A 57067-nucleotide genomic window follows, 5' to 3' on the forward strand; every position below is an offset into this window, starting at 1 on the left:
ATGATCAGCTCAAGCTTGGGATGTGATGCCACCTTTAGGTGGCGCCAATTCTTGCCCCTTTGAGGGGCTAACAGAAATAAGCCTCCGGCTTTGCCGGAGGTAATTTAACTGTCGAGATGATGAAATACTTATCAGATCAGCAACCTCATTACATCAATATCAAAATGAATTTAACCACAAAGTTGTGCGTTAAATAACTGTTTTGACAATATTTGTTTTAATATACCTTTTACTCGTCAAATTTCGGTAATTAGTTTTCATATTTTTCAGCAAAAATATGTGGTTATAATCCATAAAAACCAAAATTTTATGAGCGAGCAGTATATAACTTATAATTGGGAGAAATATAACTTCTTCAATTAATTCGTGTGGGTAACAAAATGACAAGACTAGTGAAATGTATCAAGCTAGGACGTGAAGCGGAAGGGTTGGATTTTCCGACTGTTCCAGGTGAGTTGGGAAAACGAATTTATGAGAGTGTATCTAAAGAAGCATGGAACAAGTGGATCCAGCACCAGACTATGCTTGTTAACGAATACCGTCTAAATCTTGCTGATATCAAAGCACGTAAGTATCTGATAGCGCAAATGGAAGCCTATTTTTTTGGGGAGGGTGCTGATCAGCCAACAGGGTATGTTCCACCTGACAAGTAAACTTGAAAGAAAAGCATAATTTTTTATCTTAACAGATCATGGATTGCAACCATTAAACAAGATAAGCCGAAAATGCTAGATTCAGCCATTATGAGTGATTCGACTAGCTCTACTCCATTCCTCAACCGAGAGCTTAGCCAAATCGAATTTAACCGGCGTGTGCTTGCTCAAGCTCGAAACAAAGATACGCCCTTATTAGAGAGATTGAAGTTCTTGTGTATTGTGAGCAGCAACTTCGATGAATTTTTTGAAGTACGAGTCGCTGGATTAAAAGAACAAATCAAATTAGATACACCAGGTTTTGGGCCAGATGGCATGCTACCTCGCCAAACCTTCAAGCTGGTTTCCGAAAAAATACATCAAATTGTAGATGAACAGTATAAGTTACTTAATGAATGTATTTTCCCAGAGTTAGCACTACACGAGATTCGTTTCCTTCGCAGAAACGATTGGAATGACTGCCAGCAAGAATGGATTAAAGCTTTTTTCTTTCGTGAGCTTATGCCCATGCTCACACCGATTGGCCTGGATCCTTCCCACCCTTTTCCACGCGTATTGAACAAAAGTCTTAATTTTGCAGTAGAACTAGAAGGAAAAGATGCCTTTGGGCGAAATTCAGGAATGGCAATAGTTCAGGCGCCACGTATTCTTCCGCGTATTATACGACTCCCAAAAGAAGTAAGCACCGAAGAATATAATTTTATATTCTTATCTTCGATTCTTCATGCGCATGTCGGTGAGCTGTTTGCAGGCATGCAAGCGATTGGTTGTTTCCAATTTCGCGTCACTCGCAATAGCGATTTGTTCGTGGACGAAGAGGAAATCAAAGATTTGCGCTTAGCTTTGCAAGGTGAATTACCTCAACGGCATCTTGGTAATGCGGTACGACTCGAAGTGGCGGATAACTGCTCACCGCATATGACTAAATTTCTACTTAGCCAGTTTGGCCTTACTCTGGATGATTTATACCAAGTTAATGGACCGGTCAATCTGGTACGTCTCATGCAAGTTCCTGGACAAATTGATCGCCCCGGCCTGAAATTTCCTCTCTTCATTCCTGGTTTACCTTTTTCCACTCAGAAAAAGAAAACTTCCGATATTTTCCAGTTAATTCGCAAGAGTGACATTTTATTGCACCATCCCTATCAGTCATTTCAGCCAGTCATTCAGTTTATCCAGCAAGCATCAGTGGATCCGAATGTCGTCGCAGTTAAACAAACGGTATATCGCACAGGTTCAGACTCTACTGTCATGGAAGCGCTCATCGCTGCAGCCAGTCGCGGGAAGGAAGTCACTGTGGTTGTTGAGTTATTGGCGCGATTTGACGAAGAAGCTAATATAAATTGGGCTAGTCGCCTTGAAGAAGTGGGTGCGCATGTTGTTTATGGTGTGGTAGGTCATAAGACTCATTCGAAGATGGCAATGATTGTGCGGCGTGAAGAAGGCAAACTCCGTCGCTACGCACATCTTAGTACAGGTAATTATCATCCTGGTACCGCCCGGCTATATACTGATTTCGGATTACTCACTTGCCATGAAGAAATCTGTGCCGATGTCAATGAAGTTTTTTTACAACTGACCAGCCTTGGCAAAGCCAGCAAACTGAAATATCTATGGCAATCTCCTTTTACTCTTCATAGCCAAATTCTTGCTGCCATTGGAAACGAAATGGAGAATGCTAAAGCAGGTAAACCTGCAGGCATCATTGCAAAAATGAATGCATTACTGGAGCCCAATATCATTCAAGCCCTCTATGCAGCTTCGCAAGCTGGCGTAAAAATTCAACTTATTATACGAGGTGCATGTGCCTTACGCCCAGGCGTACCCGGCATGTCAGAAAATATAAAAGTGCGTTCCATTATTGGGCGTTTTCTTGAGCACACGCGAATTTTTTATTTTTGTAATAATAACTATCACAATATTTATTTATCGAGTGCTGATTGGATGGATCGTAATTTTTTTCGTCGAATTGAAATATGCTTTCCAATTTTGGAACCGCGCCTTAAGAAACGTGTGATCTCTGAAGGATTAAAACCTTATATTAAAGATAACACTAACGCGTGGGAAATGGATGCCAATGGGCATTACAAACGTAAATCTGTTCGTCCGAGCAGGCGTTTTAGTGCGCAAGAGGCATTACTTACAAACCTCGCTGCAGCAAAACAAAGCTAGCTTTATGGACATGGACTTATGCCTAAAGAAATCGAGCTCAAGCTATCGCTTCCCCGACGCTGCATTAAACATTTGCAGCACTTACCGCTACTTAAGACTTTGGATATTTCCCAGCCAATTAAACAAAAGCTTTATACGATTTATTTTGACACACCTGACTTAGCTTTAAAACGGCAAAATTGCGCGCTACGCTTACGTCAAATGGGCAAAAACTGGTTACAAACCATTAAAACAGAAGGTAGTGTTGCATCTGGATTACATGAGCGCAATGAATGGGAAGTATCCGTTCCCAGAAATCAACTTGATTTCACTCAATTAGGCGATCCTGGAATGATCAAATTATTGAGTGATGCTGAGTTAAGGAAGCAACTACGGCAGGTATTCATTACGCGATTTACCCGCCATACGCATATCCTGCAAATGGATGAAGATAGTCAAATCGAGTTCTGCCTTGACCATGGCAAAATTATCATAGACCACACAAAGGAATCATTTACTGAAATCGAGCTTGAATTAAAGTCGGGCAAGCCCGCTCAACTATTCCTGCTTGCCCTTACGCTTATCCAGACACTTCCATTCCCACTCAGACTGGAAAATATAAGTAAGGCTGAACGAGGCTATATGCTTTATACAGGACATCAAAATCCTCCTGTTAAAGCCTTGCCTGTCGAGCTTAAAGCTAATATGGATTTAACTGCAGCTTTTACCCTGATTGTCCAAAACTGCCTTGATCAATTGACCAGAAATGAACATGGCGTGATAACGCGTAGTGATGTTGAATATCTCCATCAGATGCGTATTGCGCTGCGTCGGCTCCGCACAGCATTTGATGTTTTTGCCACCGCTATCCCAAATGAGGTGTCACTCATACATGAGCTCAAATGGTTAACGCACCAATTGAATCCAGCACGTGACTGGGATGTTTTTGTTACGGAACAGCTTCTCAAAATTCAGAAGAATTTTGAAGAGCATGCAGGGATAGCTGCGCTCATAAAAACATGTGAAATATTACGCAAAAAACACAATAAAGCTGCACGCAATAGTATCAAATCAAAACGTTATACAAAACTGATTTTGCATTTAAATTTATATCTTGAAGAAGCATTTAAATACCCAGGCCAACCGAAGACCTTGAAAAAAGCAGCTACTAACATGGCATTAATTAATTTCACGAAATCCGTACTGATAAATTACCATAAGCAAATTATTGATACTATAAATGGAATTGAAGAATTTGATGTCACATCAATCCACTCGCTCCGCATTAGCATAAAAAAACATCGTTATACCGTGGAATTTTTTCAAGCTCTTTTTACTCCTGTAGAGGTTAAAAAATATATCCATTCATTATCTGGGCTACAAGATACACTGGGTGCCATTAATGACAGCATAAATACTCAAAGACTGCTTAAAGAAATTCCGGGTTCGAAGACAAAGACATTAGTATCGCGAGAAGCGATTGGAATTATTCTAGGGTGGAATAAGCAACGACTCCAGCTAATGAATGCAGAAATAAAGGATGCCTCGCAACTTTTCTACCACGCTCCCCTTTTCTGGGATGCTTATTGAGATACGAAGCTGCTATACCGTATCTTGCTTTTATGGACGCCTCTAAAAATTTATATTTCGTCACAATACTTCGTTATTCACAAAAAATGTTTCCTTATTCCAATTCTAAATCAAAACTGACTTTGTCGGCTTCACCTTGCCGTATTATTTATACTGTCTGCGGCTCGCCTTCGTGTCATTTTTGATTTGGAAATGGAATTACATATCAGTTATATACTGCGTCAACATTTTTTGTTCTCCTCTTGTCTTGTTTAGAACTCTGAATTTTTAGAGGCGCTCTTATATCAATATTAAAAAAGCATAGCAAAAAATTAAGGCTGCTGGTATTTGGGAAGATAATCAACCCATTTCGAGCAGCCTTTTTTATACCCTTTCTCTACTTATTAGGCAATGATAGGTTTTAGTTCGCCTTTGGCATATCTGTTAACCATTGCTTCTAGCGAGATAGGTTTGATTTTACCTGCCTGCCCTGCACTACCAAATGCTTCAAACCGTGCCTTACAGATTTCTTTAGCTGCGGCAGTAGCATCTTTTAGATATTTTCTCGGATCAAATTCGCTCTTGTTCTTGGCTAAATGACGACGGATGGCTCCAGTCATAGCTAATCGAATGTCTGTATCGATATTTACCTTACGCACACCATTTTTAATACCTTCTTGAATTTCCTCGACAGGCACACCATAAGTTTCTTTCATTTCGCCACCATATTCACGAATAATTTCAAGCCATTCTTGAGGGACAGAGCTTGAGCCATGCATTACTAAATGAGTATTGGGAATCCGTTTGTGGATTTCTTTGATACGCTCAATTGCCAGAATATCTCCGGTTGGTTTGCGTGTAAATTTATATGCACCATGTGACGTGCCAATGGCAATAGCAAGCGCATCCACGTTAGTTTTTCTCACAAAATCGGCAGCTTGCTCAGGATCGGTCAGTAGCTGATCATGCGACAGCACACCTTCCGCACCATGACCATCCTCTGCTTCTCCCATCCCGGATTCAAGTGATCCAAGGCAGCCTAATTCACCTTCAACAGAAACGCCAACAGCATGAGCCATTGCAACAACTCTTGCGGTAACATCAACATTATATTCATAGGATGAAGGCGTTTTGGCATCTTCTTCAAGGGAGCCATCCATCATGACGCTAGAAAAGCCGCTGCGAATTGCATTTACACATACAGCAGGTGAAGCGCCATGGTCTTGATGCATCACAATAGGAATATGTGGGTAGGCTTCCACTGCGGCTTCAATCAAATGGCGCAAAAAAGGCTCTCCAGCATATTTACGCGCACCGGCTGAGCCTTGCATGATCACTGGGCTATTGCATTCATCCGCTGCTTGCATAATCGCGTGAATTTGTTCGAGATTATTCACGTTAAATGCTGGTAGTCCATATCCATTTTCTGCTGCATGGTCCAACAGTTGTCGCAATGATACAAGTGCCATTTAGGTCTCCTTCATTTTAAATTTTGTATCGGATTTATCAAAAAAATAGTTGATACGAAGCAAGTATCTCGATAAAGGGTGTTATTAATCTCTTAAATCGAATTATGATAAGAAAAATTAAGAAGTTATCGATACTGAATTTGTTTCAGTGCTTTTTACGTTTCTTGATTTTCTGTGATCACCTACACGAACGATTTTCATGGTATTAGTCCCTCCGGCTTTGCCAACAGGCTCTCCTATAGTCATCACTATCAGATCGCCATCACGGACTGCTCCACGCTTGAATAGCTCATCTTCTGCCAGACCTAAAATAACTTCAGGATCAAATAAACCCTGACCAAATTCTATGGGATAAACGCCTCGAAATAGAGTCATTTTACCAAGCGTATCCTCCTGGGGACTGAGGGCAAATATGGGCACTTTTGAGCTTCTTCGTGACATAAGTAATGCCGTTACACCACTTTGAGTAAGTGCTGCAATAGCACGAATTTTGAGACCTGTGGCAGTATACATAGCTGCACGAGCAATAGCCTCTTCAATACTAACTAGTTGAGTTTCGTGCGAACGCTGAGAGCTCTGGTTTACTATGTATTCTTTTTCTGCCTCCAGACATACTCTCGCCATGGCTTCTACTGCCTCAGTCGGGTACTGTCCTGCTGCAGATTCCGCAGATAGCATAACCGCATCCGTTCCATCCAATACCGCATTGGCTACATCTGAAACTTCAGCACGAGTGGGAATCGGATTAATGATCATGGATTCCATCATCTGTGTTGCAGTTACGACGAGTTTGTTTTTAGCACGAGCAGATCGTATCATCCGCTTTTGCAATGCCGGTACGGCAGCGTCTCCTACTTCAACCGCCAGATCACCACGCGCAACCATGATCGCATCTGATGCGTCTAAGATGTCATCTAATGCCAAGATAGCTTCAGAGCGTTCAATCTTCGCCATAATCAGGCTATTACCTCCAGCCTCTTGCATTAAAGTTCGTGCTTGACGGATGTCTTCACCTGTGCGAGGAAAAGATACCGCCAAATAATCTGCTTTCAATGCTGCAGCGGTCTGGATATCCTGCTTATCCTTACTAGTTAGTGCGGGTGCGCTTAACCCACCCCCTTTTCGATTAATGCCTTTATTATTTGACAGCACCCCCCCTTGCTTGACTTGGCAATATATTTCATTTCCAACTACTTTGGTGACATTAAGAACAATGCGGCCATCATCTAATAACAATGTCGCACCAACTTCCACGTCATTAGGTAACTCCTTGTAGTCAAGCCCTACCCTTTCCTCATTGCCTAATTCACAGTCAGCATCTAGTATGAATTCATCACCTGCTTTGAGCCAGATTTTCCCATGATCAAATTTACCAATGCGAATTTTTGGCCCTTGCAAATCCGCTAATATCCCGACCTTATAACCAGTAGTGCGCGCAAGATTACGAGTCAGGTCAGCGTAAGCGATATGTTCTTCGCGAGTACCGTGTGAAAAATTTATTCTCACGACATCAACGCCTGCGAGAATCATACGTCGCAGAACAGTAGAATCGCTACAAGCAGGCCCCAGCGTGGCAACGATTTTTGTTCTTCTAATCATTCTAAAAAGAATTTTCAGATTAAATTTTAACGTGCACGCAATTCGAGAATCTCAACTGCTGGAAGCTTTTTCCCTTCCAAAAATTCAAGAAAAGCCCCCCCTGCGGTCGAAATATATGACACTTTATCGTATATTCCATATTTCTGAATTGCAGCAATAGTATCGCCCCCTCCAGCCAATGTAAAAGCCTTGGTGTCAGCAATTGCTTTTGCGATAGTATATGTGCCTGCACCGAACTGATCAAATTCAAATACACCGACTGGTCCATTCCAAACAACAGTACCTGCCTTCATTATAATATCAGCCAATTCTTGTGCGCTTTTTGGTCCAATATCGAAAATCATGTCATCATCTGATACGGCATCAGCATCTTTTAATACAGCTGGCTCATTAGCATCAAATTTCTTACCAACCACGACATCTACAGCGATGGGTATGATTGCACCTCGTTTTTTCATTTTATCCATCAACATTTTTGCAGTTGGAATTAAATCATCCTCGCATAAGGATTTACCAATATTTTTTCCAGCAGCTTTAAGGAATGTATTAGCAATGCCACCACCTACCACCAGTTGATCTACTTTTTCAGAGAGTGATTCAAGTACTGTCAGCTTGGTCGATACTTTTGACCCTCCAACAATCGCAACCATAGGTCGTGCTGGGCTGTGTAAAGCTTTAGTCAAGGCTTCCAGTTCTTCTGTCAAAAGTATGCCGGCACAAGCAACGGGAGCATATTTTGCAATCCCATGCGTGGAGGCTTCAGCTCGATGCGCGGTACCAAAAGCGTCCATGACAAATATGTCACATAACTTAGCATAACTCTGGGCGGTAGCATCATCGTTCTTTTTCTCGCCTTTATTAAAACGACAGTTTTCGAGAACAACTAACTCACCCTGTGCAACATCAAACCCACCATTCACCCAATCCTTGATTAAACGGACCGGTTTACCCAGACGTTCTGCGATATTATCGGCAACAGGTTTCAGCGAATTCTCCTCATTCCATATACCTTCTTCCGGACGACCCAAGTGGGAGGTTACCATAACTCTTGCGCCACGATCTAAACAATATTTTATAGTGGCCATCGATGCTATGATGCGCGCATCGGATGTAACTTTGCCATCTTTGATGGGTACATTAAGATCAGCGCGAATAAAAACGCGCTTGTCTTTCAAATCGAGATCGATGAGTTTGATAACAGACACATTAACTCCAATATAAATACCAGTATTAATAGGAATAACTTGTAGTGTTGATTGCTTACTTACTCAAAAAAATAGACTAGTCATGATGAAATAAGAAAGAAATAACTCCGAGTAAAATCATAATCTTGTTTTTTTAACATCTAATGAAGAAGTTTAAATTTTTGAGCTTGTTACTCGGAGTAAATCATATGCTTGCCTAGATTCTTAGAAGGCTTATTTGCTGGCAATAACGCGAACCATCTCTAGCACTTTACAGGAGTATCCCCATTCATTATCGTACCAGGCAACAACTTTAACAAAGTTTTTGTCTAATGATATTCCTGCTTCAGCATCGAAAACAGAGGTACAGCTTTCACCACGGAAATCGGTAGAGACCACTTTGTCGGCAGTATAGCCAAGCACACCTTTCAGTTGACCTTCTGACGCAGTTTTCATGACATTGCAGATTTCATCATAAGTAGCGTCTTTATTTAATTCCACAGTAAGATCTACAACAGATACATCAGAAGTCGGTACTCTAAAAGCCATTCCGGTGAGTTTCTTGTTCAATTCGGGAATAACGGCACCCACTGCTTTTGCCGCTCCTGTAGAAGAAGGAATAATATTTTCAAGAATTCCTCGCCCTCCTCGCCAATCCTTATTAGAAGGACCATCTACTGTTTTTTGGGTAGCAGTTGCTGCATGAACAGTGGTCATTAACCCACGTTTAATTCCCCAGGTATCATTCAACACTTTGGCGATAGGAGCAAGGCAATTAGTTGTGCAAGAAGCATTGGAAACAATAGGTTGTCCATTATAAGATTTATCATTAACACCATATACAAACATTGGCGTATCATCTTTGGATGGTGCAGTCATGATAACTTTCTTGGCGCCTGCTGCAAGATGCTTTTCGCAAGTTTCTTTAGTAAGGAAAAGCCCTGTTGACTCCACTACCACATCAACACCCGCCTCGTTCCATTTTAACTCAGCAGGATCTTTAATCGCAGTTAAGCGTATTCGTTTACCATCTACTACTAAAGTATTTCCTTCCACTGAAACACGACCGTTAAAACGACCATGCACAGAATCATGCGTCAGCATGTAAGCCAAATAATCTGGCTCAAGTAAATCGTTGATAGCCACTACTTCGATATCGTTGAATTTTTCAACAGATGCACGAAACACCATGCGCCCAATACGACCAAACCCATTGATTCCTACTTTTATTGTCATTACATAAGCTCCTCAAAACAAAAAAAAACCATAACTAAGTGTGTCTCTTCTGTCTACTAAATGGGCGACACGATTTATATAATTCTTTTCACAGCCTCAATGACGTTTTCGACAGTGAAACCAAAGTATTTAAATAATACTTCAGCAGGAGCTGATTCTCCGAAAGTGTCGATGCCAATGATTTCTCCCTCAAATCCGACATATTTATACCAGTAATCTGCCACACCCGCTTCTACTGCAACTCGGTTAATGCTTGTTGGCAGTACACTTTCCTTATATGCTTGGTCTTGGCGATCAAACAGGTTAGTGCATGGCATGGATACTACACGTACCTGAATACCTTCGGCAGATAATGCTTTTTGCGCAGCCATGGCCAGCGCCACTTCTGATCCGGTTGCGATAATAATTGCTTGTGGGTTGCCATCAGCGGCTTCAGATAAGATATAGGCTCCTTTATCGATTAGTTTGACAGTTTCCGCATCTCTTTTCTGGAAAGGCAAATTTTGACGACTAAAAATAAGTGTCGTTGGTCCATTTTTGCGTTCAATTGCACGCGCCCAGGCTATAGTTGATTCAATCGTATCACAGGGTCGCCATACATCCATATTAGGTATCAAGCGTAACGTTGCCGTTTGCTCTATCGGTTGATGTGTCGGACCATCCTCACCTAGACCAATTGAATCATGAGTAAATACAAAAATGTTACGGATTTTCATTAAAGCTGCCATGCGTAAAGCATTGCGGGCATATTCTGAGAACATCAGAAATGTGCCGCCGTAAGGAATGATACCGCCATGTAACGATAAGCCGTTCATAATGGCGCTCATACCAAATTCACGCACACCATAATAAATATAATTCCCGCCGGTTTCTGCACTTACTCCTTTTGAGCCAGACCATTGCGTCAGATTTGAACCAGCTAAATCCGCCGACCCTCCGACCAGTTCCGGTAAAATAGGAGCTAATCCTTCAATTGCATTCTGTGATGCTTTTCTCGTCGCAATCGTCTCTTCTTTCGCGTTAACGCGATTTATAACACTGTTAACATGCTCTGGCCAGTTAGCTGGTAATTCCCCAGCCATACGGCGTTTAAATTCGGCTGCTTCTTCAGGATATTTCTTTTCATACTCTGCAAACTTGTTATTCCATTCACTTTCTAGTTTTTGACCTTTTGCGCGAGCATCCCATGCATCATAGACTTCTTGAGGAATCTGAAAGGGAAGATGATGCCACCCAATATGAGGTCGTGTAGCCGCAATTTCTTCTTCCCCTAATGCTGCGCCATGAACTGCATGTGTATCGGCTTTATTGGGAGAACCCATTCCAATAACGGTTTTACAGCAAATCATCGAGGGTTTGTTTGGAACTTTTTTAGCAGATTCGATAGCGGCTTCAATGGCATCTGGATCATGACCATTTACATTTGGCACAACATGCCATCCATATGCTTCAAAGCGTTTAGGCGTATCGTCAGTAAACCAGCCTTCCACATGCCCATCAATTGAAATTCCGTTATCATCATAAAAACAGATGAGCTTACCCAGCCCGAGTGTGCCCGCCAGAGAGCATGCCTCATGTGAAATACCTTCCATCAAGCATCCATCGCCAAGAAACACATAGGTATAGTGATTAACAATATCAAAACCAGGACGATTGAATTCTTGCGCAAGAATTTTTTCAGCCAGTGCCATACCCACAGCATTGGTAATACCCTGACCTAAAGGCCCTGTTGTTGTTTCTACCCCTGGCGTATAGCCATATTCTGGATGTCCGGGAGTTTTGGAATGAAGTTGTCGAAAATTCTTAATATCTTCAATTGACACATCATAACCAGTCAAATGTAAGAGCGCATAAATCAACATGGAACCATGCCCATTGGACAAAACAAAGCGGTCACGGTCAGCCCATCCGGGGTTATTTGGATTATGACGCAAATGATGAATCCAAAGCACTTCTGCAATTTCCGCCATACCCATAGGCATGCCGGGATGACCTGATTTAGCTTTTTCTACTGCGTCCATCGCCAAGGCACGAATAGCACTCGTCAAATTCTTGAATACTGGCGCGTTAAAATCCTCAAATGCTCCCATCTTCACTATCCCTTAAAAAATTCAAAAAACAGAATATCCATCTTCCGCGCCACATGACAACAAAAGTTGGCAAAAACCAATATTATCTCCTAAGACGAAGTGCTCTACAACATCGATTTATTGATTACTCAAACATAGTTTTTGTTGTTATTTCAACTATTCTGGTTACGCAATTTAATACCCAATGCCTTTATCTTACGATAAAGATGCGTGCGCTCCAACCCTGCACGCTCGGCAACACGTGTCATATTACCGCCTTCTTGGTCAATCAGTTTTTCGAAATAATTTTTCTCAAATAAATCTCGTGCTTCACGCAAAGACACATTTAAAGGTATATCCGGCGCAATTGATATAGCTGTCGATAAAGGAGGGGCTAAAGTCTGTTGCACAAGCTCTGCTGAAATTTCACTACTGGTACAAGTTAAAGCTAGCGAATGTATCACACTTGTCAATTGAGCCAGATTACCCGGCCAATCATAGTTGCGTAGCGTATTCAATGCAGCTGTACTAAAGTGAATGAAGGGTGCTTCACCTGATTCAATATAATTTGAGAGTATTTGGTTAGCTAGCTCGGGAATGTCTTCACGATGCATTCTAAGAGACGGGACACTGATACAAAGACTGCTTAATATCTCGTATAACTTAGGATTATAAATACCTTGCGCAGTTAATTCTGCCAAGGGCAAAGTCGTGGCACACACTAGGCGCACATTATATTTCTCTAATTTATTCAAGAGCAGAAGCAATCCTTTTTGTTCTAATTTATTGAGATCGCCAATTTCTCTAAGAAATAATAAACCATCCTTTGCTTGCTCAAGTAAATTGAGTGGATTTTCTGCGAGAAAAGAAAATGATTCCGGCTCAACCCATGGAGTATTAATATGATGCAAGAAATGCGCACAATGCTCTATTCCCACACCTGGCTCCCCCATGAACAGTACAGGCACTTTCAAATTAGTTATTTGCTCGAGTTTCTTTTTTAATTCTGTAATTAAAGCTCCCCGACCCAGACTCACCAGGGAAAAAGTCGGAATTGGCTTACTTTGCCCGCCACGTAAAGCTTGCCCAACAGTGCTAAGTAATTTTTGCAAAGGTATGGGTTTTTCAAGGTAACCCACAGCTCCAATACGCGTTGCTTCTACTGCAGTATCAATGGTACCGTGTCCAGACATCATTATAACTGGCATGGTAAGCAATCCACTATTGGCCCAATCTTTAAGTAATGTTATGCCATCTGTATCTGGCATCCAGATATCCAAAAGTACCAAGTCGGGGCGAGTTTGATTACGCCAATTGCGAGCTTGTTCTGCATTTTCTGCCAAAGCTACTTGATATCCTTCATCATTTAAAATTTCGGATAAGAGCTCGCGTATGCCAACTTCATCATCAACAACAAGAATCGTATTGTTGGCCATTATATTGTAATTACCCTCCCCAGAACTGGAATGCAACTAATGCTTTGTAGCATTATTATCAAGTCAACAACGTAAATACTATTTTCTATATCATGTTACTTGAAGAGGAATCGATATAGGGCGATCAGATAATAATCTTGGTAAGACAATGATGATCTTGGCTCCGTGTGGTTGGATGTTTTCGATTTGGATTGTACCATTATGTTCATTAATAATTTTCTTGACAATCGGCAGTCCGAGACCCGTACCTTTTACTTTGGTCGTTACATAGGGTTCAAATGCCTGCGCTTTAATTTGCTCTGCAAATCCCTTGCCATTATCGCTTACGCTGAACTGAACACTATGAGGGAGTGTTTCGGTTCGCACTGTGATCGTAGGCTCTACTACATCAACCAAAGCGTCCTGAGCATTTTGCAGCAAATTATGTATAACTTGCCTTAACCTTGTTGGATCTCCGCGAATTAATGAAGGATCAACGCTCAATTCTAAATTAATTTTTGGACTATGACTGCGACCTGATTGAGTATTTGCAGTCTCATATAAGGCAAGTACTTCACGTATCAACCTATTAAAATCGAGCTGGTACAATTCCAGTTCAGGTATGCGTGCATATTCGCTAAATTCATTGACCATCTTCTTAAGTGCTTCGACCTGATTGACAATTGTTTCAGTAGAGCGCTGTAGAATTTTTGCATCCTGCCCAGTTAATTTTTCCATTAATTTATGCTGCATACGTTCTGCAGAAAGTTGGATAGGTGTTAAAGGATTTTTGATTTCATGAGCAAGTCGACGTGCAACCTCACCCCATGCGACTGTGCGCTGAACTTGTAGTAAGCTGGTAATATCATCAAATACCACAACACCTCCTCCAGTCACTTGAGGCAAGTGTGACCCTCGAAGAAGCAAAACTTGATCTTTATTTTCACTAAAATGTAATACTTGACGTTGCCACTCTCCCATTTCCGCGGAATTGAATCCTATCCGTATTTCTGTTGCGAGCATACGCAATTTCGATTCTTTTTCTGCACACTCTTCAATCGTTAACCCTACCAGATTAGTCAACGGAATCTGTAGAATTTGCTCAGCACTATGATTGACAGTACTGATGCGTAACTTTTCATCAAACACCATCACGCCAGAAGAAAGATTAGCCAATATACTTTCAAGATAAGCCCGGGCATTTTCGATCTCCTGCTGATTCCGTTGCGCGGTAGCACGTGCTACTTCAAGCTGCTCAGTCATGAGATTAAAAGATTCTGTCAGTATGCCAAGTTCGTCGTTACTTTGCACAGAATGGCGTCTACTAAAATCTCCTTGTGCTACAGCTCTTGTTCCCTCAGCCAACATACCCAACGGTGCGCTTAATTTTTCACTAATAAGGAATGCGGCAGCAAGAGCAGAAAAAAGGGCTAAAAATAATGCCAATGTTAATGTTACGCCATAAAGTCGAGTCAACCCATGGCGAGATAATGTTAATTCTTGGTAATTGCGATACCCTGTTTGAACAATCTCGGCATTCTCCGCGAGTAATCGGGGCACTTGCTGCAAAACTTGCAATACACGGATATCATCATCAAGATTTAATACATTCACGGGAACGAGTACTCGCAAATACAGCCCATTACCAGGAATAGATTCCACTGCACTATAGCTCTTCTGCATTCGGATATGCCGCATAGCGACAGCGTTGGGTATTTCTGGAAACAGCGCCATGTCATCTATGCTTGAAAAAGCAATTGCTTTACCTTCTTGGTTAAACAATGTTGCTTCTTGTATCTGTGACTGAACCAATAACTGATTCAATGCTGACAATGGCATTATAGGTGATTCAGATAATGTTAATGCAGTAGCCTTGGCTTTTTTCTCGAGCTCTTCAAGTAAATTGTCAAGCATGGTTTGCCCTAAATTTAATCCACCTTCTAATGCCTCATCGACTTTGACATCAAACCAGGATTCGATACTTTTCCCTAAAAACTGGACTGAAATACCATACACCAGGGCTCCTGGAAGAATAGCCATCAATGAAAAAACCATCAGTAAGCGAAGTGCGAGTTTAGAGCCAAATACCCCTGATTTTAGCCTCCTGTTTAACCTCCATAGCAAGAGCCCTACAACTATCAGCAAAAATAATACAAAAATCACATTAAAGCCAATCAGCCAGCGGTAAACACGCTCAAGAAATTCAGTATTAGCACCCGCTGTTGCCAGCAAAAACAGCATGACCACGCTAAGCCCCGTAATTATGATGATGAGGTACTTCATAGATGCTCTTTATAGTAGGTTCTTATGGGGTGCAGGCAATTTGATACGCCATTCCTTTTTTTCTGAACTTAGATTCCAATCTTTTGAACTAAACCATTCCAATTGAAATGGTTTGGCTAATCGAGAAATATCCAGCCATACTTGCAAAGTGGCGATATATTCTACATCCTGTTTCAGTGTGGACTTCATTTCAATAGGAACATTATGTTGCTTTCCCAATGTCTGGAGTGCTTCTTGCAGCGTGTCAAATCCTTGTGGCACCATTCGATTACCACTCAAACGATATTGCCGGGTGAGCGCATGATAACTCAACTCTATACGCTGTTTACTGCGAGCCACCTCCTCATCTAGCCAATACCAATGACTATCTATGAGCGTGAATTTTGATACAAAATAAAGTATGATGCCTTTTTCTAAGGCTTGCTCTAAAGTATTGTTGAGTGTGATATCGGCATCAAGATTTATTTGGTAACCTTTGTCTACTGCTTCCAGAGTAAACGATTTTATCTCTATTCCACCTCCACCTTCGCCCCGAGCTGGTGCTGCTAATAATAGCAGCGAAATAAGTAACATTGTCGCCATCATCTGCAACAATATTTTAAGTCGTAGTGTTCTATCAAGTCTTACAAAGCAAGGCATAAAAAAAGCCGTCATGTGAAGAACTTGGCAGCAACTGCCCATTAACCATATCAGAATGCGAAAGAGGTAGTAAACGAGCATCTTGATGCGATTTTAGAAATTCCTTAATTAAAATCAAATTTTCTTCATGGAAAATAGAGCAAGTTATATACAGCAATTTTCCTTCTCTTTTCAGAATTTTCCACAAAGTGTTGAGAATACTCTCTTGGTTGCTTGCAAAAATGGATAGATCAGTTTGCCGCCGCAACCATTTAATATCAGGATGACGACTGACTACGCCCGATGCACTACAGGGTACATCAGCCAGAATTCGGTCAAATGTTTGCCCATCCCACCATTCTGAAGGATAAAGCGCATCCCCACATACCAGACGATGAGGTTCATTCCCGAGTCGCTCAAAATTTTCTGCTACACGCATAAGTCTCTGCGCATTACTATCAAGCGCAGTCAATTTTATTGGCGCTAATTCCATTAAATGTGTGCTCTTTCCCCCTGGCGCTGCACAAGCATCTAATACGTGCATACCTTCATGCACATCCAGTAAAGGTGCAGCCAACTGAGCGCCTGCATCTTGTATTGATACCAAACCTTCCTCAAATCCTGGAAGCTTCTCTATTGGCAATGGCTGCGCCAACTTCAATGCGGCATACCATATTAAATCAGCTTCAATACCGTGCTCCTCAAGCATTTTTTGGTATGCTTTAACTCCGATTTTCCGGACGTTAACTCGTAATGTCATTGAAGGATGCTGATTGCTTGCATTCAGAATAGTTTTATAATGGTTAGGGTATTGTTTACGTAGTTTATCAACCCACCACTGTGGATGGGAATATTTCCCAACATCATTATTAATTTGCTCACATAATACAGAGCTATTGCGTATAAAATTCCGCAAGACAGCGTTAACTAATCCTGGTGCGCCTCGTTTATTACTTAAAATGCGGGCAGTAGAAACAGCATGATCAACAATTGCATAGGAAGGCGCTTTGCTGTATTGCAGCTGATATAAACTTACCAATAGTAAGTAGCGCAGTTTAAGATCTTGTAGTGTTTTATCTAATAATAAATTAAGCAATGCATTAAGTTGCCCGTAATAACGTAGCACTCCATAGCTCAAATCCTGAATGGCGCCTTGCTGTTGATGAGAAAGAGGCAGATTCGATTGCCATATTTCCTGTAAAACCTCCGTTAGATTTTTGCCTGCAAGAACACGCCTTATAGCGATTACAGCGAGGTGCTGAGCTTTAATCATTTCCCGAGTTAGCAGTCCATCACAGTAGAAAAAAACTGACCTGATTGTAAACAATGCCCCACCAGAAATTCTGCGATAGGCATTTTTTTTCCTCCAGGTTTTTGCACAACCTCTAGAATCAGTGCTCCCCTTCCACAAGCCACAACAACCCCCCCACTGCCGGTCGTAATAATTTCTCCTGCTTTGCCAGAAGTATTTTTTACAGCTTTAGCTTGCCATATTTTCAATAAATTACCTTGGAAGTACGTATAAGCTCCCGGATAAGAGTTAAAAGCACGAATACTTCGATTAATTTGAACCGCATCCATTCGCCAGTCAATTTCTGCTTCTTTTTTTTGGATTTTTGCAGCATAGCAAGCCAGTGTTTCATCCTGGGGAGTCGCTATCAATTTACCGAGCTGCATTAATTCTAATGCTTCGACAATACTCTGGGCGCCTAAATCAGCAAGTTTATCGTGAAGAGTTTGCGCCGTATCCTCAGCGTCAACAGGAATATGACGCTGCAGTAACATATCACCAGTATCAAGCCCCTCGTCCATTTGCATAATAGTAATACCCGTTTCCTGGTCACCTGCTAATATGGATCGTTGAATAGGCGCTGCACCTCGCCAGTGAGGTAAGAGGGAGGCGTGAATGTTCAAGCAACCATAATGTGGAATTTTTAAAACTTCTTTGGGTAGAATTAATCCATACGCAGCGACAATCATCACATCTGCATTAAATGCTTTTAATTGAGTATGAATGGCTTCCGATTTTAATGTAAGCGGCTGCAACAAAGGAATATCATATGCCAGCGCAACTTTTTTTACGTCACTTACTTGGGTTTTCATTCCGCGCCCTGCCGGACGATCTGGTTGAGTCAACACTAATATGATCTGATATTCAGCACTCAGCAAAGAAGTCAATGCTTTGGCGGCAAAAACTGGTGTACCAGCAAAAATAATTCTCATGGAAAAAACTTCAGATCAACATAATCATTTCTTGGAAAGAAAAAGATTCAGGCAAGACATAGTAAATTAAGATTTGGCATCACGTTGTCGCTTTCTTAATTTTGATCGAATTCGTGACTGCTTTAGTTGTGACAAATATTCAATAAATACCTTACCCATCAAATGATCCATCTCATGCTGGATACATATTGCAAACAAACTACTAGCATCAAGTTCAAACAGATCGCCATTCAGATTCATTGCTCTAACAGAAATATTTTCAGCTCGTTTTACTTTCTCGAAAATTCCGGGTACTGACAAGCATCCTTCCTGATAATCAAATTCTCCCTCGCTTGCAATAATTTCCGGATTAATGAAAACATGAAGCTGATCACGAGTTTCGGAAACATCAATAACAATCACACGTTGATGCACATCAACCTGAGTCGCCGCCAAACCAATTCCAGCTGCGGCATACATAGTTTCGGTCATATTTTGAACGAGTACATGAATTTCATCGGTAATTGCCGATACAGGAGCTGCAACTTTATGCAGTCTTTCATCCGGGTATTGTAATATTTTCAGAATTGCCATAGCAAACTAGCGTAATTCGGTTTAATAGATTCTGCTGTTAGATCGTAAGCTTTGGAAGCTGTTCAATTCAACTTAAAGATTCGTATCTAAATGAAAGCCTCTTTAACTATTAGAAACTAAACCTAGATTCCTCAATTGATCGCTCGTTCTAGCATTAATATTATGAGTACAAAAATCTTTTCGATAAGTTTTATTCTTTTCTTTCGGGTGTTTCGATTCCAGTGCGGATTGTGTAGTTTTGCAAGCACATGGCTCCGTTGCAGCTCCTTGGAATGGAACAGCCATTCTACGACGTTGCGCCTTGCCCTGTGGTTGCGCAACCATATACCATGCTACATACACCACGCTATTCCTTTCGTCCAAATGAGAAATCTAGGTTAAATCTATGCGTGTGATTATATCCGCGATTTTACTTATATTCGCTTTTTCTGATGAGGCCGTTAAGGCAGCAGAAATTGAGCTACATCATAATGCACCCGATCGCTATATTGTTGTTCAAGGTGATACCCTATGGAGTATTGCCTCTCGTTTTTTAAAAGCTCCCTGGCAATGGCCAGAAATATGGAATCAAAATCGGGAGTCGATGAAAAATCCACATACAATTTATCCAGGCGATATCATTGTCCTCGAAAAAACAGCCAAAGGAATTCAATTAAAACTTTCTGATGAAAAGGCGATCATAAAATTATCTCCTAAAATGCGAATAGAAAAATTAGGAGCGCATGGTATCCCAACGATTCCTGCCCACAAAATAAAACCATTTTTGAGTCAACCATTAGTCATTGAAAAGCACGTTCTTGATAAAGCCCCCCTTATATTAGGCTCTAGTGACAACCGAGTAATATTAAGCACGGGAGAAATCATCTATGTACGGGATTTACCTCATGACAAAGGTTCCTTATGGCAAGTTTTCCGTACTAGTAAAGCATTGACAGATCCGGATGATAATAATCGCATCCTTGGGTATGAAGCAATTTATTTGGGGGATATTGAAGTAAAAAATTTTGCCACGATCAGCTCTGTATCAATAACACATTCTGTCCAAGAAATATTAAAAGGCGATCGCTTGATTCCCTCCCCTCCTGATAAAGACGTCCACTATGTGCCTCATGCACCAGATTTTGCTATCAAGGGACGTATTATCTCTGTGTATGGTGGAATAACTGAGATCGGTGAAAATGCTATTATCACGCTTAATAAAGGCACACATGACGGATTGAAGGAAGGTCATGTCCTCGCCGTTTATCGGAAAAGTGAAGTAAAATCACCTACTGGTGAAATGATAGCGTTGCCCGATGAACGCATTGGCCTAGTACTTATTTTTCGTGTATTTGATAAAGTATCTTATGCATTAATCACTCAAAGTTCTCAAGCAATCAAAGTATTGGATGCGGTTAAAACACCCTGATAAACCATATATAGAACTAAAATTGTTCGTGTCAAAATGAGTTGAAATTTTTCATAAGACTTTTTATGCAAAATAATCTTTCTTATTTCCACGATAAGTTAGATTTACTATCTTTTTTATAATCATAATAAGCATTATCCTTTACCATGAAAGCTCCGCCAGATGTTGAATGCTGGCTTAATCTTATTCTAATAGATAGTTTAAGTAGCGAATCCATTCGAAAGCTACTCATTGCTTTTGGTAGTCCAAGAGATATTCTTTCAGCGGATACATATCAACTGGAACGTATCGTAAAAAAGCAAGCCGCTTATAGCATCGGCCGACGTGCAGACAAAAGTAAAGTCGATGTAGCGCTTAAATGGTTGGAAGACCCTTCTAACAATATCATTACACTTGCAGATCATGATTATCCAAAACTGCTACTTAATATTGTCGATCCTCCTCCTTTGCTTTACTTAAAGGGGCAACGCAAACTTCTCAATTCACCCGCCCTTGCTATCGTTGGGAGTCGTAATGCAACACCCCAAGGCATAGTCAATGCGAGTGCTTTCGCGGAAGCTGCAAGTAATGCTGGATTTTGCATCGTTAGTGGAATGGCACAAGGAATTGATACTGCCGCACATCAAGGTGGCTTGCGCGGGATCTCAGCGAGCATTGCTGTGGTAGGGACGGGGCTCGATATTGTTTATCCTGCAAAAAATCGAGAGCTCGCACACCTGCTGGCAAAAGAAGGCGCACTCATTTCGGAGTTTCCCCTAGGAATGCCTGCATTGGGCAGAAATTTTCCTCGTCGTAATAGAATTATCAGCGGCATGAGTCTTGGCTGTTTAGTCGTTGAAGCAACTTTGCACAGTGGCTCACTCATCACTGCAAAACAAGCATTAGAACAGGGACGCGAGGTAATGGCCATACCCGGTTCTATACATTCACCTTTGTCAAAGGGCTGTCATGCATTAATCAAGCAAGGGGCCAAATTGATAGAAAATATCCAGGATATTCTAGATGAGCTTAACTGCCAGACTGTGTTATCTCATGAAAATATCAACATAACACTTGATTTTAGTGACTCACAAGGGGATTCACTATTGCTGCCCCACTTGGGCTATGACGTGATCGATATCGATACCCTATGTATGCGAAGTGGCTTGACGGTAGAAGCAGTATCCGCCATGCTATTGACACTAGAGCTAAATGGTATGGTTGCCAGCTTACCTGGCGGCCGTTATCAAAGAGTTCGTTAATGCCATTGATAAAATCCATACAACAAAAAATCTGCTAATGTGCATCCAGCGAAAGAGAGCGTCTATATGTACGAAATTCTAATTTACTTATTCGAAAATTATTTCGAAAGAGGAGGTTGCCCAGATTCTGCAACCTTAACGCATAAATTAACTATAGCTGGCTTTGGAGAGGATGAAATTAACCAAGCACTTAATTGGTTATCAGATCTTACAAAAGGTGATAATGATCACTATCCGGCAACGCTTGCTCAAAGCAAGTCACTACGATGGTATATGCCTTCTGAAATGGAAGCAATTGATAAGGAAGGACGTGGATTTATTCTTTTTCTTGAGCAGGCAGGTATTCTTAATCCACTACAACGAGAATTATTGATTGACCGTGTTCTTAAAATGAATGGAAATAATTCCAGTCTTGAAAAGATTAAGCTCGTCGTTTTGTTCGATCTATGGATACAAAATCAATTAACTGACCCAAATGTTCTGGAAACATTATTCATAGCGAGTAATCCGCGATACCGGCATTAATTGTTGAGAAACAATTAACTCTTGTTCGAGTTTATATAAACTCTTTATTTTAATGGGCAATATATGCCCTTAAAATAAAGGGTGCTAGGCGCACAAAATGTACCTTTGACTTTCCTCAATAATCTGAATATTCCAATCTTGTAATTGACAAAAAATATAATTATCTAGCCAAAATTTCATGAGCAAAAAATTGATCATCGCTGAGAAGCCTTCCGTGGCAACAGATATTACCCGTGCATTAGGTAATTTCACTAAAGAAACTGATTATTTTGAAAGTGACGAATACGTTATATCATCTGCAGTTGGCCATTTGCTTGAGCTGACTGTACCGGAAGATTATGAGGTTAAGCGCGGCAAATGGAGCTTTGATCATTTACCAGTTATCCCTCCTTATTTTGATCTTGTCCCTATCGAAAAAACAGCTAATAGATTGAAATTATTGATAAAACTTATCAAACGGAAAGATGTGGATACGCTAATCAATGCTTGTGATGCTGGACGAGAAGGAGAATTAATTTTTCGTTATATCACGCGCTACGCGGATATAAAAAAACCCGTTAAACGTCTATGGTTGCAATCCATGACACCTGCTGCCATTCGAGAGGCTTTCTCTAAATTACTCGATGATAGTGAAGTACAGCCATTAGCAGAAGCCGCTGTCAGTCGTTCTGAATCAGATTGGTTAGTTGGGATTAATGGTACACGTGCAATGACGGCGTTTAATTCTCAAGAAGGTGGTTTCCATAAAACCACTGTTGGACGTGTTCAGACCCCAACACTAGCCATACTTGTTGAGCGAGAAGAAGCCATCAAAAAATTTGTGCCCAAAGATTACTGGGAGATCCACGCTATTTTTTCTAGTAACAATGATCCCTACAAAGGAAAATGGTTTGATGAAAAATTTTCAAAAGATAAGGAGAATACTGAAGCCAGAGCAGAACGCATATGGGAGAAAAATAAAGCAGAAGCGATCAAGACCAAATGTCAAGGCAAACCAGGAATAGTTAGCGAAGAAAGCAAGCCAGCAAAAGAAACCTGTCCGTTATTGTACGATCTCACAAGCTTACAACGAGATGCCAATAGTCGCTTTGGTTTTTCTGCTAAGACAACATTAGGGCTGGCGCAAGCGCTCTACGAAAAACATAAAGTATTAACCTATCCACGTACTGATTCACGCGCACTTCCAGAAGATTACATTGCGCCTGTTAAAGATACTCTGCATGCACTTGAAACCACTCAATATAGCCAATTCGCAAAGCAAATTCTGGATTCTGATTGGATAAAACCCAATAAGCGTATTTTTAATAACACAAAAGTTTCCGATCACTTTGCCATTATTCCAACTTCACTTGAGCCAAAAAAATTAAATGATGCAGAAGCAAAGCTTTACGATCTGGTAACCAAACGTTTTCTTGCAATCTTCTATCCAGCTGCAGAATTTCTTGTGACAACTCGTATTACGCGTGTTGAAGGCGAGCCCTTTAAAACAGAGGGTAGAATTATGATTAATGCTGGATGGCAAGCCGTTTACGGCAAGTCTCTCATACAAGATGAGAATGCTGATGGCACTGTTTTACCTGCGATCAGCGCTGATAAATCAGCTATTACTGAGGAAATCAAGGTCATTTCCAATCAAACTCGCCCACCAGCGAGATTCAATGAATCAACTCTCTTATCTGCCATGGAAGGAGCGGGAAAACTAGTTGAAGACGAAGAATTACGGGCAGCAATGAGTGCAAAAGGGCTTGGCACACCGGCAACGCGTGCAGCTATCATTGAAGGTCTCGTCTCAGAAAATTATATACAGCGCATGGGGCGAGAATTATATCCAACTGCCAAAGCATTTTCGCTTGTTACCTTATTGCGCGGATTAAAAATACCAGAGTTGATCTCTCCAGAATTAACAGGTGATTGGGAATTTAAATTACGCCAGATCGAGCAAGGTAAACTAAAACGTGAAGCATTCATGGCTAAAATTGCTGACATGACGAAACATATTGTCGAGCAAGCGAAAAATCATCGTGGGAAAACGATCAGTGGCGATTTTGCTATACTCAAAGTTCCATGCCCAAAATGCGGAGGAGTTATACACGAAACATACAAGAAATTTCAATGCCAACAGTGTGATTTTGCTCTATGGAAAATTCTGGCTGGACGGCAATTTGAAATAGAAGAAATGGAAATACTGATTTCAAAAGGTGAAATTGGTCCATTGCAAGGGTTTCGCAGCAAAATGGGACGCTTATTTAACGCTATCATTAAGCTTACTGATACCTTCGAGATGAAATTCGAGTTTGGTAGCAATGAGATGGAAGAAGCTGATGCAATTGATTTTTCCCACCAACACCCTCTCGGCAAGTGCCCCAAATGCAGCAATCCTGTCTATGAGCACGGATTATATTATGTCTGCGAAAAGGCAGTGGGTGCAACTCACACATGCGACTTTAAAACCGGAAAAATTATTCTCAACCGAGCTATCGAACAGGAGCAAATCGTTAAATTGCTACAGACAGGGAAAACTAATTTATTAACTAAATTTATTTCCAAGAAAGGACGACCATTCTCGGCTTATTTAGTAATCGGAAAGGATGGTAAAATAGAGTTTGAATTTGAGCAGAAGGCTTCAAAAGAAAAAATAGAAAATACAAATGAAGTTAAAGTATCATCGTCTTTAAGCAAGAAAAAACGTGCGTAAGAATCTAACTGCACGCTCATAAGACTTATTACCTCTCACATTTTATCTTTTACTATTTCTTTATTTCTCAAAATAAATAAGTGAATACTATAATGAAATTTACTTTCAATTACAGTATTCACACCCTGTAGCCTTGATAGCCTTTTTGAGGCTCAATTAACCATAAACATTAATAATATACTTAGCAATTCCAGATGTTGCAGCAATAAGAATGGCCAATCCTCCAACTACCGCTATTCCTTCTATAAAAAAGGAAAAGAGTGCTTCGCGCGTGGTCTTAAACTCTTCTTCACCATCTTTATTACGTCGACGATCTTTCCGATCTTTTATCCAGAGCTGGATTGCAATAACAAACGGAATAGCCAGTACAGAAATAAGTAGTGAATTTAAAGAATCATCTTCCATTGCTCAGTCCCATTAATCTATCAACTATAATTTAATTAAATATGAATCCTAGCTATTGAGTTTTTAGCTAGTAATATCCCAATAAAATTAGTTATTATAGCAGGCACTACAAATTTACGTTCTGCTTCTATATCATATCTTTTGTTTATATCTAAACTAACCTGTCAATCTAATCTGCCATTATAAAAAAGACATGAAGACCTATAGCATATTTACTTTCCTAGAAATTTATGGACTGGCTTGATCTTCCTGCTGCTAATGCTGCACGTGGCTTCATTGAACTGCCAGGTTCCAAAAGCATCTCCAATCGGATCCTTTTACTCGCTGCATTAGCAAACGGTAAAACCCTCGTTCGGAATCTGCTGATTTCTGATGATACGGCACAAATGCTGAATGCACTTGAAACGCTCGGTATTAAAATCAATCAAATTAGTAAAAATGATTACAGCGTGGAAGGTGCTAAAGGGAAATTCCCAGTCAAACAAGCTGATCTATTTCTGGGTAATGCTGGTACTGCTTTTCGCCCTCTCGTGGCTGTGCTTGCCATAATGGGCGGTCATTATCGATTATCTGGCGTAGCCCGCATGCATGAACGCCCTATTGCTGATTTGGTAAATGCTCTACGTCAATTAAATGCCAATATTGCTTATCTTGGAAATGAAGGTTTTCCTCCCTTAGAGATCAAGCCTGCTGAGCTACAAACCAAAGCCATTTCTATCAAGGGAGATGTTTCGAGTCAATTTCTCAGTGGACTCTTAATGGCATTACCCTTAACAGATAAAACTACCACAATTATCGTTAATGGCATGCTTATTTCAAGACCTTATGTTGAACTTACTCTGGCTCAAATGGCACGATTTGGTGTCCAAGTTATACAAAAAAATTGGCAACACTTTACAGTACCTGCCCCACAAACTTACAAGAGTCCAGGTGAAATAATTGTAGAAGGAGATGCTTCCTCAGCATCCTACTTTTTGGCTGCTGGAGCTATTGGTGGAGGGCCGGTACGCGTTGAAGGTGTTGGTATAGAGAGTTTACAAGGCGATATTCATTTTGCTGATGCGTTAGAAAAAATGGGCGCTCATATCAGAAAAGGGAAAAATTGGATTGAGTCTTCTTCGCCAATTAGCGACACTTCTCGTCAGTCTCTGCAAGCTATTGATCTCGACTGCAATCATATTCCCGATGCAGCCATGACATTAGCCACAACGGCTTTATTTGCAAAAGGAACGACTACACTCAGAAATATCGCGAGTTGGCGGGTCAAGGAAACTGACCGTATTTCAGCAATGGCAAAGGAATTGCGTAAAGTTGGCGCTCTGGTTGAGGAAGGGAAGGATTTTATACGAATTACACCACCTGCTACCGCATTGACTCCTCATGCAATTATCGATACCTACGATGATCATAGGATGGCGATGTGTTTCTCACTTGTATCTCTAGGTGTCCCTCTACGCATCAATGATCCCGGTTGTGTCGCTAAGACCTTCCCAGATTATTTTAAAAAATTTGCAATGATTGTGCATTCCTGACACTACCAATCTTCATATTTTTACTTAAGAGGTTTTTATGGAAAGTGGCACTATTCCAGTCATTACTATTGATGGTCCTTCAGCTTCTGGAAAAGGCACAGTCGCACAAATTGTTGCCCGAAGACTTGCATATCATTATCTTGACAGTGGCGCACTTTATCGTCTAGTGGCGTTGGTAGCAATACGATCAAATACTGATTGTGCTAATGAGTCAGCCATAACAAATCTTGCTTTACATTTAGATGTAAATTTCGATGGCTCATCTGTTCGATTAAATGGAGAAGATGTCTCAGATGCGTTACGTAGCGAACAATGCAGTAAACTGGCCTCTATAATTGCTGGCCAATCTGCAGTAAGAGCAGCATTACTGCAGCGTCAACGTGCATTTCGCCAATCACCTGGACTAGTAACAGATGGCAGAGATATGGGGTCAGCTGTGTTTCCAGATGCTTCTCTTAAAATTTTTCTTACTGCTAGCGCTGAAGAGCGAGCACGACGACGTTATAAGCAGTTGATAGAGAAAGGAATAAATGCTAACATGCAGTCCATATTGCAGGATATTTATGAACGCGATACGCGTGATAGCAATCGCGATATTTCTCCTCTAAGGCAAGAAGTAGATGCAAAATTGTTAGATACGACTTTCCTCAGTATTGAGGATGCTGTTAATGAAGTACTGCGGTTGCACAATGCGGTCTGCAAGAACTAAATTTAATGAGAAGAGGTTTTATTTTTTAAATAAGACCATATCTTATAATTCAAGTAATTTTTGATTAACTTTTAACTAACTAACCATCTCATTTATGGGATGAAATTAAAATCGGGTATTTTTCTATAATGATTATTGCTTCCAACGTAACTCCTTCCTCAGAAAATTTTGCCAAACTCTTCGAAGAAAGCCTTACACGTAAAGAAATGCGTGTGGGCGAGGTAATTACCGCAGAAGTTGTGCGAATTGACTATAATTTTGTAGTGGTCAATGCAGGCCTCAAATCCGAAAGTTATATTCCGATTGAGGAATTTAAAAATGACAGAGGCGAGATTGAGGTTAAAGTAGGAGATTTTGTCAGTGTTGCTATTGATGCGCTCGAGGATGGTTTTGGTGAAACGCGCTTGTCCAGAGACAAAGCTAGACGATTAAATGCTTGGCATGACCTGGAAGAAGCTATGGAAAAAGGTACTATAGTAAATGGCATGGTCAATGGTAAGGTAAAGGGTGGATTAACTGCCATGGTCAACGGTATTCGTGCATTTTTACCTGGTTCATTAGTAGATATCCGACCCGTCAAGGACACTACTCCTTATGAAAATAAGGAAATGGAATTTAAAGTCATTAAGCTCGACCGTAAACGCAATAATGTTGTTATATCTCGACGCGCAGTACTAGAAGAAACTCAAGGCGCTGATCGAGAATCTTTATTGGCAAACTTGCAAGAAGGCGCTATCGTGCATGGTATTGTCAAAAATATTACTGATTATGGGGCGTTTGTTGATTTAGGCGGAATAGACGGACTCCTTCATATCACAGATTTAGCTTGGCGTCGTGTAAAACATCCCTCAGAGATCATTAATGTCGGTGACGAAGTAACAGCCAAGGTACTTAAATTTGATCAAGAAAAAAATCGTGTTTCCTTAGGCATGAAGCAATTAACCGAAGATCCATGGGTAGGTCTCTCAAGACGCTATCCTCCGGGCACACGCCTTTTTGGTAAAGTAACTAATCTCACAGACTACGGTGCCTTTGTAGAAATTGAACAGGGAATTGAAGGTTTAGTGCATGTTTCTGAAATGGATTGGACCAACAAAAATGTCTATCCTTCGAAAATAGTACAATTAGGTGATGAAGTTGAGGTCATGATTATTGAGATAGACGAGGAGCGCCGTCGCATCTCTCTTGGAATGAAACAATGCAAACCTAATCCATGGGAAGAATTTGCAATGTCTCATGAAAAAAGTGATAAGGTCAAGGGTCAAATAAAATCTATCACTGATTTTGGGGTATTCATCGGCTTACCCGGCAATATTGACGGCCTAGTTCATTTATCTGATCTCTCTTGGACTCAGCCAGGTGAAGAAGCCATATTGAATTATAAAAAAGGCGACGAGGTAGAAGCTGTTGTATTATCTATTGATGTTGAGAAAGAACGTATTTCCCTGGGAATAAAACAGTTAGAAGGAGATCCTTTTACTATATTTGTCGCAGCACACGATAAAAATAGTATTGTCAAAGGTACTGTAAAATCAATCGATGCCAAAGGTGCAGTCATCGCTTTAACTGACGAAGTAGAAGGCTATTTGCGTTCTTCTGAAGTATCTCGTGACAAAATTGAAGATATACGGACCCTGCTCAAAGAAGGGGATCAGATTGAAGCGATGATCATCAATATTGATCGTAAAAATCGTAATATCAATCTTTCCATAAAAGCAAAAGATCAATATGAAGAAAATAGTGCATTACAGATGGTGACTACCAAAACTCCTGCCAGTACAGGCACTACCAATCTGGGAGCATTGCTCAAAGCTAAAATGGATAGCAAAAACTCTGAAGAACAATAAAGGACATCGATGACGAAATCTGAATTGATTTCCAAGCTTGCTGCTCGATACCCTCAGCTCTTGGCAAAAGATACTGAGTTAGCTGTCAAAATGATACTTGATGCGATGGCTAATAGCCTCTCTAGAGGGGAGCGTATCGAAATTCGCGGTTTTGGCAGTTTTGATTTAAATTACAGGCCAGCTCGTATTGGCCGCAATCCAAAATCAGGAGAGAAGGTTCATGTACCTGAAAAGTATGTTCCACATTTTAAAGCAGGAAAGAAAATGCGGGAACGCGTTGATTTTAAAACAAAAGATCGATCATAATAAATCCATTTAAAATGCAGAGGATGCTCTTTTTGAACTAATAGTAAAGCAATTATTGCTCGAAGAGAGCATCTTTATATTTTATATAATGTTAAAGCTTATGTATTTTTTTATTTGGCTTTTAAATATAATAGTTTTTTTATTCCTACTTAGCTTTGCTGCAAAAAATACTGAAATAATAACTATTCATTATTATTCTGGTTTTGAATGGCAAGCTCCACTAATTGTAGTTTTATTAGCATTTTTTGCATCAGGTATTATTTTGGGATATTTCTTTTGCTTAATCAAAAGATTAAGCAAAAAATTATAATGCCCCTAATGTGACTACATGAATAATCCACGTATTATTGTTGCACTTGATTTTTCTAATAAAAAACAGGCACTTGAATTTGCATCAAAATTGGATAAGAATTTATGTAGAATAAAAATTGGTAAAGAACTTTTTACTACTGCTGGCCCACAATTAGTAGAACAATTAATGAGTTACAGTTTTGATATTTTTCTTGATTTAAAATATCATGATATTCCAAATACGGTAGCTAATGCTTGTAGAGCTGCGTCAGATCTGGGCGTATGGATGGTTAATGTTCACGCGTTGGGAGGGAGAAAAATGCTTATTGCTGCTCAAGAAGCACTCTCCACAAAAAAAACAAAGCTCATCGCGGTAACTCTACTTACCAACTTAAATAAGAGCGACCTCTATGAGATAGGCTTGAATGAAGAACCCATCGATATTGTGCAGCGCCTTGCTCTACTTGCCAGCGATTGTGGTCTGGATGGTGTGGTTTGCTCAGCCATGGAAGCATCGCAGCTTAGGAAAATCATTTCAAAAGATTTTTGCTTAGTAACGCCAGGAATTCGCCCTCTGAATTGTAATAAAAATGATCAAGCTCGCGTAGCAACACCCCAAGAAGCTATACAAAATGGTGCTGATTATTTGGTGATTGGTAGACCTATTACACAATCTACCGACCCTCTCTTAATGCTTCAGCAGCTAAATCATGAGATTGAAATGATCCAACTATTATAATGAAATGAAAAAATTAGCTCCATAAAAGAGAAGGTTGTTTTTTAATACCCCCCCAAAAGAGTCCAGAAATTCCTATCTTTTTTATTTTATGCAATTATTGGTCGCCAATCTAACCTCTTATTCCATTTCTAAATCAAAAATGATGCGAAGGCGAGCCGCAGACAGTATAAATAATACGGCAAGGTGAAGCCGACAAAGTCAGTTTCAATTTAGAAATGGAATTACACAGCACCCAAACAATCTCTCCAATAATTATATTCTCTCTCCTCTAATAACGATAAACATAGATCGATTGCTGGTTCTAGTTTTAACATTATTCACCTTCTGAGTATTCTTGCTACGCAAGCCTGGACCCGAAGCTATATAGCACTTCCGCCTTGATCGCAGCATACGTGAAATCAGCTATCAGTGTTGAACAACGCATCTTCTCCTCAAATTGCACTATCTCCTGCACAGCAGCAGCATCTACTACATTAATCAGTAATTTTCGCTCAAATTCTGCACAAAATCTAATTCCATTTCTAAATCAAAACTGGCTTTGCCGGCTTCACCTTGCCATATTACTTATACTGTCTGCGGCTCACCTTCGCGTCATTTTTGATTTAGAAATGGAATAATTTACCCATTGAGTGACTTTTTCATTCAACCATAAGGCTTTTATAATACTATGTTTGTGGTTTTTTATAGATTCAAATGAGGAAAATAAGTTGAAGGAAATGTCTAGCTACTACTTTTTCTACTATATATCCTTATGCAAAAAAACATTTAATCTCTAGAACTGATTTATCCATAAAAATTTTCAGATAAGAAAAGCTTCATAAAATTTTAATATAAACAATACTTTCCATTTATATTATTCCTTGATATACTTTTTACTAATATATCATGTAAGCATAAATTAAAAGCATGTCTGCTAAGAACATTGTCATTTTATTTATTTACATATGTTTAGTAACTGGTTGTGGATCAATAGGAAAAAAGGAGGCAAATTTTAATGGACAGCCCTCTCACATCCAAAATAATGACAAAATAAATTCACACTCTGTAAAAAATATTTTGTATGAAAATTATAAGAAATGGCAGGGAGTGCGTTACCAGCTCGGGGGGTTAAGTCAAGACGGAATCGATTGCTCAGGATTCGTTCATATTGTTTATAAAAAAGGATTAGGTAAGGAATTACCAAGAACAGCAACCCAACAATCAAGGCTAGGAAAAATAATAAGTAAAAATGATCTTAAACCAGGTGATTTGATTTTCTTTAGAACTAATAAAAGATCAAATCATGTAGGTATTTATCTAGAAAATAAAAAATTTATTCATGCTTCCAGATCTAGAGGAGTAACGATATCCAGATTAGATGATCGTTATTGGGAATCCACATATTGGAAATCAGTCAGAATCTAATAATTAATATCTAAGAAAACTAATGGGCACCTCTAAAAATTCAGAGTTTTAAATAAAACGAGGCGAGAATAACAAACGTTGGCACTGCATATGACTGATATGTAAGGAAATATTATTTGCGAACAACAACGTATTGTGACGAAATATGAATTTTTAGAGGTGCCCTAATTAATTTTAATTTTTCAGAAAGTTATACCAACCATTCTGGACGCAGAATGAGTATTCCCCCCAATCCCAGCATCAATAATCCACTAACTAGCTTGAGTAAACGCCCTGTTTGCAGGGTAAGTTTATGGCTACTTAGTGCAATTACACTAGCTCCCACCATGAGCGCATCATCTGCCAAGTATCCAAGAATATAAAGCCCTAGATATGCATGATAAGTTATTGGATTTAAATCTTGCTGAGTTAATATTGCAGTATAGATGGCGGGGAAACCTGCTGTACATAATAATTCGATAAAATTAACCAAGACAGCCAATACCGCAACTGCTATCAGAACAGATAGCATCCTGTCTGTTGCCAAAATTGCTCTCATTCGAGCATATAAAACAGGCTTAGCAGAATCTGGAATGGATAATGAAAACCCCCATTTCCAGAAAAAGAAATCCTTCACATTCAATCCACCAATGGTTAATGCCATTCCACCCAATATCCATCTCACGACAGTCGACAAACCAATCAATAAAAAAACGTTGAGCCAAGCTGCCATGAATGCGTAATAAACTATTCCACTAGCCAAAACAAAAATACTGGCAATAAGCGCCATTCTTTTGCGGTCTTGCAAATGCACAAGCATTGAGAGTAAGAATAACAATACCCACATCGCGCATGGATTTAAGCCATCAAGTAAGCCTATTATTAACGTGAACAGTGGTAGACCCAACTGGGAAACACTGATAGTACCGAATAGCGCTGTCTCAATCTGATTGAGCTTTGCCTCTCGGTCTGTCGTAGTTTGATCCACCAAAGATTCTAATAAAGCTCCTATATGATCAGCATTATCGAAACCAACGAGTAATTGACCTTTGAAGTGAAATGCAGGCACGCCGGGTGGCCAGACCCCTGCTTTCTGAGAATATTTCATCAAATCTTCACGAGCAGATACATCGTGATCGACTGAACGGTAAACAATGCGTAACCAAGGCCGTTCGCTTCCAAATCTTAAAAGAAATTTTTTGGCTTTTGCACAATGTGGGCAATCATCACGTATAAAAACCTCAAGCTCATTTTCTTTAATAAATGTTTGCTGGATTTCCTCTACTGCATTTGATGGTTGTGAAATTAGCTGTAAAGTTAGCAAGAAGCCTATTACAAACATGATGGAGAAATACCTGAAATCAAGCAGTATCACCTGCGTATTATCTTATTTATAACTGATAAAATGATATATACTTGGTTTATTAATAAAAACTTTACTTATGCTTATAGAATAACAGGTCTATCTGGAAGTGCATTTTTTCCTCCTTTTGATGCTACGGGAAAATATTTTCTCAATTGATTATCAATTGTACTGATGGCAGCCAATATACCTTCTTCAAATTGTCCTTTTTGAAAAGCTGCTTCCATTTCCTGGCAGATATTTTCCCACTCTTTATGATCCACTTTAGCATCTATCCCGCGATCAGCTACAATCTCCACGTCATGATCGGCAAGCAACAAATAAATTAACACACCATTATTATGCGGCGTATCCCATACCCGTAACAATGAGAAAATATCAATTGCTCTTTCTCGTGCAGACTGTTTTTTCAGTAGAGAGATTAGATTTAATGAAATTTCTACCGCAAACAATATTTCACCATCATGATTTATCTCAGACTGTCTGATAGCCTGTTCAATTCTTGCTAATGAAGCAGAAGGAAGTAAGCGCTTTATTGCGACTTGACCTAGAAGAAGATGTCTGATTATCCGCAGAAAATTCATTTACCACCTCCCCGAAGCACCGCCACCACCAAAACCGCCCCCTCCCCCTCGAAATCCGCCACCACCAAAACCGCCCCCTCCTCCTCGGAATCCGCCACCTCCAAAACCACCTCCACCGGGCCAGCTATTGCGCCCGCCTCGATAAATTCCCTGATTGGTGTTCTCAAATAAACTGAGAATAAAAATGATTATTGCAATGAAAATAGCGATTGCCAAGGAAGAGAAAATAAACCATACGATTGAGCCAGCAATAGTTCCTGTAACAGAGGCGCCAATCAGGCGTCCAAACATAGCCTGCAGCATTCTGCCAAGCACGAGAGATAGCAGTAAAATGGGAATAATGTTGTTCAGAATAAAACTTGGCCCATTTGATATGTCTGTGCCACGCCTGATAGAAGGTGAAGGCAGCGGTTCACCTTCGATGATTTTTAAAATATGATCAATACCAGCCTGAATCCCACCTGCAAAATCTCCTTTCCTAAACTTCGGTGCGATGAACTCATCGATAATTCGCTTTGCTACAGCATCTGGAAGCACACCTTCGAGTCCATAGCCTACTTCGATGCGTAGCGCTCTATCATTTTTGGCAATGAGAAGAAGGACAGCATCATCTACTCCTTTGCGCCCAAGCTTCCAAGCTTCAGCTACCCGCATAGAGTATTGTTCGATAGTTTCGGGTTGTGTCGTTGACACGAGCAAAATTGCCACTTGAGCCCCTTTTTTAATTTCATAATCTGCTAGCTTTTGCTCCAGTTGAGCAATTTCACTCTTTGTTAGCGTATGGGTTAAATCAGTTACGTGAGTTTTTAGCGGGGGAATCGCTACTTCGATTTCGGCCCAAGAAAGCGTAGCGAAAATATACAATAGGACCATCATCAATGATTTGGCATTGACTCCGATCATTCTTGGAAAAATCATGTTATTATGCGGCAATTTAAAAAATCAATAATACTCATATTACTCGGCTTGCACTGGCACATTAAAATCAACCTTTGGTGCAACGGAGATTTCTTTTTCATTTTCAACCGTAAAATTAGGTTTTACCTGAAATCTAAATAGCATTGCTGTAAGGTTGCTCGGAAACGAACGCACGGTCACATTATATTCCTGAACCGCCTTAATATAGCGGTTACGAGCCACGGTTATGCGATTCTCTGTGCCTTCCAATTGTGCCTGCAAGTCACGGAAATTAGCATCAGATTTGAGTTGTGGATAGTTCTCCACTACAACCATTAATCGTGCGAGTGTGCTTGATAATTCTGCTTGAGCACTCTGAAATTTGGCAAAGGCTTCCGCATCCTCGATCAATTCCGGTGTGGCTTGGATACTACTTACTTTCGCGCGAGCGTTAGTCACCTCCAGCAACACCTCTTTTTCCTGGGCAGCAAATCCTTTTACTGCATTAACCAAATTTGGGATCAGATCCGCTCGGCGTTGATATTGATTAATTACTTCAGACCAACCTGCTTTAACCTGTTCATCTGTAGATTGCAATGTATTATATCCACAGCCACTTAGAGCCAGCATATAGAGCATTATTAAGTAAAACAATAGCTTTTGCATAATCATCTCCCAGCAAAAAGGATATAAAAATGATAAAAATAAATAACTTAAAAATTAAACTAACCCGAGATATAACTCAATAAAAGATATTCTTGGAATAAGGTCATCTTTCTCGATCCACCAGATAAGTTTTCTTAATATCCAATGATACAATGCTATCAATATCGATAATATTGTTCTGATAATGCCTTTTGTTAATATATAAATAAATTTTTAATCCTTATAAATTTAAACCTTACGATGTTTACAATTAAATAAAAATCTTCTGGGAATATTATGTATAAAATAAAATTAACATTCTTGTTTTTATTGTTGCTCAGCGGATTATCTATTACTACACATGCGACCCCGGAACAAAAACCGTTATCCCTATCATTGGCAAATAAGATAGTAGCAGCAGCGATGCAACAATGTGAGCGAGATGGTTTTCAAGTATCAGTAGCAGTTGTCGATAAAAGTGGTGTAATACGAGCACAAGTAAGAATGGATAATGCCGGTGCACATACTATCGAAAGCAGTTTTCGCAAGGCTTACACCTCTGCTAGTTTGAAATTACCTACATCAAAATTGGCGCAGATTGCTGCAAAGGATTCTGAATTACAAGGCTTGCATCATATGGCCAACAATATTCTTCTCTTAGGAGGAGGTTTGCCTATCAAAATTAATGGTGAAGTGGTTGGAGGAATTGGGGTGGGCGGTGCGCCAGGAACATCTCTTGACGAAACCTGTGCCGAAGCAGGTCTAAAAAGTATGCAAGAAAGTAAATAAGTTTATAATCTCCAGGCAATCATTTTTTAATTGGCTACCAGAATTGGTAACAAGTAATATAAAAAATTACAACGACTAATTGGTCTATTTGAATCACTCGACACATGTTATTTCTCTCTATTTATTACCTGTGCTATCCTCGCTAACGTAAAACCAAATTATAAATAAAGCATTAAATTGTGTTACAGGCGCTATTTCCCAATACGTTATTTATGAACGCTCTTCTCATTGGCTATATCCATGGTTGTTGACCACTTTGACGTTACCATCGTGGGCGGTGGACCGGTTGGCATGGCGCTAGCCATTAGCTTGCATGAAAGAGGAATGTCAAGTTTGCTCCTGGAAGCTCAAGGAGTACCCGAGCAAGTTAAAGATCCTCGTCCATTGGCGCTTTCCTTTGGAAGTCATCTGATTTTGCAAAAATTAGGTGTCTGGTCAGCATTACCGCAAATAACTCCCATTACAAATATCCATATTTCCAATCGAAGTTACTTTGGCCGTACCGTATTAACTTCAAAAGATGCGGGCGTACCGACCTTAGGATATGTGGTGAATTACTATGATTTGTATCAAGCTATGCACCAACAGTTGCAAATTCATAGCGTTAATTATCAGGTTGGTGCAACGGTAACAACCATAAAAATAGCTCCTAAGCAAGCGCAGATTGAATATCAACAAGCTGGAGAAAATAAGCAAGCTATTACAAAACTACTCGTTTTAGCCGATGGGGGGCGTTTAGCTACCCAAATTGAAGGGGTAAATTATCAGACACATACCTATCACCAGTGGGCGATCGTTGCTAATATCAAAACATCTGCTTCTCAAAATGGAATAGCGTATGAGCGCTTCACCTCTGAAGGACCAATAGCGTTACTTCCATCGGGAGACGGTTTTGCACTGGTATGGACTGTTCCATTTTCCTCAGCTGAGGCGATACTAAGCTTAGATGACAGCACTTTCCTTGCTCAGCTTCATCATCATTTTGGCGATCGATTAGGAGAATTTATGAGTACTGGTAAACGTTCAGGATTTCCTCTCGTGCTCAAGTATGCCTCCCCTACCATAGCTTGTAGAACAGCTCTTGTGGGGAACGCTGCTCAAACTCTGCACCCAGTTGCTGGGCAAGGCTTTAATCTAGGGTTGCGTGATGCTTGGGAACTGACTCATGAAATCATTCAGTCTTCAGCTTTAACTTCTGAAATAGAATTATCTCGAATGCTGAAAGCGTATGCCAATAAACGACAGATAGATAGAGATGCAGGAAAATTATTTACCCATTCTCTAGCAAGAATATTTATAAGCGATCTCCCTCTTCTACAGACTTTCTGCGGTATGGGGCTGAGTATATTGGATTGTTTACCGCCAATTAAACGTTTTGTCGCACGACGCATGATATTTGGCGCAAGAGGTTAATTTATCGGATAATACTATCACTTATTGCTTTTTAATCTTTTGTTTTTAAAAAGCTGGCAAAATTAATATTAATTTCTAATCAACCCTGTATCGAATTTGAGTCACACCATGCAGATTGGTCCTTATGCTCTCAAGAACAAGCTGATTGTTGCCCCAATGGCTGGCGTGACAGATCGTCCTTTTCGCCAACTTTGTAAGCGCATGGGTGCCGGCATGGCGGTTTCAGAAATGGTATCAAGCAATTCTCTATTATGGGGATCAGAAAAAACCCGACGACGTGCGAGCCATGAGGGAGAAGTTGCGCCTGTTTCCGTACAGATTGCTGGAGCCGATCCAAAAATGATGGCTGAGGCAGCGCGTTACAATGTTGACCAGGGTGCGCAGATCATCGATATCAATATGGGTTGCCCTGCCAAGAAGATCTGTAATGTCATGGCAGGCTCTGCGTTGTTGCAGAATGAATCGTTGGTTGGAAAAATTCTTGATGCCATTACTCATGCTGTTGATATTCCAGTAACCTTAAAAATACGTACGGGTTGGGATACTCAGCATAAAAATGCTGTAACCGTAGCACGGATTGCCGAAAACGCTGGAATACAAGCATTAGCTATCCATGGCCGTACACGGGCTTGTGCTTATCGTGGCGAAGCCGAATATGACACCATAGCAGCAGTAAAAGCTTCTACTAAGAAGATACCGATCATTGCCAATGGTGACATTACAACGCCAGAGAAAGCTAAACAGGTGATTGAATATACCGGTGCGGACGCTGTCATGATCGGTCGTGCTGCGCAGGGAAGGCCATGGATTTTTCGAGAAATCGATTATTATTTTAAAACGGGCAAATATCTCCCAACACCAGAAGTTACCGAAATACATCAGGTACTGATTAGTCATTTACATGACCTTTATAAGTTTTACGGGGAATATTCAGGGGTGCGCATCGCACGTAAGCATATTTCCTGGTATACCAAAGGACTTATCGGTTCAGCTGCCTTTCGTCACACTATGAACCAGCTACAAACAATAGATGAACAATTAGCAGCCACTAACACTTTTTTTTATCAACTTGCTAATTATGGACAAAGACTCACTTATATCGAAGATGAGGTAATAACGGGTGTATGAATACCTTCAATGAAAATGAAATTGCCTGCTATATACGTAAATCCATTGAAACTTATCTCAAAGATTTGGATGGGGAGAGACCTTGTTCAATCTATGAAATGGTCATCCAGAGCGTGGAAAAGCCATTATTTGAACTGGCTATGGATTATGCTGAAGGAAATCAAACAAAGGCAGCGGAATTCCTTGGGATCAATCGAAATACACTGCGTAATAAATTAGCTAAACACCGGATCAAATAAATTTTGTGAAATGACAATAAAACAAGCATTAATCAGCGTTTCAGATAAAACAGGCATTGTTGAACTGGCCAAAAAACTACATCAGTTTGGAATCAATATCATTTCTTCTGGCGGCACTGCCAAGTTATTACAAGAAGCAGGTATAGCTGTGACAGAAGTGAGTGAGTACACAAATTTTCCTGAAATGCTTGATGGGCGAGTAAAAACGCTTCATCCCAAAATTCACGCTGGTATCTTGGCTAAAATGGATGTACCCGTGCATAATCAAGCTATACAAAATGCCGGGATATCTCCTATTGAATTAGTTATTGTCAATTTATACCCATTTGTTGAGACGATCGCACGGGCTGACTGTACGCTTGAAGATGCCATTGAAAATATTGACATCGGCGGACCTACTTTAATTCGAGCAGCTGCAAAAAATTATCAGCATGTTACAGTCATTATTGATCCGGAGGATTACCCAATTTTATTGACTGAAATGGAATCAGGCAATGGCACAGTAGCATTAACACGTCGCTTTCAGTTTGCACAAAAGGCCTTTTCGCATACTGCTCGTTATGATAGCGCTATCAGTAACTACTTAACAGCCATTGATTCAAACCAACAACAATTATTTCCAAATCACCTCAATCTCAATTTCAATATCATTCAATCGTTGCGCTATGGTGAAAACCCGCACCAGCAAGCTGCTTTCTATCGTGATGCAATAAATCTGCCTGGAAGCCTGGCAAACTATACACAGTTACAAGGCAAGGAATTATCTTATAACAACATTGCGGATACAGATGCAGCTTGGGAATGTATAAAAACCTTTAATCGTCCTGCCTGTGTCATTGTCAAACATGCTAATCCATGTGGTGTTGCTATTGCTGATACCCTTCTCGCCGCTTATAAGCTAGCCTTTGCAACTGATCCAACTTCTGCATTTGGAGGTATTATTGCCTTTAACCGCTCGGTCGATGCCGAATTAGCCGAGGCAATTTCGAAGCAGTTTGTAGAAGTCATTATCGCACCTGAAATTTCACTTGAAGCCAGCAGTATTTTAAATCAGAAGCCTAATATACGTGTGCTAACGGTACCATTGCAGATGCAACCTAACCGCTATGAATTAAAACGAGTAGGCGGAGGGTTATTGGTGCAGACACCGGATAGTCTTAATATCACAGAAAATCAGTTAAAAGTAGTCTCCGAAGCTCAACCGACACGACAACAAATTGAAGATTGTTTATTTGCCTGGCGTGTCGCGAAATTTGTCAAATCCAACGCCATCGTATTTTGTGCTCAAGGGCAAACACTTGGTATTGGCGCAGGCCAAATGAGTCGAATCGATAGCGCCCGTATCGCTTCAATTAAAGCTAGTCAAGCAGGATTAAGTTTAATGGACTCTGCTGTTGCCTCAGATGCCTTTTTTCCATTCCGAGATGGGCTAGATGTCGTCGTGCAAGCAGGTGCTAGAGTCGTTATTCAGCCAGGAGGCAGTATTCGAGACGAAGAAGTCATTAAAGCAGCCGATGAACATGGTATCGTGATGATCTTTACTGGAGTGCGACATTTTAGGCACTAAAATGGGATTATCCATAAAATTACACCCAAACCTCTCTCTTATCTTTTGCAATTTTTAATATTTGTTAGGTTCTTATTTCTTGGCATATGAAATTACTCGTAATCGGAAGTGGCGGTAGAGAACATGCATTGGCCTGGAAATTGAGTCAATCTCCACGTGCCAGCAAAGTTTATGTTGCACCAGGTAATGCAGGAACCGCACTCGAACCAGGATTAGAGAATATCCCTTTCACTACAATATCCGATCTGGTGATATTTGCTCAGAAAGAAAAAATTGCATTAACCATAGTTGGCCCAGAATCCCCTTTAGCTGATGGTATTGTCGATGTTTTCAACGCTGCAGGTCTTAAGATCTTTGGGCCAACTAAAAAGGCTGCACAACTAGAAGCATCAAAGACTTTTGCTAAAGCGTTCATGCAGCGCCATAGTATTCCAACCGCTGCATTTGCAAGTTTTGATAATCCATCTGAAGCTCATCATTATATTGATCAGAAAGAAGCTCCGATTGTAATTAAAGCAGATGGCCTGGCAGCAGGAAAAGGTGTTGTTATCGCAATGACACTCACAGAAGCCCATGAAGCAGTTGATACTATGTTGATAGAAAATAAATTGGGTGAGGCAGGCGCTCGAATTCTAATTGAAGATTATCTTGAAGGGGAAGAAGCTAGCTTCATTGTTATGTCTGATGGTCGAAATGGCTTACCTCTTGCTACTAGTCAGGATCACAAACGTTTGTTAGATAACAATAAAGGACCGAATACAGGCGGCATGGGTGCTTATTCACCTGCTCAAATAATATCTCCTACGCTACATGCTAAGATTATGCGTGAAGTTATCACACCAACTATACAAGGTATGGCACGTGATGGCGAGATCTACACCGGATTTCTTTATGCTGGATTAATGATTACTCCAAGAGGAGAAGTTAAGGTATTGGAATTTAACTGCCGTTTAGGTGATCCAGAAACGCAACCTATTATGCTGCGATTGAAAAGTGATCTCACCATCTTACTGGAGCACGCAATTAATGGAACATTAGATAAGGTTGAAATTGAATGGGATCGGCGGGCAGCATTAGGTGTTGTTATGGCTGCCGAAGGGTATCCAAGTGCACCGCAAAAAAATGATGTGATTACTGGTTTAATTGAAATAATGACCAATCAAACGTCTACAGATGAATTTCATATATTTCATTCAGGTACTGTGTTTGGTAATCAAGTTAAAAGTGAAATCTTAACAGCTGGAGGACGTGTATTGTGCGTAACTGCACTAGGTGAAAATATTAAACTGGCTCATAATCGTGCTTACGACATCGCAAGCAAAATTCATTTTAAAGGATGTCAGATGAGGCATGATATCGGCTATAAAGGAATATAAAATTACAGCAAGTAAAAGAATCTTCTTATCGTGGATCCAAATTCGAATTGCAACTTCTGAAGGCTGATGGGTATAACTTACCGACACTCCAAAGAATATCTCATGCGGTATTTTAAATCCAAGTACTTTGCATGGTCGGTGATTGAGACGACCGACTGCCCACTGCACTTGTTCTTCGGTAACCTCAGTCAATTTCATATTCTTGGGGAAATACTGTCATAGTAGTCCATTGCTGTTCTCATTCAACCCCCGCTCTCATGAATGGTTGGGAAGTGCAAAGTAGATGTCTGCTTCCAATTCTTGAGTGATGGTTTCATGTCCAGCAAATTCTTTTCCATTGTCGAATTTCACAGTGTGGCATTTGTGCTTGTGAGGACGTAGCAAACTATTGATCTTTACGATTACTACCTGCGCAAGTTTAGCTTGCAATTGACCTGCCAGGATATAACGCGATTTCCTCTTTGCCAGTGTAATTCCATTTCTAAATCAAAACTGACTTTGTCGGCTTCACCTTGCCGTATTATTTATACTGTCTGCGGCTCGCCTTCGTGTTATTTTTGATTTGGAAATGGAATTACCAGTACTCCTTGATGGTTCTTGCCGATCACCGTATCGCCTTCCCAATCTCCAATACGAGTTTTCTGCTCGACGAGATCTCGGGTGGTTCATCGATGCTGACTCGGTTGCGAATAGTGCCACGTCGTTCTTGCCCACTTGCATAGCGTTTGCGTCGCGGTTTCTGGCAGCGCAGACGTCCCCACAAATCACCCCCTGCCAATTTGTCTGCGTATAGGTACTGATAAAGGGTTTCATGGCTGATTGACAATTCATCTTCTAGTTTAAGTCGAGAGCGGATACCTGTTCAGGACTCACATCCTGCCGAATCATCCTCTCCACCTTATTCCAGTCTTCCCGGCTAAATCGCCTGGTTTGGGCTTTCTACCTTACACATTTATCTCGTAATTCCTGCGCCTGCTTTGGACGCGCCAGCCTCGCTGCCTTCTATTGCGCCTGAGTTCTCGTGAGATGGTAGATTTGTTCATGCCTACTTCATTCGCTATCTCTCTTTGCTTAAATCCTGCTTTCCGTAATCCATAAATCTGATAGCGTTGCTCACAGGTAAGCTGTTGATAGTCTTTCATCTGCGCTCCTTTTATTTGATCGATCAAGAAGATCAGCTGCTATCGCAGCTTGCCTCTTGTTAACGTTATAAAAGTTGCACTTCAAACTTGAATCCGCCAAATATTATTAGTTAGAAATTTCTATTCATTAAGAGTTATAGGTTTATTCCATTACAAAAAATTCTTACACCTTCCGATCGGCTTCTGAAACATTACTAATCACGTTGTATTTCCTTCTTACTCATCTCTGCTGATCGAAAACGGATAAAAAACATAAGCTGGTCAATTCTTCTCGGCTATCTGCTGATGGATAATAAAAACTTCTGGTGAATTGGGGTCAACCACTACTCGCACCCAATTGATATCCCTGTCACCGAACGTTTCTATGCGAGTGACATTTTCTATGCGCTTCCTATCTGTACCACTACTGAATAAAGGTTTGTCTAAGCGAAAGTGATGCGAATCACCATGCGCGAGAATGACGGGTTTGCCAAATTCTACTGATTCTTGTTCAAAAACGTTAAGAATTTCCTCAAAACCAAGCCGCTTGTCGTTACCTTTAGCTAATTCAAATCTTGGGTTTGCCTGAAAAAGTAAGAAGACACCACGGGCATTACTTTTCCTGGCTTCGGTGAAAGTTTGTTTTATCCAAGAAAGAGCGGCATTGATACGTCGCTTGACTTCATCGTCATCAGCTTGAGTGCGTGCTGAAAAAGGCAGCAACCCATTATTACTGCCAACGATGTGCAATGTAGCAAACACGACGAGATTCTTCTTCCAGCGTACATTTTCTACAAATTCTGAAAAATCTGGATCCCTCGCCTGGGTAGTGACCGTCATTGTCCTCTGTCCCAGACTTACACCGGGCTGCGGGTAAAAAAGTTTTCGTAAATAAGCGAGCCTTTCGAGAGGTTGATACGAACCTGCAGTGAAACGATGGCAATCTGTCCATTCATTATCACCCGGCGTCAAGATAAAAGGAAGCTGAAATTGCTGAAAACGTTCCAGGCGATCGCGAAGCAGCTCATCTGAACAAGGTGATAAACCTGTTTTAATATCTCCTGCATGAAGTACCCACTCTAGCTTTTGATCAGCATTAATTTCCTTAATCAAATTATCAAATTTGCGAAAATCCACGTTAGCATAGGGCACATCGCCAATCAGCGCGAATTCGAATGGCTTAACGCCTTCGCTTTCAATTCTTCTAGATTGTGCTGGAGCAGTAGTGAGAAAAAATACTAGAAGAAGCGTGGAAATAATAAAAAATCTAAATTGAACCATTCTGCGTATTTTGTTGAATGAAGAACGTTTGTTTGAGTTGCTCAGAAAGATATACCACAAACAATAGATTTTGGTAGAGATTATAACTGACACTTGTAGCTATACAAACGGGTCTTATTCCATTTCCAAATAAAAATGACGCGAAGGCGAACCGCAGACAGTATAAATAATACGGCAAGGTGAAGCCGACAAAGTTAGTTTTGATTTAAAAATATAATTAGGAAGTTAGGGTGAGTTTAAACGTAAATAATTTGAGAATTTTATGATAGAGATTATTACGTCGATGATTAAAATGGAATTTAGTTTTCTCAAGTGGCAAATAAAAGTATGCGCAGGATCGCCATTGAATTTTGCCAACCACATCTGGCAAATCTCCGAAAGATTCAATACCGTTAATATATCGCTCACCAGTAGCGAATTCTTTGTCACAATGATGCACTCTGAAGTGTTTATCAAAGCCGATATCAACCTTGATGAATAAAGCTTGAGTGAGCTTAGGGATTATCACCTAAAGGCTAAAGTAAAGATCTATTGGCTGTGCTCGCCTTTTTTCAGTTTTCTCTCCATAATTGAGATGACCTTTCCTCTTGATGGATATTTATCTGAAAAAAAATATCTTTAATCCTTTGTTTTTCTTATACTATTGAATCAAAATTAAGTAATTTTCTGATTAATAATCAATATATTTGACAGTCCATTTGGCTTTCGGTACATTGAACTTGAGTAAAAAATCATTTGCTTTTTTTTCTAGGCATTAGCTCAATTATTAAGTTGAACTTAGGTGCAATTCGCGCAGCAAACCTTTGATCGATGCATTGGCAGTACTTCAATCTCAACAGATAGTATGGTTATCAATAAGGAGATATCACAATGAATCAACAAAATGACAAGCCGAAATCACCGTTACCTGAGCAAACTCAAGAAAAGCCCGGGTTGGATTCTAAAATGACCCCACAGCCGCACTATAAAGCGCAGGCTTACAAGGGTTCCGATAAGCTTAAAGACAAAGTGGCATTGATTACCGGTGGAGATTCTGGAATTGGACGAGCAGTGGCCGTGCTGTTCGCCCGTGAGGGGGCAGACGTGACCATTGTCTATTTGCCTTCAGAGCAGTCAGATGCGGAAGAAACCAAACTTGCAGTGGAAGCGGAAGGTCGCCAGGCGCTCCTCCTTCCTGGGGATGTCACATCACGCAGCTTTTGCGAGCAAGCTGTAGAGCAAACCGTCACGCGTTTTGAAAAGTTAGATATTTTAGTCAACAATGCTGCTTATCAAGAAACGCGACATAGTTTGGCCGAGATCTCCGATGAGGATTGGGATACCACATTCAGAACGAATATTTATGCCTATTTTTATATGGCACGGGCCGCGTTGGCGCATATGAAAAAAGGGGCGGTGATTATCAATTGTGGTTCGATCACGGGTTTAGAAGGAAGCAAAAATTTGATTGATTATGCTTCGACAAAAGGGGCTATCCATGCCTTCACAAAATCACTTGCCCAAAATTTGGCCGAAAGAGGAATCCGTGTTAATTGCGTCGCTCCTGGTCCGATCTGGACACCATTGCAACCTGTATCGAAACCCGCCGAAGCCGTGGCCCAGCATGGAGCTGATACGCCCATGAAACGTCCGGGACAACCTGAGGAAGTAGCACCTGCTTTTGTTTTTTTCGCTTCGGAAGCCGATTCCAGCTACATTAGCGGAGAAATAATGACAATTTTAGGGGGTGAAACGCGGGCTGGCTAGATCAACTTTACCTAGAGTGTGCGCCGATCCAGGGCACATTCTTTGTAATAGATCATATTGATTATCTATCTAAAGTGATCGCATCGCTTGAGGTAGCTTATTGCTCGCTCTTGATTAGTAGCATGGGCTCTTACACCGTTAATTCTTGAGAAGAATCTATTGGATTTGCTTAATTAAATGATTAACGGTGTAAGTTCCATGAGTTGAGCATATTATAAATATTAACGACTTATTAAATAATCTGCTCAGAAGTTCCCTCTTACTGCCGTATTTGCAGATGTGATTAAACCATCGCACATAGGCCAGCGGACCACGCAGATCATTTACCTACTATTTAATCCCATAGTAAGAATTAATTTTATTCACCCAGGACTCGTCTGCCATGTCTGGCCAACGATCCTTATCGAACCCTGGCGCATCTTTAAGACGCTCTTTATCAACATTTAACACAAAACGCTTATTCTCCGGATCGAGCTTTAATGCTTTCCAAGGCACCGCAAAAAGCTTTTCTCCTATGCCGAGAACGCCGCCAAAGGATAACACTGCATAACTTACAGTACCATTGGTCGTATCTATCATGATTTCTTTAATGTCACCCAGATCCTCACCTGCTTGATTGTAGACATCATCTCCAATCAATGTATCGGCACCCATCAACCGAGGTCCAGGTCCATCATTTCTATTTTTGTACATACCATAGGTATCGCGATCTTCATAACTCATGTTCATCTCCTATCAAAACGATTTTAGAAAGGGTTCTTGCGATCGCCTTGCAATTGCTAAACTTAACAAGTTAAACATGCACGTCCATCTCGACACGCTGTAAACATAACAATACACACGCAACTGAAAACGGTCTGTACGCTGGCACACTTATGCGCTCAGCATGTTAACGAGATACTAAACAATCTGCTCAGAAGCTCCCTCTTACTGCCGTACTATTTGCAGATATGGTTAAACTATCGCAAATAGGCCAGCGGAGCACGCAGATCAATTACCTACTGTTTAATCCCATAGTAAGAATTAATTTTATTCACCCAGGACTCGTCTGCCATGTCTGGCCAACGATCCTTATCGAACCCTGGCGCATCTTTAAGACGCTCTTTATCAACATTTAACACAAAACGCTTATTCTCCGGATCGAGCTTTAATGCTTTCCAAGGCACCGCAAAAAGCTTTTCTCCTATGCCGAGAACGCCGCCAAAGGATAACACTGCATAACTTACAGTACCATTGGTCGTATCTATCATGATTTCTTTAATGTCACCCAGATCCTCACCTGCTTGATTGTAGACATCATCTCCAATCAATGTATCGGCACCCATCAACCGAGGTCCAGGTCCATCATTTCTATTTTTGTACATACCATAGGTATCGCGATCTTCATAACTCATGTTCATCTCCTATCAAAACGATTTTAGAAAAGGTTCTTGCGATCGCCTTGCAATCGCTAAACTTAACAAGTTAAACATGCACTTCCATCTCGACACGCTGTAAACATAACAATACACACGCAACTGAAAACGGTCTGTACGCTGGCACACTTATGCGCTCAGCATGTTAACGAGATACTAAACAATCTGCTCAGAAGCTCCCTCTTACTGCCGTATTATTTGCAGATATGGTTAAACTATCGCAAATAGGCCAGCGGAGCACGCAGATCATTTACTTACTATTTAATCCCATAGTAAGAATTAATTTCATTCACCCAGGACTCGTCTGTCATGTAAGGCTTCAAGACCATGTCTGGCATACATTCCGGTTAGAGGAAAAAAAGAATAATGTGCGCTTCCGAACAGACTGATTTTCTCCGCGATGAGAAACTTAAAAAGTAAAATTTCACCTTGTTGTTGTCCTTGTTGTATATGAGAGCAGGGAAAGTCGGTTATACACTCCACTCACACCTCCACTAAATGGGTAAATATTAAGGTTCTCCGGAGTGAGTAATTAATGAGGATAAAAATGGCTATCATAAAATGGATCGGAATTGCCCTCCTTACGCTGGTTATTTTAGTTGTATTGCTGCTCGCGTTAATGAGTTCAAATTGGGTGCGAGATATAGCTGCGCAACAGATCAGTGAGCGAACAGGTCGAAAACTCACAATTAATGGTGATTTGAGCATCAATTGGTCCTTGACGCCCCACATAAGGGTTGAACAAATACAGTTTGAAAACGCAGCATGGAGCAAACAACCGGATATGCTAGAGCTTGCGGCTCTTGATCTCAGTATTGATCTGATTGAACTCATTCATGGCCGTGTAATACTCCCTGAAATTATCCTTACTAAACCCAATATTATTTTAGAAAAATCTCCCAATGGCGAACCTAACTGGGAATTACCAATTGAGAAAGATGAGACGAAGGAGCGTGCAGAATTACCAATTATTGAGCGCTTGCAGATTGAAGAAGGTCGCCTCCGTTATCATGATTTATCCGCGAATACAGAGATTAGCGCAAATTTTGAGACGGCTAAAGGACAGGCTGACGGCGAAGAAGCGACTCATTTACAAGCCAAAGGAAAGCTTAAGGGAAGCCCATTAGCCTTAAAATTAACTGCGGGGCCATTAGTTGCGCTTCGCGAAGCAAAAGCACCCTACCCGTTGACCCTGGATTTGAAAACGGGGGACACCGCGATTAGAGTTAAGGGTACTGTGACGGAACCTCTGCAGTTTAAAGGCGTAGATTTGCAGTTTGCCATGAAAGGTCCTGATCCTGAGCAATTATCAGACATAACCGGATTACCAATGCCCAGCCTACCACCTTATCAGTTTAAAGGGTACTTGTCTTTTCATGAAAATACCTTGCAAGTTAAAAAGTTGAATGGGCGTGTGGGAGATAGTGATTTTGCGGGGAATGTTAGCGTGAAGATAGGTGAGCAGCGACCTTTTATAAAGGCGAATCTGACCTCAAAAAAAATAGATTTAGATGATTTTGGACTAATAATTGGCCTGGCTCCCGAGACTGGACCTGGAGAAACTGCCTCTGCAGAACAGAAAGAGCAAGCAAAAAAGCAAGCCGCCAGTCCCTATGTACTGCCCAAAAAGTCTATCAAATTTGATGACTTACAGAAGATAAATGCCGATATTACTCTGCAAAGCAAGCATGTTGAGTCAAAGCTGCCAATGGATAAGCTTTCTACGCGAGCCATCATTAAGAATGGTCATTTAATTCTTGATCCTCTAAATTTTAAGATCGCGACTGGAAGTATACAGTCCAATCTTGAGCTCGATACAAGAACCAAACCTGTCAAAAGCAAAATAGAAACTAAAATACGTCACGTTCGTTTAAATGAAATTTTACGTCGCCTTAAGATTTCTGATGAAAGTGCAGGTTTAATCGGTGGCGAAGCTACCTTTTGGTTCAAAGGAAATTCTGTCGCAGAAATGCTAGCCTCGGCTGATGGCGGCTTATTGATGTTAATGACAGGCGGCCAGCTTGATGATTTGTTGGTAGAACTCGGCGGCCTTGACGTTGGGGAAGCTTTGGTATCTTTATTCGATAAAGAGGATAATACCGAAATCAACTGTGCTTTTGTTGATCTTCCCACCACTGGCGGAATCATGGAAATAGGTAATTTTGTTATAGATACTGAGGACACTGTATTTTTCAGCAAAGGGTCTATTGATTTCAAGAAGGAACAATTAGATCTGGTCATTGACCCTAACCCTAAAGACTTGAGTGTATTTTCAGCTCGTGCGCCTCTCTACATAAAAGGTAGTTTTAAAGAACCAGATTTTACTCCTGGTGCAAGAGCGATTGTACGGGGCGCATTCTCGCTTGCGTTAATACCTTCAGCGCCAATTGTAAGTCTATATGCACTCATTCAAGAAAAAGAAAAAGGGCAGAAAGATAATAATCAACAGAGTGACCGCTGTTCCCGTTTTATAGACACATTAAAAGAAGCTCACAAATAAAGATTATATTTATTTTTATAAAATGTGGAGAAATAAATGAGCTATAAAGCACCCCCTATCATAAGAGTAATTAGTTATTTACTCATCCTATTTGCATTGAGTGGCTGCGCTGGTTTATTTTCCCATGAGCCATTTACCCATGAGCCTCTAATTAAAAAAGAAGATCAAGAAGATTTAACTTTAGCCATGCAAGTAAAAGCAAAACTGATTGAAACGAAGGAACTTAGTGCCGCTGCTATACATGTGGAAGCATCTAATGAAGTGGTGATATTAAGTGGATTTGTTGAAACAGAATCTCAACGTAAATTAGCCGGTTCTATTGCGGAAAAAGTACCTAATGTGAAGCAAGTAGACAACAAGATTAAAGTCAAATAAGCAAAGCGATTAAGGCGATAGATGGAAGTGGAACTAATTTATAGCTTGAGCGCGCAATTTTCGGCTGAAACTGGTCTGTTTATTTCTCTACAATAGATGCAAAGAAAAAGATGAATCTACTTGGTAATTGGCAATTACAACTCACCTTAGTGGCAACCGTTGCGTTCGCAATGCTGCTCGGAGGCTGCATAGGATTTGAGCGCGAAATTAGTCAGCGCCCGGCCGGCATGCGCACCCATATGCTGATCGGAGGCGCTGCCGCGCTGCTGCTTGGTATTGGCGATCTCCTGGCTGAGCATTTCAGCGAGGAAACCTATTCGCAGCTGATCAGAGCCGATCCCATCCGCATTATCGGAGCTGTAGTTACTGCAGTAGCATTTATCGGTGCGGGCACCATCATCCAGCACTCGCGACATAACTCAGTCCTCGGACTCACAACGGCTGCTTCACTGTTATTAACGGCATCTATCGGCGTTGCTGTGGGTTTGCAGCAATACATCCTTGCGATCGGTGTGACTTTGCTGGCATTGGTGGTTCTGCATTGGTTACCTAAGCCCAAGGAAACAGATCTCTAATCATACGCGTCTACTTTTGATATTAATTTTGCTTTAAATATCTTCAGATTTGCCAATATTTTTGATCGGGATTAAAAGATCATGCAGAGCTGGGCTCGATGATGAGCATGTAAGTTTCATACTATGGTGGCTCCTATTCCACACATGTGTTTGACAGTAAATTTAACTTCCAGTACATTTCTCATTATCGAAAGGCGTTTATTTTTCCTATATTGCATACAGGAGATGGCCGATGCGTTATTATGCGCTTGCTTGCGATTACGACGGCACTATTGCATTGGATGGGAAAGTGGACGAGCAGACCATGGCAGCGTTGGAGCATACGCGGAACTCTGGCCGCTCACTTATTCTAGTCACCGGGCGCGAACTCGACGATCTGATGCGGGTATTTCCTCGAATCGATTTGTTTACCCGCGTTGTCGCTGAAAACGGTGCGCTATTATACCGTCCTGAATCGCGTGAAGCAATTGCACTTGCCCCGCCGCCACCCCTAGAATTAATTGCGGAGCTACAAGCTCGCAAGGTGGCGCCGCTCTCCGTAGGTCAAGTGATCGTTGCAACGTGGGAACCACACGAGACTACAGTCCTGGAAACTATCCGTGATCTCGGTCTCGAGCTAGAGGTTATCTTCAACAAAGGAGCTGTGATGGTGTTGCCGACTGGGGTTAACAAAGCTAGTGGGTTACTCGCAGCGTTGAACGAACTGGGACTGTCACCCCACAATGTAGTCAGTATCGGTGATGCGGAGAATGACCATGCTTTTTTGCGCATAAGCGAATGCGCAGTGGCGGTTGACAATGCTTTGCCAAGCTTGAAAGCACGCGTTGACTGGGTGACTGCGCGCGACCATGGTGCCGGAGTAGAGGAGCTGATTAAGCGATTGCTTGCTGATGACCTGCGCAGCTTGGCCCCGAGCCAAGTACGCCATCAGATCGCTTTAGGCAAGCGTGATGATGAAGTGGTGAGCATTGATTCGTATGCTACTACTATCTTGCTGGCTGGTCCCTCGGCTAGCGGGAAATCCACTTTTGCGACCGGTTTTATGGAACGCTTGCGAGAGCAAGCGTATCAATTTTGTATTGTCGATCCGGAAGGTGACTATCAACAATTGCAGGGGGCGATCTCACTAGGCGATAGCCGGCAACCACCAGTTCTTGATGAAGTACTTAAATTATTGGAACAGCCTAACCAGAATGTGGTTGTCAACCTGCTAGGTATTACCTTGGAGGACCGCCCTGCTTATTTTGAAAAACTGCTATCGGCGCTCGTGTCCCTGCGCGCACGCACCGGACGCCCGCACTGGCTGGTAATTGATGAGGCCCACCATCTGCTGCCCACGTCGTGGAGTCCAGTTAGGGTAGCGTTGCCGCAAGCACTGCATGGTCTTATGATGATTACGGTCCACCCTGACCATGTCTCGGGCGCGGCTTTGTCTTTCGTTCAGTTGCTAATTGCCATTGGCCCCACGCCGAAGGAAACGCTGCGTTCTCTCGCCCGCGCCCTGGATCGTCCGATACTGCCTGACCCGCCATCCCATCTTGATACCGGAGAGGCGGTAGCTTGGTGGCTGAGCTCTGAAGCGCCGCCGTTCGTATTCGAATCGATTCCTCCACAAGGCGAGCGTAGACGCCATGTACGCAAGTATGCGGCAGGGGAATTACCTCCGGAGCGGAGTTTCTACTTTCGTGGTCCCAAGGGAAAACTAAATTTGCGGGCTCAAAACTTGTCCCTTTTCCTGCAATCGGCCGAAGGTGTGGATGACGAAACTTGGATGTTCCATCTGCATCAAGGTGATTACTCGCGCTGGATACGCAACGCCATCAAGGACGACGAATTATCCCAAGAGATTGCGCAAATCGAGCGCCTTAATTTATCACCGCACGAAAGCCGCGCGCGCATTCGAGAGCGGATAGAGCTGCGCTATACCGGGTCGGCTTAGCGATCCCCTGTTTCATGAATTAGCGACCTTCACACTCATAGCTTTCAATTTTTTCTTGAAATATGTGCCTATCTTCTTCGTTAGCCTTTGGGTGACGCAGGCCTTTTATAAGACACACCCAAACGCCTTAAAGCATGATTGATATTCTGGGTCTGACTCCAGGCCGTCTGCGCACTCGTACTGATACACGTCTGGGTAATTCTTGACGTCCTGCGCCAAAGTCTCGATGTCAATTTTGATAGAAGGCTTATCCGGGCTATCCTCGGATTGGGTATAGCCGATCTCGTATAAAATGATTCAAATTTCATAAGCGGCAAAGAGCTGCTCGATGCAATACTCTTCCCTTTTTCTGATGGCTTTGGCCTGGGCTCATTTTGGTTCAATGTTATTTAAGTCGTAAGCCTTCAACCCCACCACCTACCCACACTCTTTCATGAATGTTTTAATAATCTCTGACGTAAACGGCAACAGTTCGTCGATGCGGCTGTTAGGCCAGGAGGGGAGTTTTTCGAGGGTGTCGGCTAGCCATTCTGCGGGATTGAGGCCGTTGAGTTTTGCTGTGCCGAGTAGGGTTTGAATGGCGGCGGCACGTTTTCCGGCGCGTTCGGAGCCGGTGAACAACCAGTTTTTCTTGCCGAGCGCGATGGAGCGAATAGTGTTTTCGACCGCATTGTTGTGTGTGCCTTGCTAAGGCGCATCTGATTCGTCGGTGCAAATCCGACTTGGCTAACTATCGCTCCAGCCGGAAGTACTTGTAGCGGTCCAGGAGGTAACAAATGGGTGTTGCCAGTGTGCAGGATCGAGACGGGGCCCGCCTGTGTTGCGTCACATGCCAGGAGGGTACAAAAAATTGAGGAGGTTGGGTGGATGATGGCTATGGGGGGGTTTAGTAGACTGGGCCGCAGAATGGTTTAAATTCTGTCTGGAGATGGTACTGCGCCCCAGGGAAACCAGGAAATTTGTGTTATTGCCTTGGCGCTGGGTAGTCGAGCGCACTTTTGGCTGGCTGAACCATTCGCGCAGGCTTAGTAAAAGCTATGAGCGCCTCACCCGGACGGATGAAACCTGGGTTTACATCGCCATATCCCGCATTATATTGAGGCGCTTGACATAAAACAGGAATTTCAAACAGTTCCTAAGCAGTTACAGACATCTAAAAATTTAGGTGTGGTCGTGGTTGACGGCTGTACCACAAAGAAGCAAATGTAGAGTCTTCCGTCGGCGAGCCGAGGGAGAATGATCGTTATAAATGCACAGATTGCCAGCATTTGGATAATCGCGGATATTGCCAGAAGTGAATTCGGAATAAGAAAAGCAGCAAAAGAAATATGCTTCTAGCAAAACCATTACGAGCGTGCGGCACATAGCTACAGAAATATGATAGAAGCACTAATAAGACTGATTCTCAATAAAAGAAGCGCAAACAAAAATCAATGGTAGGTAGTGTCTACCCGGAAACCCTTTGTTCCTATAAAAAACAGTGGGTTGCATTTAATTTAAGAAATGAAGATTTCTAAAAGATTGAGGCAGAGTGAGGTTGATTAATTGAATTGCGCTGGTTTTACTCAAATTCCTAGAAATCTTCATTTTTGAAATCAGGCGCAACCTTTTGCTTTTTTATTGGGTTTGGGAGTTTTCTGACAAGCACTAGGTAGTAGTACTTGGCAGAGAATAACCCAGCGAAGAATTGCAGAAAAACTCACCGGGTTGTGACAGCTTATGACATGTATTAACACAACAACATTAATACAAATTCTTTATTGGCTGGATTTAGGCAAGCTTTAGCACATATTTTTGAGGCAAACCAAATAAGCTTTACCCCTACTCAAGAGATAGCTGTTATCCACGGAAAATGTGGAAAACTCCTGATATATTCAGTCATCTTCGTGGGGTAATTCTCTCGTACATTAATATAATGAAGGTAGCTATCTACTATCGCTTGACCTGCAAGTCATTCTTGACAGATTTCACGCCCTCAACCATACGCGCAACTTCGCCCGCTCTATCAATCTCGGCCTGGGTACTGACGAAGCCACTCAGTTGCACGACACCTTTTGAAGTTTCTACTTTAATTTCAGAGGATTTCAGAGTAGGCTCATCGTAAATATCCTTTTTGACTTTCGCAGTAATAACTGAATCATCAATATATTCTCCAGCTGTCTCTGCCATTGACGTTGATGTGCCACCCAAGAAAAAAACCAATAGGACAATTGATAAGAAATTAAAAAAACGATTATTTAGTTGTTTCATGGTAAAACCCTCCTAAAGGATTGATGGAACTAAAACACATCCATTGATGCTTTCAGATTAAAAGAGTCAGTTTACACATGCTCATCTACATTTTTTAGATGTATAAATAATATATAAGTTCATGCATAAGCATTGAGCTTAACGCCCACCATCCCACCAGTTCTTAGATAACGTGAGTTCGGGATAAGAAAAGCAGCAAAAGGAATCTGAATTCCTTATGATAAAAGGATTTCAATGTCATAACCCTTAGTGTTTGATAGTCGCTTCATGACCTCAAAGCCTGTTTCTTGATACAAAAGAGCAATTAATCTCTCAAAATCGTCTGGAATGGTTGGTATAAATGCGTCCGGCATAAGTCTGTTGGTTTATTTAAATAGACTTAATTAAATTTCCCAAATGGTGCGCTCTATAACTCTATTGTGCCAAAAAAAATAGAATCTCCTATTTTAATAAAACTCTCGGTATTTTCTATATTTTTGATGATGGCTTGATCTAGCTTTTATCATAACAAACCTAAACCTTATTAATTCCGTAATTATAATGAATAATTATTGCAAATTCAATTACTTATAACAAAAAGGAAGCAGTAAAAATCTCAACAATTTATATCTAGCTGCAAATATGACTCCACAAAATGAGAGTGTTTTGATAGACAAGGACGGACCTGTTGATCACGGGAAGCATGGTAAATAGGTTTGCCCATTAACAAGGAAGACTTTCGAAAGATCGTTATTCAAGAAGCAGTAAATGAAGCGCGAGCTGGTGAGGTAACGATGTGTCGAGGAATACTCATACAGTCCCACATTGTCAGGCAGCAGTAGCGGAAGACCCTAATTTACTGCAAAGAGTTTTACATGGAGCAAACTGATTTGTACAAAAAAGACGGCGGGTGTGAGGTTAGATTAAAACCCGCTAGGATTGCGCTAGAACGATTATTTTTTGGCGGGAATGGTTTTTTTTATGAGCCCTACTCTTTTTTTCCTAAAGTTCCAGAAATAAGAGCCGTTAAAAGTATTTCATGATGTGGTATTTGTCATGAAGTTCATATTGATATGCCTCTCCCCCACCGGATTTTTTAGCTGATTCGGTGGGATTTTCTTATATTCAGATTGTGCAATTGGTCCGGGAGAACAGATAGCAAAAAAATACCCACCAGACCTTTAACAATCTGGCGGGCTTTGTTGTTTAATTTTTGCTTTTTGCAAGCTCCATTAGCTCTTCAAAATCTTCTCTTTCTGCTAATACCGCAGCAAGCCATGTATTTGGCTTTTCAAACCATTCAAGAAGAACATTAGACCTACAAATAAATTTCTTTGGTGACCATATAATTCTGCCAGTGCTTCGGCAAGTTTACGATCATTTTTTATGATCTCTTGTGTTTCTGCAAATGGTTTGATTAATGCCACTAAGCTTAATTGTCTAATATGGTTAATCTCTTCCTAAATCGAATTAATAAAATCATCAATGCTTCTTACTTTATCTGGTGTCATTGGCTTATAGGTTAACTCATTTGTTGATATTAATGTGTTTTCCATGTGTGCTCCTCCTTAAATAATCGTCCCTGAAATACTACAGAAATTAGCATGAATATTGGCATTGAGGGATACCCAAAAGGTATGGAATTTGCCAGAATTGAGTTAGTTATCCCTTATTTCTGGTGAATTGATGAAGCCCAAAAAGCAAGCACTCACCCTTTGTGACGATCTTTTTCGGATGAGACTGGAACAAATGCTGGACCAAC

Annotated in this window: 49 protein-coding genes and 2 pseudogenes; 27 read left to right on the plus strand and 24 right to left on the minus strand. The window is 41.0% G+C overall.

What is annotated here, in order from left to right:
• The first annotated feature begins 380 nt into the window (after positions 1-380).
• The 3 genes from BM122_RS09855 (at position 381) to BM122_RS09865 (ending at position 4394) form a co-directional block, all read left to right on the plus strand.
• Positions 381-653 (plus strand): oxidative damage protection protein, encoded by a 273-nt coding sequence (locus BM122_RS09855; RefSeq protein WP_074905453.1) that lies wholly within the window; start codon positions 381-383, stop codon positions 651-653.
• A gap of 90 nt (positions 654-743) precedes the next feature.
• Positions 744-2825 (plus strand): polyphosphate kinase 1, encoded by a 2082-nt coding sequence (gene ppk1, locus BM122_RS09860; RefSeq protein ID WP_074905454.1) that lies wholly within the window; start codon positions 744-746, stop codon positions 2823-2825.
• Between the two features lie 18 nt (positions 2826-2843).
• Entirely contained in the window at positions 2844-4394 is a 1551-nt protein-coding gene (locus BM122_RS09865) for a CYTH and CHAD domain-containing protein (protein ID WP_074905407.1), read from the plus strand.
• 383 nt (positions 4395-4777) lie between these two features.
• Here BM122_RS09865 and fba read toward each other — a convergent pair whose 3' ends face one another.
• The 11 genes from fba to def all read right to left on the minus strand — a co-directional run bounded on the left by fba (position 4778) and on the right by def (position 19042).
• Positions 4778-5842, minus strand: a complete 1065-nt coding sequence (fba, locus tag BM122_RS09870; protein ID WP_074905408.1) for a class II fructose-bisphosphate aldolase — start codon at positions 5840-5842, stop codon at positions 4778-4780.
• A 117-nt stretch (positions 5843-5959) separates the two neighbouring features.
• The gene (pyk, locus tag BM122_RS09875) at positions 5960-7441 is read right to left on the minus strand and encodes a pyruvate kinase (RefSeq protein WP_074905409.1); all 1482 of its coding nucleotides are present in this window, start codon (positions 7439-7441) and stop codon (positions 5960-5962) included.
• Positions 7442-7467: 26 nt separating this feature from the next.
• On the minus strand, positions 7468-8646 hold the full coding sequence (locus tag BM122_RS09880) for a phosphoglycerate kinase (protein WP_074905410.1): 1179 nt from the start codon (positions 8644-8646) through the stop codon (positions 7468-7470).
• A gap of 213 nt (positions 8647-8859) precedes the next feature.
• On the minus strand, positions 8860-9861 hold the full coding sequence (gap, locus tag BM122_RS09885) for a type I glyceraldehyde-3-phosphate dehydrogenase (RefSeq protein WP_074905411.1): 1002 nt from the start codon (positions 9859-9861) through the stop codon (positions 8860-8862).
• Between the two features lie 74 nt (positions 9862-9935).
• Entirely contained in the window at positions 9936-11951 is a 2016-nt protein-coding gene (gene tkt, locus BM122_RS09890) for a transketolase (protein ID WP_074905412.1), read from the minus strand.
• A gap of 152 nt (positions 11952-12103) precedes the next feature.
• Positions 12104-13366, minus strand: a complete 1263-nt coding sequence (locus BM122_RS09895) for a sigma-54-dependent transcriptional regulator (protein ID WP_074905413.1) — start codon at positions 13364-13366, stop codon at positions 12104-12106.
• A gap of 90 nt (positions 13367-13456) precedes the next feature.
• Positions 13457-15628 (minus strand): sensor histidine kinase, encoded by a 2172-nt coding sequence (locus tag BM122_RS09900; protein WP_074905414.1) that lies wholly within the window; start codon positions 15626-15628, stop codon positions 13457-13459.
• Positions 15629-15637: 9 nt separating this feature from the next.
• Entirely contained in the window at positions 15638-16201 is a 564-nt protein-coding gene (locus tag BM122_RS09905) for a DUF4390 domain-containing protein (RefSeq protein ID WP_074905415.1), read from the minus strand.
• Positions 16202-16244: 43 nt separating this feature from the next.
• The gene (rsmB, locus tag BM122_RS09910; protein WP_074905416.1) at positions 16245-17519 is read right to left on the minus strand and encodes a 16S rRNA (cytosine(967)-C(5))-methyltransferase RsmB; all 1275 of its coding nucleotides are present in this window, start codon (positions 17517-17519) and stop codon (positions 16245-16247) included.
• A gap of 8 nt (positions 17520-17527) precedes the next feature.
• Positions 17528-18469, minus strand: coding sequence for a methionyl-tRNA formyltransferase (gene fmt / locus BM122_RS09915; RefSeq protein ID WP_074905417.1), 942 nt, complete (start codon positions 18467-18469; stop codon positions 17528-17530).
• 66 nt (positions 18470-18535) lie between these two features.
• Positions 18536-19042: a peptide deformylase gene (gene def, locus BM122_RS09920; protein WP_074905418.1), complete on the minus strand. Its 507-nt coding sequence runs from the start codon at positions 19040-19042 to the stop codon at positions 18536-18538.
• 385 nt (positions 19043-19427) lie between these two features.
• On the opposite strand from def, the gene BM122_RS09930 reads away from it, so the two are divergent.
• The 4 genes from BM122_RS09930 (at position 19428) to BM122_RS09945 (ending at position 24911) form a co-directional block, all read left to right on the plus strand.
• The gene (locus BM122_RS09930) at positions 19428-20450 is read left to right on the plus strand and encodes a LysM peptidoglycan-binding domain-containing protein (RefSeq protein WP_074905420.1); all 1023 of its coding nucleotides are present in this window, start codon (positions 19428-19430) and stop codon (positions 20448-20450) included.
• Between the two features lie 146 nt (positions 20451-20596).
• A complete protein-coding gene (gene dprA, locus BM122_RS09935; protein WP_074905421.1) occupies positions 20597-21691 on the plus strand; it encodes a DNA-processing protein DprA in 1095 nt (364 codons plus the stop codon).
• 66 nt (positions 21692-21757) lie between these two features.
• Positions 21758-22216: a Smg family protein gene (locus BM122_RS09940; RefSeq protein WP_074905422.1), complete on the plus strand. Its 459-nt coding sequence runs from the start codon at positions 21758-21760 to the stop codon at positions 22214-22216.
• Positions 22217-22394: 178 nt separating this feature from the next.
• Positions 22395-24911, plus strand: coding sequence for a DNA topoisomerase III (locus BM122_RS09945; RefSeq protein WP_074905423.1), 2517 nt, complete (start codon positions 22395-22397; stop codon positions 24909-24911).
• 156 nt (positions 24912-25067) lie between these two features.
• On the opposite strand, the gene BM122_RS09950 is transcribed toward BM122_RS09945, so the two are convergent.
• The gene (locus tag BM122_RS09950; protein WP_074905424.1) at positions 25068-25316 is read right to left on the minus strand and encodes a hypothetical protein; all 249 of its coding nucleotides are present in this window, start codon (positions 25314-25316) and stop codon (positions 25068-25070) included.
• Positions 25317-25546: 230 nt separating this feature from the next.
• Here BM122_RS09950 and aroA point away from each other — a divergent pair, with 230 nt between their 5' ends.
• From aroA to BM122_RS09985, 7 genes are all read left to right on the plus strand, one after another.
• A complete protein-coding gene (aroA, locus tag BM122_RS09955) occupies positions 25547-26848 on the plus strand; it encodes a 3-phosphoshikimate 1-carboxyvinyltransferase (RefSeq protein ID WP_074905425.1) in 1302 nt (433 codons plus the stop codon).
• Between the two features lie 37 nt (positions 26849-26885).
• On the plus strand, positions 26886-27557 hold the full coding sequence (cmk, locus tag BM122_RS09960; protein WP_074905426.1) for a (d)CMP kinase: 672 nt from the start codon (positions 26886-26888) through the stop codon (positions 27555-27557).
• Positions 27558-27685: 128 nt separating this feature from the next.
• Positions 27686-29404, plus strand: a complete 1719-nt coding sequence (gene rpsA, locus BM122_RS09965) for a 30S ribosomal protein S1 (protein WP_074905427.1) — start codon at positions 27686-27688, stop codon at positions 29402-29404.
• A 9-nt stretch (positions 29405-29413) separates the two neighbouring features.
• Entirely contained in the window at positions 29414-29710 is a 297-nt protein-coding gene (locus BM122_RS09970; protein WP_074905428.1) for an integration host factor subunit beta, read from the plus strand.
• A gap of 100 nt (positions 29711-29810) precedes the next feature.
• The gene (locus BM122_RS26005) at positions 29811-30020 is read left to right on the plus strand and encodes a lipopolysaccharide assembly protein LapA domain-containing protein (RefSeq protein ID WP_074905429.1); all 210 of its coding nucleotides are present in this window, start codon (positions 29811-29813) and stop codon (positions 30018-30020) included.
• An 18-nt stretch (positions 30021-30038) separates the two neighbouring features.
• Positions 30039-30740: an orotidine-5'-phosphate decarboxylase gene (pyrF, locus tag BM122_RS09980; protein WP_074905430.1), complete on the plus strand. Its 702-nt coding sequence runs from the start codon at positions 30039-30041 to the stop codon at positions 30738-30740.
• Between the two features lie 906 nt (positions 30741-31646).
• Positions 31647-32144 carry a C40 family peptidase gene (locus BM122_RS09985; protein WP_074905431.1) on the plus strand — a complete coding sequence of 166 codons (498 nt, stop codon included), beginning with the start codon at positions 31647-31649 and terminating at the stop codon, positions 32142-32144.
• A gap of 190 nt (positions 32145-32334) precedes the next feature.
• On the opposite strand, the gene BM122_RS09990 is transcribed toward BM122_RS09985, so the two are convergent.
• The 4 genes from BM122_RS09990 to BM122_RS10005 form a co-directional block, all read right to left on the minus strand.
• Positions 32335-33465, minus strand: coding sequence for a glutaredoxin domain-containing protein (locus tag BM122_RS09990; RefSeq protein ID WP_074905432.1), 1131 nt, complete (start codon positions 33463-33465; stop codon positions 32335-32337).
• Positions 33466-33569: 104 nt separating this feature from the next.
• Entirely contained in the window at positions 33570-34070 is a 501-nt protein-coding gene (locus BM122_RS09995; protein WP_074905433.1) for a TPM domain-containing protein, read from the minus strand.
• Positions 34071-34988 (minus strand): TPM domain-containing protein, encoded by a 918-nt coding sequence (locus tag BM122_RS10000; RefSeq protein ID WP_256211987.1) that lies wholly within the window; start codon positions 34986-34988, stop codon positions 34071-34073.
• A 39-nt stretch (positions 34989-35027) separates the two neighbouring features.
• A complete protein-coding gene (locus BM122_RS10005; protein WP_074905434.1) occupies positions 35028-35633 on the minus strand; it encodes a LemA family protein in 606 nt (201 codons plus the stop codon).
• A gap of 276 nt (positions 35634-35909) precedes the next feature.
• Here BM122_RS10005 and BM122_RS10010 point away from each other — a divergent pair, with 276 nt between their 5' ends.
• The 6 genes from BM122_RS10010 (at position 35910) to purD (ending at position 42124) form a co-directional block, all read left to right on the plus strand.
• Positions 35910-36401: a GlcG/HbpS family heme-binding protein gene (locus tag BM122_RS10010; protein ID WP_074905435.1), complete on the plus strand. Its 492-nt coding sequence runs from the start codon at positions 35910-35912 to the stop codon at positions 36399-36401.
• 240 nt (positions 36402-36641) lie between these two features.
• Positions 36642-37814, plus strand: coding sequence for an FAD-dependent monooxygenase (locus tag BM122_RS10015; RefSeq protein WP_074905436.1), 1173 nt, complete (start codon positions 36642-36644; stop codon positions 37812-37814).
• A gap of 108 nt (positions 37815-37922) precedes the next feature.
• Positions 37923-38942, plus strand: coding sequence for a tRNA dihydrouridine synthase DusB (dusB, locus tag BM122_RS10020; RefSeq protein ID WP_074905437.1), 1020 nt, complete (start codon positions 37923-37925; stop codon positions 38940-38942).
• Complete coding sequence (locus BM122_RS10025) at positions 38939-39181, plus strand: helix-turn-helix domain-containing protein (RefSeq protein WP_074905438.1); 243 nt, start codon at positions 38939-38941, stop codon at positions 39179-39181. Before dusB ends, BM122_RS10025 begins: the two co-directional genes overlap by 4 nt.
• Positions 39182-39191: 10 nt before the next feature.
• Positions 39192-40748 (plus strand): bifunctional phosphoribosylaminoimidazolecarboxamide formyltransferase/IMP cyclohydrolase, encoded by a 1557-nt coding sequence (gene purH / locus BM122_RS10030; protein ID WP_074905439.1) that lies wholly within the window; start codon positions 39192-39194, stop codon positions 40746-40748.
• A gap of 86 nt (positions 40749-40834) precedes the next feature.
• On the plus strand, positions 40835-42124 hold the full coding sequence (gene purD, locus BM122_RS10035; protein WP_074905440.1) for a phosphoribosylamine--glycine ligase: 1290 nt from the start codon (positions 40835-40837) through the stop codon (positions 42122-42124).
• A gap of 604 nt (positions 42125-42728) precedes the next feature.
• On the opposite strand, the gene BM122_RS22385 is transcribed toward purD, so the two are convergent.
• The 4 genes and pseudogenes from BM122_RS22385 to BM122_RS22390 form a co-directional block, all read right to left on the minus strand.
• Positions 42729-42950, minus strand: coding sequence for a hypothetical protein (locus tag BM122_RS22385; protein ID WP_143083393.1), 222 nt, complete (start codon positions 42948-42950; stop codon positions 42729-42731).
• Positions 42951-43068: 118 nt separating this feature from the next.
• The gene (locus BM122_RS10040) at positions 43069-43266 is read right to left on the minus strand and encodes a helix-turn-helix domain-containing protein (protein ID WP_074905441.1); all 198 of its coding nucleotides are present in this window, start codon (positions 43264-43266) and stop codon (positions 43069-43071) included.
• 261 nt (positions 43267-43527) lie between these two features.
• The gene (locus BM122_RS10045; protein ID WP_074905442.1) at positions 43528-44526 is read right to left on the minus strand and encodes a metallophosphoesterase; all 999 of its coding nucleotides are present in this window, start codon (positions 44524-44526) and stop codon (positions 43528-43530) included.
• A 217-nt stretch (positions 44527-44743) separates the two neighbouring features.
• Positions 44744-44995: pseudogene (locus tag BM122_RS22390) on the minus strand (hypothetical protein); the annotation flags it as partial.
• Positions 44996-45396: 401 nt separating this feature from the next.
• Between BM122_RS22390 and BM122_RS10055 the strand changes: the two are divergent.
• Entirely contained in the window at positions 45397-46272 is an 876-nt protein-coding gene (locus BM122_RS10055) for an SDR family oxidoreductase (RefSeq protein WP_074905444.1), read from the plus strand.
• Positions 46273-46602: 330 nt separating this feature from the next.
• On the opposite strand, the gene BM122_RS10060 is transcribed toward BM122_RS10055, so the two are convergent.
• Positions 46603-46995: a PRC-barrel domain-containing protein gene (locus BM122_RS10060; RefSeq protein WP_074905445.1), complete on the minus strand. Its 393-nt coding sequence runs from the start codon at positions 46993-46995 to the stop codon at positions 46603-46605.
• Positions 46996-47270: 275 nt separating this feature from the next.
• Positions 47271-47666, minus strand: a complete 396-nt coding sequence (locus BM122_RS10065) for a PRC-barrel domain-containing protein (RefSeq protein WP_074905446.1) — start codon at positions 47664-47666, stop codon at positions 47271-47273.
• Positions 47667-48234: 568 nt separating this feature from the next.
• Between BM122_RS10065 and BM122_RS10075 the strand changes: the two genes are divergently transcribed.
• From BM122_RS10075 to BM122_RS10090, 4 genes are all read left to right on the plus strand, one after another.
• Entirely contained in the window at positions 48235-50187 is a 1953-nt protein-coding gene (locus BM122_RS10075; RefSeq protein WP_074905448.1) for an AsmA family protein, read from the plus strand.
• A 36-nt stretch (positions 50188-50223) separates the two neighbouring features.
• The gene (locus tag BM122_RS10080; RefSeq protein ID WP_074905449.1) at positions 50224-50562 is read left to right on the plus strand and encodes a BON domain-containing protein; all 339 of its coding nucleotides are present in this window, start codon (positions 50224-50226) and stop codon (positions 50560-50562) included.
• Between the two features lie 110 nt (positions 50563-50672).
• Positions 50673-51137 carry an MgtC/SapB family protein gene (locus tag BM122_RS10085; RefSeq protein WP_074905450.1) on the plus strand — a complete coding sequence of 155 codons (465 nt, stop codon included), beginning with the start codon at positions 50673-50675 and terminating at the stop codon, positions 51135-51137.
• A 232-nt stretch (positions 51138-51369) separates the two neighbouring features.
• Entirely contained in the window at positions 51370-53076 is a 1707-nt protein-coding gene (locus BM122_RS10090; RefSeq protein ID WP_074905451.1) for an HAD family hydrolase, read from the plus strand.
• Between the two features lie 417 nt (positions 53077-53493).
• On the opposite strand, the pseudogene BM122_RS10095 reads toward BM122_RS10090, so the two are convergent.
• Positions 53494-53751, minus strand: a pseudogene (locus BM122_RS10095) (transposase domain-containing protein); the annotation flags it as partial.
• A 253-nt stretch (positions 53752-54004) separates the two neighbouring features.
• Between BM122_RS10095 and BM122_RS26010 the strand changes: the two are divergent.
• Positions 54005-54190: a transposase gene (locus BM122_RS26010; protein WP_083398441.1), complete on the plus strand. Its 186-nt coding sequence runs from the start codon at positions 54005-54007 to the stop codon at positions 54188-54190.
• 818 nt (positions 54191-55008) lie between these two features.
• On the opposite strand, the gene BM122_RS10105 is transcribed toward BM122_RS26010, so the two are convergent.
• Positions 55009-55326 (minus strand): BON domain-containing protein, encoded by a 318-nt coding sequence (locus BM122_RS10105; RefSeq protein WP_074905452.1) that lies wholly within the window; start codon positions 55324-55326, stop codon positions 55009-55011.
• Between the two features lie 854 nt (positions 55327-56180).
• Between BM122_RS10105 and BM122_RS23270 the strand changes: the two genes are divergently transcribed.
• Positions 56181-56348, plus strand: coding sequence for a hypothetical protein (locus tag BM122_RS23270; protein ID WP_177198094.1), 168 nt, complete (start codon positions 56181-56183; stop codon positions 56346-56348).
• The last annotated feature ends 719 nt before the right edge of the window (positions 56349-57067 follow it).

This window comes from Nitrosomonas communis (assembly GCF_900114745.1).
Classification (GTDB): Bacteria; Pseudomonadota; Gammaproteobacteria; order Burkholderiales; family Nitrosomonadaceae; genus Nitrosomonas; species Nitrosomonas communis_A.

What these genes read in the sequence shown, in the direction of transcription:
- fmt (WP_074905417.1), bottom strand. Translation starts at nt 18,469, where the DNA reads ATGAGAATTATTTTTGCTGGTACACCAGTTTTTGCCGCCAAAGCATTG.
- BM122_RS09865 (WP_074905407.1), top strand. Translation starts at nt 2,844, where the DNA reads ATGCCTAAAGAAATCGAGCTCAAGCTATCGCTTCCCCGACGCTGCATT.
- rsmB (WP_074905416.1), bottom strand. Translation starts at nt 17,519, where the DNA reads ATGATTAAAGCTCAGCACCTCGCTGTAATCGCTATAAGGCGTGTTCTT.
- purD (WP_074905440.1), top strand. Translation starts at nt 40,835, where the DNA reads ATGAAATTACTCGTAATCGGAAGTGGCGGTAGAGAACATGCATTGGCC.
- pyk (WP_074905409.1), bottom strand. Translation starts at nt 7,441, where the DNA reads ATGATTAGAAGAACAAAAATCGTTGCCACGCTGGGGCCTGCTTGTAGC.
- BM122_RS10065 (WP_074905446.1), bottom strand. Translation starts at nt 47,666, where the DNA reads ATGAGTTATGAAGATCGCGATACCTATGGTATGTACAAAAATAGAAAT.
- def (WP_074905418.1), bottom strand. Translation starts at nt 19,042, where the DNA reads ATGGCAATTCTGAAAATATTACAATACCCGGATGAAAGACTGCATAAA.
- BM122_RS10105 (WP_074905452.1), bottom strand. Translation starts at nt 55,326, where the DNA reads ATGAAACAACTAAATAATCGTTTTTTTAATTTCTTATCAATTGTCCTA.
- rpsA (WP_074905427.1), top strand. Translation starts at nt 27,686, where the DNA reads ATGATTATTGCTTCCAACGTAACTCCTTCCTCAGAAAATTTTGCCAAA.
- BM122_RS09990 (WP_074905432.1), bottom strand. Translation starts at nt 33,465, where the DNA reads ATGTTTGTAATAGGCTTCTTGCTAACTTTACAGCTAATTTCACAACCA.
- BM122_RS09985 (WP_074905431.1), top strand. Translation starts at nt 31,647, where the DNA reads ATGTCTGCTAAGAACATTGTCATTTTATTTATTTACATATGTTTAGTA.
- BM122_RS10025 (WP_074905438.1), top strand. Translation starts at nt 38,939, where the DNA reads ATGAATACCTTCAATGAAAATGAAATTGCCTGCTATATACGTAAATCC.
- BM122_RS26005 (WP_074905429.1), top strand. Translation starts at nt 29,811, where the DNA reads ATGTATTTTTTTATTTGGCTTTTAAATATAATAGTTTTTTTATTCCTA.
- BM122_RS10090 (WP_074905451.1), top strand. Translation starts at nt 51,370, where the DNA reads ATGCGTTATTATGCGCTTGCTTGCGATTACGACGGCACTATTGCATTG.
- BM122_RS09900 (WP_074905414.1), bottom strand. Translation starts at nt 15,628, where the DNA reads ATGAAGTACCTCATCATCATAATTACGGGGCTTAGCGTGGTCATGCTG.
- BM122_RS10040 (WP_074905441.1), bottom strand. Translation starts at nt 43,266, where the DNA reads ATGAAAGACTATCAACAGCTTACCTGTGAGCAACGCTATCAGATTTAT.
- gap (WP_074905411.1), bottom strand. Translation starts at nt 9,861, where the DNA reads ATGACAATAAAAGTAGGAATCAATGGGTTTGGTCGTATTGGGCGCATG.
- BM122_RS09950 (WP_074905424.1), bottom strand. Translation starts at nt 25,316, where the DNA reads ATGGAAGATGATTCTTTAAATTCACTACTTATTTCTGTACTGGCTATT.
- BM122_RS10055 (WP_074905444.1), top strand. Translation starts at nt 45,397, where the DNA reads ATGAATCAACAAAATGACAAGCCGAAATCACCGTTACCTGAGCAAACT.
- cmk (WP_074905426.1), top strand. Translation starts at nt 26,886, where the DNA reads ATGGAAAGTGGCACTATTCCAGTCATTACTATTGATGGTCCTTCAGCT.
- fba (WP_074905408.1), bottom strand. Translation starts at nt 5,842, where the DNA reads ATGGCACTTGTATCATTGCGACAACTGTTGGACCATGCAGCAGAAAAT.
- purH (WP_074905439.1), top strand. Translation starts at nt 39,192, where the DNA reads ATGACAATAAAACAAGCATTAATCAGCGTTTCAGATAAAACAGGCATT.
- ppk1 (WP_074905454.1), top strand. Translation starts at nt 744, where the DNA reads ATGAGTGATTCGACTAGCTCTACTCCATTCCTCAACCGAGAGCTTAGC.
- BM122_RS10080 (WP_074905449.1), top strand. Translation starts at nt 50,224, where the DNA reads ATGAGCTATAAAGCACCCCCTATCATAAGAGTAATTAGTTATTTACTC.
- BM122_RS10010 (WP_074905435.1), top strand. Translation starts at nt 35,910, where the DNA reads ATGTATAAAATAAAATTAACATTCTTGTTTTTATTGTTGCTCAGCGGA.
- tkt (WP_074905412.1), bottom strand. Translation starts at nt 11,951, where the DNA reads ATGGGAGCATTTGAGGATTTTAACGCGCCAGTATTCAAGAATTTGACG.
- BM122_RS09995 (WP_074905433.1), bottom strand. Translation starts at nt 34,070, where the DNA reads ATGAATTTTCTGCGGATAATCAGACATCTTCTTCTAGGTCAAGTCGCA.
- BM122_RS10045 (WP_074905442.1), bottom strand. Translation starts at nt 44,526, where the DNA reads ATGGTTCAATTTAGATTTTTTATTATTTCCACGCTTCTTCTAGTATTT.
- dprA (WP_074905421.1), top strand. Translation starts at nt 20,597, where the DNA reads ATGAAAGCTCCGCCAGATGTTGAATGCTGGCTTAATCTTATTCTAATA.
- BM122_RS26010 (WP_083398441.1), top strand. Translation starts at nt 54,005, where the DNA reads ATGGTACTGCGCCCCAGGGAAACCAGGAAATTTGTGTTATTGCCTTGG.
- BM122_RS09895 (WP_074905413.1), bottom strand. Translation starts at nt 13,366, where the DNA reads ATGGCCAACAATACGATTCTTGTTGTTGATGATGAAGTTGGCATACGC.
- BM122_RS23270 (WP_177198094.1), top strand. Translation starts at nt 56,181, where the DNA reads ATGGAGCAAACTGATTTGTACAAAAAAGACGGCGGGTGTGAGGTTAGA.
- BM122_RS10005 (WP_074905434.1), bottom strand. Translation starts at nt 35,633, where the DNA reads ATGCAAAAGCTATTGTTTTACTTAATAATGCTCTATATGCTGGCTCTA.
- BM122_RS09945 (WP_074905423.1), top strand. Translation starts at nt 22,395, where the DNA reads ATGAGCAAAAAATTGATCATCGCTGAGAAGCCTTCCGTGGCAACAGAT.
- BM122_RS09940 (WP_074905422.1), top strand. Translation starts at nt 21,758, where the DNA reads ATGTACGAAATTCTAATTTACTTATTCGAAAATTATTTCGAAAGAGGA.
- BM122_RS09855 (WP_074905453.1), top strand. Translation starts at nt 381, where the DNA reads ATGACAAGACTAGTGAAATGTATCAAGCTAGGACGTGAAGCGGAAGGG.
- BM122_RS09930 (WP_074905420.1), top strand. Translation starts at nt 19,428, where the DNA reads ATGCGTGTGATTATATCCGCGATTTTACTTATATTCGCTTTTTCTGAT.
- dusB (WP_074905437.1), top strand. Translation starts at nt 37,923, where the DNA reads ATGCAGATTGGTCCTTATGCTCTCAAGAACAAGCTGATTGTTGCCCCA.
- BM122_RS10015 (WP_074905436.1), top strand. Translation starts at nt 36,642, where the DNA reads ATGGTTGTTGACCACTTTGACGTTACCATCGTGGGCGGTGGACCGGTT.
- BM122_RS10000 (WP_256211987.1), bottom strand. Translation starts at nt 34,988, where the DNA reads ATGATTTTTCCAAGAATGATCGGAGTCAATGCCAAATCATTGATGATG.
- aroA (WP_074905425.1), top strand. Translation starts at nt 25,547, where the DNA reads ATGGACTGGCTTGATCTTCCTGCTGCTAATGCTGCACGTGGCTTCATT.
- pyrF (WP_074905430.1), top strand. Translation starts at nt 30,039, where the DNA reads ATGAATAATCCACGTATTATTGTTGCACTTGATTTTTCTAATAAAAAA.
- BM122_RS09970 (WP_074905428.1), top strand. Translation starts at nt 29,414, where the DNA reads ATGACGAAATCTGAATTGATTTCCAAGCTTGCTGCTCGATACCCTCAG.
- BM122_RS10085 (WP_074905450.1), top strand. Translation starts at nt 50,673, where the DNA reads ATGAATCTACTTGGTAATTGGCAATTACAACTCACCTTAGTGGCAACC.
- BM122_RS09905 (WP_074905415.1), bottom strand. Translation starts at nt 16,201, where the DNA reads ATGTTACTTATTTCGCTGCTATTATTAGCAGCACCAGCTCGGGGCGAA.
- BM122_RS10075 (WP_074905448.1), top strand. Translation starts at nt 48,235, where the DNA reads ATGGCTATCATAAAATGGATCGGAATTGCCCTCCTTACGCTGGTTATT.
- BM122_RS10060 (WP_074905445.1), bottom strand. Translation starts at nt 46,995, where the DNA reads ATGAGTTATGAAGATCGCGATACCTATGGTATGTACAAAAATAGAAAT.